Origin of the sequence: Paenibacillus provencensis (assembly GCF_042678545.1) — a bacterium.
Classification (GTDB): Bacteria; Bacillota; Bacilli; order Paenibacillales; family Paenibacillaceae; genus Paenibacillus; species Paenibacillus provencensis.
Genome location: NZ_JBHTKX010000001.1, coordinates 864,673 through 922,343 on the forward strand (window position 1 = coordinate 864,673; position 57,671 = coordinate 922,343).

The window sequence follows — 57,671 nt, forward strand, 5'->3', positions numbered from 1 at the left end:
TGTGCACGCATCATTTAAGCATCGATTGATGTTTGACACCGCATTTAAGGACCAATTTAAAGATTACGAGGGCCAATACATAGGCAAACCGGCAATGGATGATGTCAGACATGATTATGTGTTTGCACTTAAAGAGTTGGAAGGGAAATTGTATTCTCTTAACGAGGTGGAGAATGCTTATTCAATACAGTTCATTAAGATGATTGAGTACTACAAACATCCAGGAATGTCTTAAGTGAGGGGGAAGTCATATGAAGTATTTTTGGAAAAAACAGACGAGTAAACTGATCATAGGATTGCTATCGATCCTGCTCGTTTCGAGCGCAGCGCTGAATATTAGCCTTTTGGACTACAAGGAGGCGCAAACGGAAACGAACGAAAGGTTATGGAATGAAGCGGTTAGCAAAGGGTTCTCTTTGCCGTTAGAGGATATTGCTTATTTGACAGAGAAGCTTAAGACAGGTGACCTCGTGGAGACAGATCAGGTTGTGAATCGGCTTGATCAGGCAGCACGTAATCTTGAACAGGGTGGCAGGTCGTTATCCCAGATGGAGCCCTTTTTCAGGCAGCAAGACAGTGCGTCCACCCGGGTGATGGCAAATCTCTTGCAGGACTATCATCAATATGTTGAGAGTGACATCTTGCAGCCGTTGGAATCGGCAAATCACCTGAGTCATAAATCACATCAGCTTCTTTTGAAGGACTTGGATCGCCTGCAAGAGGATCTGGTCTATCTCAAGAATGTTATGAGCAAGCAGTCCATTACAAAGGATAAGCCCACAGATATTCAAAAATCGTGGAAGCAGGCCATTCAGAAGGTGATCGAGCAGAATCCGGACCATGCCTTTCATCAGCGGATGAGTGAGAAGTATGACTGGATCTAAGTAATCTGAGTTCTGAGGGGGAAGCGGAATGGAGCTTTATTTCAGGAATAACTTTTTCAGCTCGGGTATGACAGAAATTGTGGACGATACAGGCCAGGAAGCCGGAAGCATTGATTTGAAGAGTGCTTTTGGCAGTTCTCTGGATATTTATGGACCATCCAGGGATTTAATATATTCGGGCAAATTTCGTGCCTTCTCGAGTAAGTGGAATGTGATGGATCCGGGAGAAGAGATTATTGGAATCGTTAGGGCCAAGATGAGTTTCTTTACTAAAAAATTCGAATATCATGCCGGTTCAAGAGGAATCTATTCCATCACTTCTCCAGCCTTCTCCAAAGAATATACGATTGAGGATGAATCGGGGAGCGTAGCTGCAACCTTTACACGAACCTCCGGCTTCTTCGGTCCTGGCTCGTATCGCCTGGATAACCGATCAAATGAAGTGGATTCTTATGAATGGATCGCAGTCGTGATGGGTGTTCACTCTATTCAGATCAGGCAGAATAATGCTGCGAATGCGGCAACCTAAAGACTTAAGAGACACAATCGCTGTGTCTCTTTTTATAATAGGTTATTACACTCCGAGTGATTATTGAGAGAAACAGTACTAAATGGAACGACCTACAAGGCTCCCTGATTTCAGACCTCGAAATAATACATAGTACAGTAAACGGACAAACCAAATTATATAAAAATGAGAAAAAAATTAGTTGCAATACCATTATATTACGCATATGATGTAATTAGTTGCAATACCATCCTATTAAAGGGGGAGATCATGTGAGTGAGCACTGGAAACAAAATGAAAACTCGACGGAATCCCATGGGCAATACATCTCCGCCATCTATCGGCACATGCAGGTGTTGATTTCAGCCGAGCTCGCGCCATATCGAATTGGAAGCGGGCAGTATATTTTTTTGATGGCGATTGCTTTTCAGGAGCCCATTACGCAGAAGAAGCTTAGCGAGAAGCTGCTCATTGACAAAACCACAACCGCTAAAGCGATTGCGAAGCTTGAAGCAGAAGGTTACGTTCGGAGGGAGGTCGATCCCGCCGACAACCGCTATCATCTGCTTTTCTTAACAGATGCAGGGCGTGAAGTGGTGCCGAAGGTTCAGGAGGCGCTAGGCCGTGTTAAGAACAAAACTCGAAAAGGCATTACCGACGAGGAATATGACTTGTTAGTTAGTTTGCTGAAAATCGTGCTTCGTAATCTGACAGAGCAGGAGGAGCTATAAAATGAGCAGGTATGAGGGAACAGACTTGAAGGAAGTGCTGCTGTCATGGCCTGGTGTGACAGAGCATCCCCATCGATTCGGTGGTGTGGAATTTCAGCTGGACGGAACGGAAATTGGACATCTTCACGGCAATCGCTTGTTCGACTTGCTGCTATCGAGACCCGAACGTGATCGGTGGATTGAAGAGGGCAAGGCAAGTCCACATCATATGTATCCCGCTTCAGGCTGGGTATCCGTCTATTTAAATACCGAGCAAGACATGGCTAACGCCATTGAAATCTCACGATTAAAATATGATCAAATGAAAAGGAAGGGTGAGATGTAACATGATTAATGAGGTGTTTCCTTATGAGAAAAAGCGTATTCAAGTATTGGGACTAGAGATGGCCTATGTGGACGAAGGAAGCGGTGACCCGATCGTATTCCTGCACGGCAATCCGGCATCCTCGTATCTCTGGCGCAACATTATTCCTTATGCCCGAAAGCTCGGCCGCTGCATCGCGCCTGATCTCATCGGTATGGGCGATTCCGCGAAGCTTCCAGACAGCGGACCTGACGCTTATACCTACGCCGAGCATCGCCGCTACCTGGATGAGCTGCTCGTACAGCTGGGCGTTAGCGATTGTGTAACATTTGTGGTGCACGATTGGGGATCGGTGCTGGGCTTCGATTGGAGTAGACGGCATCCCGACGCAGTCAAAGGTATCGCTCATATGGAGGGCATTATTAAACCGCGCAGCTGGAGTGAAATGCCGGAAACTGGACGTCAAATTTTTCAAAAACTCCGAACACCGGAAGGGGAGCAGATGGTTCTCGAGCAAAATTCGTTCATCGAGTTTAACCTGCCGGTCAACATATTGCGCAAGCTGACGGATGAAGAAACAGCTCAGTACCGGAGGCCGTTTCTGGAAGCTGGCGAAAGCCGCCGTCCCATGCTCAGCTGGGCCAGACAGCTTCCGTTTATTGGAGATCCAACCGATGTTCCCGAAATCGTAACTGACAATGGAGAATGGATGGCGCACAGCCCTGTTCCCAAACTATTCATCCAATGCGACCCCGGCTTATTGCCACAATCCCACATCGATTATTGCCGCACATGGCCATCACAGACAGAAGTAACCGTCTCAGGCCGACACTATCCTCAAGAAGACGCACCTGATGAAGTTGGCAAAGCGCTAGCCGAATGGCTCCGAGAATTAAATTAACCCTTCAATGTAACTTGTCTAATTTCGATGGTGAAACTGTCGAATATACATTCTTTTTATAAGAAGCAAGTGAGGTTCTCGCTCAACCTGATGTTACTCATACAGCTGTTTTCAAGTAGTCTTGAATATTTGAGAACAGCTTTTTTTGTGCATGAGAATCCATTTTATAATACCTTCTGTTGCTTTAATCAAGAATATATATAAACTTGTGTCAAACTATCTGGACACGAACTACGCATATATAAAACGAACCGGTTTGATAGGAATGGAGCGCTTTGTTTATGGAATCTGAGAAACAGTGGATCATGCAGATCAAGAAACAATCGAATAAAGCCGCGGCGGGTAAGCTTGTATCATCTTATTACAAGGAAATCTACAGCTACGTTTATAAACAGACGATGGACAAGGAGCAGTCGATGGACCTGACACAGGAAATATTCATTTCCATGCTGCAGTCCATTCATTATTTTGACGGGAAGAGAGCTTCTTTCCGTACCTGGCTGTATCGGATTGCCACTAATCGAGTGATTGATTATTACCGGTCCAGGGCCTACCGCTATCGTCGATCAACAGAACGGATAGAGGAGGAACGATATGTCATTCCTGAACCTGAGGATTTTACGATCCGTGTGGAGAACAGAGAGGAAGTCATGAACATTATGCAAGTTGTCAGTGAATTGGAGCCGGGCAGCCAGTCAATCTTCAGGCTGAAGATCTTTGGTGAATATACGTTTCTAGAAATTGCGGACATGCTGCTGCTCCCGGAATCCACGGTGAAATCCAAATATTACACGATGATTCGCAAAATAAAAAAGCAGCTGGAGGTGAATAGCGATGTCTAATAATGAGAAGCCGTTCTATATTGATTTTCCGGAAGAGGAAGCCATCCCTATCGAGGTTGATTACATCGTAACCAGAGGATTGATGCCCAAACCATCCCTGGCGAGGGGGCTGATGGATATGGCGCGTCAGCTGGGAGCGCGGGTGCTGTTCAAGGATCGAGCAGAGATTGCGCTGATCACCCTTCTTGGACTTCTCATCATGGTGTTGTTCGGCTATGCCGCCGGGGACCAGCCAAATTCAGCCTCAGCATGGTCCATATCTGTTCTCATTTTTACGATGTCGCCTATGCTGTATTTTACGATTGCGGTAATGTTTTTCGTTCAGCTTCGTACGAAGAGCACCTACGAAACAGAGATGGTGTGCAAATACAGTGTCCATCAGCTGGCTGCATTTCGGATGCTCATATTCAGCCTGATCAGCCTTGCCGCTAACCTGCTCTCGATTATGATGATTGCTGTACAGATTGAAGGATTTGATGTAGCAAGAAGCATCCTCATGTCAGCCAGCTCACTGTTTATATTTTCAGCCTTGTTCATGTCCTTCCAGCTGTATGTGAAGTCAAGATGGTCTTGGCTTGTCGCTGGGATGAGCTGGATCAGCGCTAATGTGCTGCTCTCATTGGGGCTAGGTCCAGTCTTCGAGCAGGTGCTGAACCAAATTCCACTCCTTGTTTACGGGTTTATCGCGATTATGGGCTTCTTGTTGTATGTTCGGCATCTGAAGCAATTATTTCAATTACAGCAGGCAGGAGGCTATAGATAATTCATGCTAACCATTAATCAAGTTACTAAGAAATTCGGCGCTTTTACTGCGCTGGAGGAGATCAGCTGTGAGCTTGCCAATGGGGTATACGGTCTGCTGGCTCCAAACGGAGCGGGCAAAACGACATTGATCAAAATGCTGACTACGCTTCTTTTTCCAACGAAAGGCGAGATCCTGTATGGAGGAGAGGATATCGTGCAGATGGGCGAGAGATACCGGGATGTACTCGGCTATTTGCCGCAGCAGTTCGGATACTATAAGAATGACACACCTGTGCAATATCTGCACTACATCGCTGCTCTAAAAGGGATGGAAAGGGCACAAGCAGCCGTCAAGATTAATGAATTACTGTCGCTTGTAGCACTAGAGAGTGTGAAAAATAAGAAGATGAAGAAATTTTCGGGTGGGATGATACAGAGAGTCGGTATTGCGCAAGCGATGCTGAATGATCCTGAAATTCTGATTCTGGACGAACCAACGGCAGGGCTTGACCCGAAGGAACGGGTGAGATTCCGGAATTTGCTTACCCGGCTGGCGCGTGATCGAATTATTATTTTATCTACACATATTGTGTCTGATGTAGAGCTCATCGCAAACGAAATATTGATGATCAAGGATCGGCGTTTGCTGTATAAGGAGAGCGTTGAGTCCTTGTGCGGACGTCTTGAAGGCAAAGTTTACGAGACGGAGCTGAGCTATGAAGAGGCTGAAGCACTGAAAGACAGATATTTGATCTTGTCCGAGAAACAGGAACTCGGCAGGCTGAAGGTTCGCTTCTTATATGAAGCAGGTGAGCCGGATATAGTCTCGAGTAAAGTGGTACCAAGCCTTGAAGATGTATTCATATACACTTATCAGGATGAGGTGAACCTTGCAGGAGATGAAGTCTATGTGGGGCATTAAAGGCTATGAACTGAGAAAAGTGCTGAAAGCGCCTGTTTTTCCTATCCTGCTCGTTATCTTCATTCTGTGGAATGTGTTTCTGATCTGGCCGGTGACGTATATTAAGGAGGATTTAAAGCTCGTTAATGAGCTTGCGGCAGCATACGGAGTGGAAATGGATGAAGCCGCTCTTGCGGGTCTGGGTCAGAAGGCACATGAATTGCTGGGTGAAATGAATACAGTAACTGAATCAAGAACGGAGCAAAGTTATGAAACGGCAGCGAGCTTTTTCGAGCAGGCTAATCTGACGAAATATGTATACAATCAGCCTGGTTTATACGATGATGAAGAGCTGCAGATGTTCCATCAAGCGAGGCTGATTGAGCATTATTATACGAAGTCACAAACCGCAGATACCGTCTACAAGCAGCTGGATGTACAGGCCTATGCGGAGGGAGCAATGGAGCTGTATGGTGTTTCAGGCAGTCCCGCTGAATATATACGGACACAGTTTGCTGCTCTTGGAGAGCGGCTGGTGGAATTAATAGACAATGAAGAGCATAAGCAGTTGTTTTTTGATGGGGGCATGTACCGCATGCATTCCACTTTGTTCGAAACCCTCTTTGGCGGAATCGCCATTGAGCTTATGGTATTTGCTGTGCTGATTACAGGTATGATCTGCAAATACGAAACAGAACAACGCAGCGAGCATGTCGTCTATTCGACCCGAAGAGGCCGCAAGCTGATGCGGGATAAGCTCGCCGCCTCATTAACCGGCTCGTTCATCTCAGGTGTGCTCCTGATTACAGCGAGTTTGGGAGTCTATTTTATAATGGCAGATTATTCAGGGCTGTGGAATGTGTCCATGAGCAGCATATTTGTATCCGACAAGAACTTCCCTTATATCCCGTGGTGGGATTTAAGCTTCTTACAATATTTACTGCTGGTCATCCTTATTTTTGTGATTGCTCAGCTGATGTTTAGCAGCCTGGCGTTCATTATTTCAATTTTTGTAAGGAACAGTTACTTTGTATTTGCGGTCTTTGCTCTATGTTTAGGAATTATTGTTGGATGGCGGTCATTTATTCCGTCAGATCACTTTTTGATCCTGGCCAGTGTATTTAACCCGTTCCATATGATATTGGAAGCCCAATATATGTTCATGGGTCAATCGATCTTTCGCACGTACAAATGGTATGAACTTATTACGCTCATGAGCTGGACTATCCTGCTGGCATTTGGGGTTCTCTTATCTATGCTCAAATTTCGAAAGCAGGGGCTGTGAAAGGAGGAGTGATGCGTGAAGTTAATAGGGTATGAGCTGCGGAAGATTTTTAATCGTAAGGTGCTTGTTTTTCTTGCTTTGTTCCATGTGATTTTTTATTTCATGTACTTGGAATTTTCATTTAAATATTTTCCTAATGGCAGACCGGATGGAGACATGCACCATGTGACGATACAGATGCTCGGGCAGTACGGAGAGCGTATGGATAAAGAAGAATTTGAGGATTTTAAGCAGCAGTTAACGGAGCTGGAGCAGACGGCAGACCAGCTTATCAAATCAGATCCTTACTTCAAGGAATACAGGGTCAGTTCTTTTGAGGAATTCAAGCAAAAATCAGGCGAAGGAATCCTGCCATTTGAAGTCAATAGTTATATCTATAATCACAAAGAGCGCGGCGACTTGATATGGGAAATAGCGGCTAGAGAGAGTCTTATTGAGCAATATGAGAGTAAGAATACTGCCGCAATCAGTGATTTAAATGATGAACAGCTGAAGAAGGTTGAACAGTATGAACAAGACGGCACTTTTACTTCTATTTTCTCAGGTGAGTTAATGGAGAATTACAGAATTCAGCTTGGGTTCCTGCAAATCCTGGTCTTGGTGAGCAGCATGTTCCTTATCATCCCCATGTACATCAAGGATCGCAACAATGGAGTTATCTATTTACAATACTCATCCAAAGCAGGTCGAAAACACTTCCTGATCAAATGGGCAGCGGCAATTTTGGCGGTGACGATACTGTATGCCGTTCAGCTCTCCGCATTCTTCATGCTCTATTCTGATGAGATCAAGAGTGTGTTCTACTTCATTTCGATTAACTCCTATTTTAACAGCTGGGTGGGCCCGTATTGGTATGATCTAAACTTCATGGAATTCATCCTGATTACGATGGGGCTCTTGTACGTATTGCTTCTGTTGTTCACCACAGTGACTGCGCTCATCTCAAGCCTGGCTCGCAATTACGTTACGATTATTGCAGCCCTCGTTCCCTGCGTCATTTGGCTGCTTAGTCCATTCTTCGATATGATGCTGTTAAGAACCGCGAGCCTATATGATCCGATGATTTTGCAGCCCCTTCTATATGGCGCATTTATACTGATTGTTGTTCTGTTCTTGCGGCATCGGTGGAGAAGAGAACGCGTGGGAGATTTAAATTAATATTGTGGACGAGAATTCTGTAACTAGCATACGTATGCACAATGATCTCTTACAAGAGGTCATTGTGCGGCGTAATATGAACATAGGAGTTGAATTTTCCTGATTAATGTATGGAATAAATTCACCATTTACAAGAGTTTAATATGATATATTACTAGAGGATGTCACTTATACATAAGAGGAGAGACGTTAGATGCCGGCCCAATTTCTAATCGGACAATATGGTGGCTTTGATCTGGGTAAATATGAAAGGGATTTCAGAAGTCATTTTTTTGGGATTGAGAATTGTTTATATGAGTCTGAGGAGGATTTTGACAGACTCTTGTCTTGTCCAATAAGGATGGATTTAAGTATGGATTTCATTTCGCTCCTCGTGCTGGGCAACATGAATTTCGGGATGCGCTGTTTATGTCCTCAGATGAGAACACTAGAGAAGAAGCGTTTCGTTTCATTGAACAAGAGCTGGAGTATTTGTGTGATAAGCATTTAAAGCCAGAATATGTGCTGTTTCATTATCCGAAGCCGGTAAGACTGGATCCGCAGAAGGAGTGGGATCTATGGTATTTCGACAATGAAGCGGAGTATGAATGGGAGAATGAACACTCTCAGATATCTTTTGAACGGAGCAGTGAAGAGATATTCCAGAGGTTATCCAGCTATGGCGAACAGTACGGCTTTACTCCGGTTCTTGAATTTGATGCCGTGCCGAGTATCATCGTGGATACGGACCTGCTGATTCGTTTGCTGGAGAAGTATCCTTGTATTCGAATATGTCTGGATACGGCACGGTTGTTCCTTCAAACATTGACTGATCCGGAATTTGATGCGATGAAAGTTATTCGCAAGTACGCCTCCTATGCTAAGCTAATTCATCTATCCAATGCCCGCTACACAGTTCATCATGTTCTAAGGCATCATCCGGTACTGCCGAAGTTATCTCCTGATGATGGCTGGGCTCCGATTGAGGACTATCTTAGGACCATTCGGAAGCTGAATTCGGACATTCTTATTTTGTTTGAGCACCGATCTGACCGTATTACAGATGCAGAGCTTGCAGAGTGTTATGAATGGGTAGATGGAATTATGAATAGGGAAAAAACAAGTATAACTAATCAATGACTTCAATGTGGATTATGTGCTTGTTAAGATATAAACTGCAAGCAAGTTACTAGAAGGAGTATCGGTCATGAATTTGATAGGGGAAGCCATTAAATTAAGAAATGAAGGCAACAAGGAAGAAGCGCTTGAACGATTGCTGCAATTATTAAATACAATTGAAGCAGAGCAAGCGGCTCAATTAAATTATCAGATTGCCTGGACTTATGATTCTTTAGGACTTGAGAAAGAAGCTGTTCCCTATTATTTGGACGCTATATCGATGGGGATACAGGGAGAAGATAGATCAGGGGCTTTGTTGGGACTGGGCAGTACGTATCGAACCTTAGGTCAATATGAAGCTGCCGAGAACGTATTAAGGCAAGGTATAGATGAATTTCCGGAGAATAAAGAGTTTAGAGTCTTTCTTGCGATGGTCCAGTAATCTAAAAGAATATGCAGTTGCAATGCGACTGCTGCTTGAGGAAATCGCTGAGAATTCTAGTAATTCCGGAGTTCAGAGTTACAGAAAGGCTATTGCCTTCTATGCGGATAAGCTGGATCAGCGTTGGGATTAACTAGTTAGGAAAGTCGTAACCTAGTCTTCATTAATTAGGATTATAGATGACTTGTGCCGGAGAACATTTCCATTTATCCTATAGAAAGGCTGCATGGTGGTAATCATATACTTTGCAGCATACAGCTAGGCTTTAATACATACGAAAGAGGTAGAGCAGCACATCGATGAGGCCAACAAGAGCTATTAGGATTACTCTTTGCCCTACATTACTGTATTTATGGGACTTGCAGGAATTTTTGAAGAATTGCTGTTCAGAGGAATCATTCAGAATTTGCTGTACATGTTTTTTGATATGGAATGGCTGGCCATTACAATAACATCTTTACTATTTTTAGCCTTTCATTTTTCATATTTCAAGAAACCGATCATGTACATCAATATCGCCATCCCAGGCTTTGTGTTCGGGGTGTTATATTTTGCAACTGACAATTTGATGACCCCTATCCTGGTGCATAGTTTTCAAACCAAAGTGGCGTAATCGTGAAATCGTAGATACAACGGAAATAGCACGAATATAATTATAAACAGAGATCACAATATTGTGATTTAATTTACGGACCTTGTAAGTTTTTTCGTTAATTCACTTGCTAACTTCAATTTTGTAGTATAAAATGACATCAATATTTAAATACGATGAAGAGGAATAGTACATCATTCCAAGCGCTCAGAGAGCTGTTGGCCGGTGCAAAACAGCCGCATAGGAATGTTGGAACTCGCCTTGAAGTAGCTCGCTGAACTGTAGTAGGTGGAGCCGGAGTCCTAACCGTTATCAATTAGGGGATATAAGGTCATTCATTACTGGACCTGTATCTGCCTGAGTGCATACCGTATGGTATGAATTAGAGTGGTACCACGTAAGATGTAAAGTCTTTCGTCTCTTAGTTAAGAGATGGAAGGCTTTTTTTGCATCCATAAATCAGATGTACATACTATTGGGAAAAGGGTGGTCGTTATGATGAAAAATGTGGAGAAGTATGCCAGAGGTTATTTTATGCCCCCGAAGACAAGCATGAACTGGGTAAAGAAAGAATATATTTCCGAAGCACCGACTTGGTGCAGTGTCGATCTTCGAGATGGAAACCAGGCACTTGTTGTACCCATGAACCTTGAAGAGAAGCTGGAGTATTTTAATCTCCTTGTACACATTGGCTTCAAAGAGATTGAGGTTGGATTTCCAGCGGCATCCGAGACTGAATTTGCTTTTCTCAGAACCTTGATTGAGCAGAACCTTATTCCAGATGACGTAACGATTCAAGTACTTACCCAATCGAGAGAACATATTATTCGCAAGACCTTTGAATCCCTTAGAGGAGCTAAGAAAGCGGTCGTCCATCTGTACAACTCAACCAGCCTTGCACAGCGTGAGCAGGTGTTCCGTAAGTCCAAGAAAGAAATTATAGATATTGCGGTATCTGGAGCAAAGCTGTTGAAGCAGTGTGCAGAGGATACAGAAGGGAACTTTAAGTTCCAGTATTCGCCTGAGAGCTTTACCGGTACGGAAATTGAATTTGCCCTGGATATCTGCAACAGTGTACTCGATGTATGGCAGCCCACAGCTGACAATCAGGTGATTATTAATCTGCCTGCTACCGTATCGATGTCCATGCCGCACATTTATGCGAGCCAGATCGAATATATGAGCGAACACTTAAACCATCGTAAACATGTGATCTTGTCAGTACATCCACACAATGATCGAGGCACCGGCGTTGCTGATGCAGAGCTCGCGATGCTGGCGGGGGCACAGCGAGTGGAAGGAACATTATTTGGTAATGGAGAACGCACAGGAAATGTAGATATCGTCACTTTAGCACTGAATATGTATTCTCACGGAGTTGATCCACATCTGGATTTTACCAATATTCCTGAGATCATCTCCGTATACGAACGCCTGACGAAAATGAATGTGGATGAGAGACATCCTTATGGCGGCGAACTGGTATTCACCGCATTCTCAGGCTCACACCAGGATGCCATTGCCAAGGGGATGAAATGGCGTGAGGAGGAGCAGCGTGCTCACTGGTCTGTTCCTTATCTGTTAATTGATCCGATTGATATTGGACGTGAATATGAAGGAGATATCATTCGGATCAACAGTCAATCCGGTAAAGGGGGCATCGGATTTATTCTTCAGCAGAAATACGGTCTTGATCTTCCACCGAAGATGCGCGAAGACTTTGGATATGTCGTCAAGAATGTATCAGATCGAACGCAAAAAGAGCTGATGCCAAATGAGATCTACGATATCTTTATTGAAGAATATGTAAACATTGCTGCTCCTGTCGAATTTGTGAAATATCAGTTTCCTGATGATGAGGACTTCCATACGATTGTAACGATCCAATCCGGAGGAGAAGTTAAACAAATTACGGGAAATGGGAACGGTAGACTGGATGCCATTAATAATGCGCTGCAAAATCATTGTGGATTAGAGTATACAGATCTGGTATACCGTGAGCATGCATTAGAGACAGGTTCTAAGTCCCAAGCTGTTTCTTACATCGGAATTACTTCCAGCAATGGAACAGTATTCTGGGGCTGCGGCGTTGACGCCGATATTGCCAAATCCTCTGTAAAAGCTTTGTTTAGCGCCGTGAATAAGATGAATAAGAAGCAGTAATCTAAATGAGATTGTCAATCAGGTAGGGCATCTCCATCGCTTGTCTAAAGATGGTTTGGTTTAAGCGAACTTAAGAATAAAACTACAGATCTGTGTAATGAAACAACAAAAGAGGCGTTCTTGTGGAACGCCTCCTCTTCATTAAATCAAATTAGTAACCGCCAAATCCGCCGCCAAATCCGCCCCATCCGAAAGATGCAGCAATGATAACCAAGAGGATAAAGAGAACCAGGATTGCACCGATTCCGTATCCGCCGCCTTGGCCGTAACCTCCAACTACTCCGCTCACAGAAATTCCTCCTTTACTATCAAGATAGAATATCTTATGTTGCATCGAGACTATTGGTCTGGACTATTTTACCCTTAATTTCATGATCAGGGCCCTGTCTTAATGACTCAAATTCAGTAACCACCAAATCCGCCAAGACCGCCCCAACCGAATGAAGCGGCAATAATGACGAGGAGAATAAAGAGTACCAAGATCGCACCAATTTTATTTCCACCGCCGTAGCCACCAACGCCACAACTTTCTACTACTCCACTCATCTAAAAACCTCCTTTGATCGAAGATAAGATAGGGTATGACAGAAAAATGGAAATGATCTAGACGGATGTGGAATTGGCAAAAGAGAAATTTATTTAACAATGCTGTGAAGTTGTAATATAATCTGCTCATCCCCATCGAGAGGATTATGTAAGGGTGGCGATATTTTATGTTGATTATAAACACTTTCTAAGCAGATTTCATATTTCCAGCTCACCAGGACAGTCACATCAGGGAATGATCGAATTGGTATTCGCACCCTGCAAAACTGCATGCAGACGATACCTTTTTGTTTGATTATTCGCGTTTTTATCGAGATATACAAGCTGCAAGAAATTAATTAACTATAATTAATCTTTACCCTTGTGGGAGAGAAGAAGAGAATGTAAGGTGATTTTTGGATAACAAAAATTATTGATCTAATAATGGTGGATAAAAAGGAGGACTAGAAGCGTGACTGAATTTGTTCGCACGCCCCCGGTCGGAGAGATCGCGAAGTTTATCGCGAATATAAATAAGAGTAAGAGCAGCAACGTTGGATATGCAGGGGGCAATAGACACGAAATCGAGGCTTGTTTGACTGAAAAATTTTCTGATCTATCTCTTGATGAGTCGATTATTGTCTATATGGAGCAGGGAGAAATCGTTGGCTTCCTCGGGTTTGATGTCGACCTGGAAGAAGGAGCGGCAGAAATTTGGGGGCCTTTTATCGATACGGAGTCTGGACCTTTATGGCAGAGAATTGCCACAGATCTATGGAATACAGGAGTAGCGAAGCTGGGGAACCGTGTACATACGTTTAAAGGATTCTATAATGCCGCGAATGATCGTGCTAGAGAGTTCATGAACCAGTTAGGGTTTGTTTATAAGCAGAAGGAATCTGTTCTTGTAATTAGAAGAAGCAGCGCAAAATTGGAGCAAGGGAGATCCCGCATAGATAGTAAGTCGAATAACTCCATTGCAGCTTGGGATAAGCGATGGAAAGAAGCCTTTTCGATCTTACATGATCAGTGTTTTCCAAGTACCTACTATAATTCTTCGGCAATCCTTGAACGTCTAAGTGACGAGAATCGGTTGTTTCTATATCTACAAGAAGAAGAACTCCTTGGTTATATCTACACCGAAGGAAATGAAGAACATGCTGAAGGGAGTGTGGAATATATCGCGGTATCTGCTGCTGCTCGGAATAAGGGGATTGGCACTGAATTAATACGATATGCGGTAACGGACTTGTTTGACAGACCTATTGAAGAGATCAGATTATGTGTGTCGAGCTCGAATAGTACAGCACTCGGGATATATTTGAGGGCGGGTTTTATTGTCGAACATGAACTTGATTTCTACATTTTAAATACAACAAAATAGTGAAAGAAGCCTGTATTTGTCCTGAACTAGGGGGGATATAGGCTTTTTTTTTACTTTAAATGAATATGCTGTGTTTCCTATTCTAGTACATTTCGACTATTCCTATATCATGATTGATACAATATGTAGCACTAAATTCCTGTTTTTTAATATTAGGGTTCGAGATTACGAGTCAAAATGACAAAAGGTCTATGGATTATACAGCATTCATCCATTGGTAGAATAGAATGTGATGTCAAATTACTTCACCTTAGTGGTTTGATATGTTCGATTTGATGCGAAAATAGCTCGAGATTTGTGTAAAATCAAGGGGTTTGACAACAAATCTACCATCATATGAGGGACAACAGGAAATTCTACAATGTTTTTAAGAGTGTTGAATTAGAATAGTTTTCGAACAACTTCAAGCTACATAGAAGAAGTTTATCGAAAAAGGAGACATGCGATGAGCAGAAGAGAAGAAGATTGATAGAGCATTGTAGAAACTTAGCTTACATTGAATAGTATAAGGAGGAGTAGTATGCAGTCTAAGCCCATTCGACGCAGATTGATGTCACTATCGGTTGTCTCCACGTTATTCCTATCCACTGTATTTCCCGCAGTAGTCTCCGGAGCAGAGGCTAGCACCAGAAAGTTTGACCCTTCCGTGTTTAATGTAGATCAGAACAAGCTGAATTCTCTTCTCGATGGTGTCACATGGAATAGTGGCAAGAAACAAGAAGCATTAGAAAGTGCTGGTCAGAATGCTAGTAACGGTTCAAAGATTCAATCCTATTCACAGAGTGAAAATTCCAAACGAGCTTCCTCAGTGATTGTACCTCAAAATTATGTTCCAGAATCAGACGGTACAAGCACGATTAGTGTAATCGTAGAGTTATCAGAAGAGCCGATTGCTCTCTATGAATCTAAGTCTTCTCAAAGTTTAAGTTCGGCAAATAACAATCAGCGCAGCCTCATTCAGAAGCAGCAACAGACTTTTGCCTCTGCTGCCAAAAGGCTTAATGCTACGCTGAAGACACCATACTCCGTGGTTTTCAACGGATATGCAGTAGATATCCGGGCTGATCGGGTCGAAAGCTTACTAGCGATTCCCGGTGTCAAAGCCGTTTACCCGGATAACGAAGTGAAAGCTACCCCAATAAACAGTATTACTCCGAATATGGATGAAAGTGCCCCCTTTATTGGTTCAGATACGTTTTGGGATATCGGTTATGACGGTACAGGCATCAAGGTAGGCGTGCTGGATACAGGGATCGATTATGAGCATCCAAGCTTAGCTGATGCATACAAAGGCGGTTATGATTTCATCGACAATGACGATGATCCTTATGAAACTCCGCCCAATCCGAATGATCCTGAAGCTGCAACAGATCATGGAACACATGTGTCCGGGACGATAGCCGGCCGCGGTAATCCGCTAGATCCAGAAAGTGGAACCGGCTGGGTGAGGGGTGTAGCTTATGGAGCTGATTTGTATGCATACCGTGTGCTCGGCCCAGGTGGAAGCGGTCCGACTTCAGGCGTTATTGCGGCGATTGAGCAATCGGTTGAAGATGAAATGGATATCATAAATCTGTCTCTGGGAAGTGAAATGAACAACGAATTCGATCCCGCTTCCGTTGCGCTTAACAATGCAGCTTTGGCTGGAGTCGTAACTGTAGTTGCCAATGGTAATTCGGGACCGGATGATTATACGCTTGGTTCGCCGGGAGCTGCCGAAATACCAATCTCGGTAGGTGCTTCAACTCCACCTCTCAATGTACCAACGGTTGACGGCGAAGGACTTATCACCTCTTATGGCAGCCTGATGACGTTCTCTCCGGATTTATCCTCACTGGATGGAGAATCAATAGAGGTCGTTTATGCAGGTCTTGGAACAGTAGATGAAACAGAAGCGGTCGATTTGTTAGGAAAGGTCGCTCTTATCCAAAGAGGCAGTATTTCCTTTGCTGAGAAATCTGTAAATGCACAGGCTGCGGGTGCTGTAGCTGCCATTATTTATAATAATGAATCAGGGAACTTTGGTGGAACCTTGGGTGCACCAGGGGATTATATCCCGACTCTAAGTATATCTCTTGAGGATGGTACAGCCTTAAAGAGTAAGATCGAAGCTACACCTGGTTATGAAATTACATTCGGGATTGACTTGCAGCAGGACTTAATGGCAGATTTCAGCTCAAGAGGTCCAGCTCTTCCTAAGTACGGTATCAAACCGGATATTTCAGCACCTGGTGTTGCAATCCGATCTTCCATTCCAGCCTACGGAGGGGATTATTCAGAAGCTTATGCGGACTTCCAGGGTACAAGTATGGCTACACCACATGTTGCGGGAGCAGCTGCCCTGCTGTTGGATAAGGATGCCAGCTTAACTCTATCTGAAATTAAAGGTTTAATGACCAATAATGCGCTTAAACTGAGTGATCTAAATGGTAACCGGTATGAGCATAACATTCAGGGGGCCGGCCGGCTTGATCTAGAGAGCACCTTGGAAGCGAAGTCAGTAGCCTTGGTTCAGGAGGAGACAACGGCAGTAGAGTCGGGAGATGAAACTCCTTATGAAACCGGACTATTAAGCTACGGAATACTGGATGGAGGATCGACATCAACCAAAACGCTTGAAGTTAGCGATATCGTGGGTGAAGCATCTTCCTACACTGTATCCACAGAGTGGTACGGTACGGCTCCTGGTACGCTGAGTGTTAGTGAATCCAGTATTACTGTTCCAGTGAACGGACAAGCTTCGATTGATGTAACGATTGCAATGAATAATGGGATAGCAGATGGAAATTACGAAGGTGAGATTATCTTGACAGAAGCAGGAGGTCACCAGCTCCAAATTCCGGTCTATGTATACGTTGGTGAGCCTGTTGAAATTCCTGTCGTATCTGATGTTGCAGTTGACCCGCAATTCTTCTCTCCAAATGAAGACATGCTTTCTGATTATACAGATATCTATTTCTCTGTTAATTCCGAAAATAGCTATGTATCATTGGATGTTTATGATCTAACTACTGGTGAGTGGGTCGCGGTCATTGATGAAACGGAGGGCGGACTTGAACCGGGAGATTATTGGATCCCGCAATGGGATGGAACGGTAAATGATTATGGTCCGGAAGATTTCAAACTTCAAGATGGTATCTACGCTGTTGCACCATTCGCATTCTCTAATGGTGAATGGATCGAATTATTAGATCAAGCGTATCCCTTTGTTTTAGATACTGAAGCACCTGTGTCATCTTTAAATGATCCAGAAATTACTGTTGAAGGTAATATCGGAACGATTCGTGGGCGAATTGAATCTGACCTTATGGTAGATGCCTTGGGAAATTATTCAGGTATTGTAGTAGAAGCAGGTTATCTTCTAGATGGAGACTGGGAATATACGGTTGGCTCGATCTCGGATAATGGTGAGTTTACTATTGAAGTGCCAATTGTAGAAGGTCAAAATGAATTTGAAGTCTACGTATATGATTATACAGGAAATGGGTTTATTGAACCGTCTCATCTTGTCAGCTACGAAAGTGACGGGGAAGAACCTGGCGAACCAACTCCGGGCGAAATCTCCTTAACGGTTGATCCTTCCGCGGATGAAGTGGATGTCAATGAATCCTTCAATCTGGACATTGATTTCTCTGAAGTGGAAGATCTCTATTCTGCTCAGTTCAGCTTGACGTATGACGAGGATTTGATAAAAGGTACAACGGCACCAAGCGTTGTTCTATCAACATACCAGGAAGAGCAGAATCCGGGCGTAACACCTTACGTCTATGAAGAAACAACGGCACTCGGTAATGGGCTAGCGAAAACAGACTATGTCATTACTCTGGTCGGACTGGAGTCTGGATATACCGGTGAAGGAGCACTCGCATCATTTAACTTCGCTGGCGCAAGTGAAGGTGAGTACGACTTCGAGTTATCGAATGTTCGTGCACTGAACAGTACATCTGCAGATATTGCCGTCGGTGATGTAACCGGAGCGTCTGTAACGGTAACAAGTGATCCTTCACCAGGTCAATACTCCATTACAGGCAGCATAGATGCCGAAGCCTTTGCTGACAGTGTCGATTACAGTGAGACTTGGTACCAAGGTGCGGATGGCGTGCACAAGGTCGTTGTGGAAGCTGTAGATGGCAACGGTACTGTAGCTGGAGTGGGAACAGTTCGAGCTGACGGCACGTACACCATTGAGGTTCCTGAAGGAACTTACACGGTTCGCGTTGTTGTTCCTGGTCACATTACGGAAACAGCAGGCGTAACCGTAGATGGCAACGAAACATTGAACTTTGGTCCGCTGACAGCGGGTGACGTTAATAATGACGGTGCTGTGAATCTCGTGGATCTGCAGCTTACAGCCAAAGAGTTCGGTAAGACAAGAGGCTCTGCATGGGCAAATGCCAAGGCATCTGCTGCGGATATCAATCGCGACAGTGCAGTAGACCTACTGGATATCTCTTATATCATCGGTAACTACGAGCTGTAATTGTTAATCTTAGTAATAATCAATTTCATAACTCAATAAAAAGGTGAATTTGAAACTATATATAGACAAATCAAATCATTTTGATCTATATATACCGCAGTAAGCTGGAGGGAGGACCACAAGTCCTCTCTCCTTACATATTAAGAAGACAGGAGCTGTACTCTTGATGATCAAATCTCCGATATCGAAGAAATTAGCCACGATTCTACTGGCAAGCAGTCTAGTATTTACTTTAAATGCTGCAGCGATCTTCGCTGCAGAATCCACAGCAGTCACCAAAGCCGCGAGCAGTGGCTCTGAGCTTCCAATGGTTCGACTTGTTCCGTCCTCTTACCATGTCAAGTCAGGAGATATCGTTGAAGTTGCGATCTGGCTGCAAGGCTTTACTGGGGATTACAGCAAAGTACAGGGCTATGAAGTTCACTTAAATTTTGATAAAGCACTCCTTGTGCCTGTAGAAGGGGAGACCAAGCTTACTCCAAGTGTATTTAAGAAATCGAGCAATCCGATGAGCCTGCTAAATAAAGTGAATTCGTCAGGTACCGTGCAAATTGCCGAGGCGATTACATCGAAGAGTGCCAAGCTGTTTACGGGATATGGGAAGGTAGGGACGGTTAAATTCCGTGCTGTGAAGGCGGGATCAGCTAAGCTGAGTCAATCCAAGTCCATTATTATTCAGCCCGATAATCCAGGAATCAACATTGTCCATCAGGTGAATCATCCTACAATTACGATCTCAGCAAACGGTGCGGGAACAGGTAAAGTGAATGAAGTGGTTGAGACTGTAGGGGATAAGGCTGAGAAAAAGGTCAGTCTGCCGACGAGTAAAGAGATTATCTCGGGGTTTAAAGATCAGTCGGCATTAACTAAAGTCAAATGGGCAGAGAATGCCATCATCAGTCTGGCAGCGAGTGAAGTGCTTGTCGGTACGAACGAGGGTAACTTTGAACCGCTCCGGCATATGACAAGAGCGGAGTTTGCGAAAGCGGCTGTTACTGCGCTCGAGCTGGATATGACTCAGAAGATAGTGCCTTCCTTCTCCGATATCAACACGACCGATTGGTATTATGATTATGTAGAAACGGCGGCAAGCTACGGACTGATTCAAGGGTCAGCCAATAAGAGCGGAGCAATCCTGTTTAAGCCGAGCTCACCGATCACAAGAGCTGAGATTGCGGCTATTTTAACAAGATACCTAACTGAAGGAGACAGTAACTCTAGTGTCCAAACCGCTCCATTTACAGATATTCAGAGTCACTGGGCCAAATCCTCCATCTCTTATTTATACAACAACAAATTAATTCAAGGTAAATCTGAGTCTAAATTTGCACCAAATGACATGGCAAATCGTGCTGAGGTCAGCGTTATGCTGAACCGGATTCAAGATCTGGCTGATTAAATGTTTTACTCCTGAAAATTCATATGATCTTCCGTCTGCTTCTTAACTTCTAAGGAGCGGACGGTTTTTTTTGATACCTGTAAATTTCCGTGTTACGATATGATATGGGCTAAACGAATGCAAGATTGAAGCAGCCCGAATATACATAGACAGATGGAGGTAACAGGAGTGAGCCAGCAATTAAGTCAATTTGAACCCATGTATCGGTATATCGAACAGAAAGTACAGGCTGGGGCATGGCCATCTGGTGTACTTGGCATCACAGACAAAGAGCATACCATTGATCTTCGGTCTTATGGTAATCATGAGAATGGAACAAAAATAGACAGTACCAGCACTTATCCGGTATTCTCCATTACCAAGCCCATGTTTGGACTAGCCATTATGCAATTATGGGAGCAGGGCTTGCTGCATCCAGCACAGCTTATAACTGAGCTTCTCCCTGAGTTCGGTGAACAGGGTAAAGACAAGCTTGCCTTGTGGCACTTGCTGACCCACACGTCAGGACTCGATGAATCCTATATGGCAAGATGGGCTCAAGGGAAACTGGAAGCAGACGGGATGAATCATGCTAAGATCTTTACATCACTCGTATCCAGTACGTTGACGGCGGCTCCAGGCACGGCAGTTAACTACAACAATATTGCATTTACGGTTCTGGCGGAGATCATTGAGAGAGTCAGCGGAATGACCTATGAGAAATACTTGAAAACACATATTTTTGATCCGCTGGGCATGAAGGATACCGGCTTTGGTGTACCTGGAGAGAATCAGTCCAGAATGGCACCAATTGGAAGCTTTGAAGCTATAGCCGGGCGAATGGACCAGCTGATGAGTGCTAAGCTGCCTTTTGGCGGCTTAATCAGCACGGCGGATGATCTGATGATCTTTGCGAAAGCGATGCTGAATGAAACGAGATATGCCGAGGACAAGCGTCTTCTACAGCCGCTGACCTTCAGACAGATGACTACACCGCAGACACTTCATATTGCCGAGGTGGAGTCAGATTACGGATATGTATGGAAAATGCCTGCTCGTCACAAAGGGTACATTGAACGAGATATTTTTGGTCACAACGGAATCGGCGGCTGCATGGTCTGGGTCTATCCGAAGCAAGGGTATGCATTTGTGCTGATGACAGCGCAGCTGGCCAAAACGGTGGACAACATTCATGTGCACAATGTATTCTGTTCCTGTCTGAATTAGTAGAGACAACATGTAACCCGGACATCCCTTCGTAATGAACGAGAATTTTAGATCGATGTTTCGATAAAATAAACAAGGACTGACGGATTTCCGCCAGCCCTTGTTTGGTTTATACAACGTGATTATACTTCAGATCTATTAGTGCTCCAACAGCTCAACCGTTTCTTTAAGCGTATCCTTATTCCCGACATTACCAGGGAAGATGATGTAAGGGATGTGTGGGAACCTGCTCTCCTCACCTGTAATCCAGACCGGAACGCCGGGTTTGATCTGACCTGCAACGGTAGCACGCTGTACTTCAAGTCCCTTGGTTCCAATATCGCTTGACGTAATGCCGCCTTTGGCTACGATGTAGCGGGGGCGAACCTTCAGCTGCTGGACAATACTTGTTACCGCATCGGATATTTTTACCGACTGCTTCAATTCTTCATACTTCATACCTTCTCCGAGATCCAGTCGTTCACGGCGAGTATATACGGTACTCGTCTTGCCGGATGCAATGGCTTGCTCGGCAGCGGAGATGACACGCTCTGTTTCCGCTGCGAACGCCTTGTCATCGGTAACGAGATGTACGTCAAATTCGATAAAAGCGATATCCGTCAGTGTTTTTAATTGTTCAAGCTGCTCGGTTGTTTTTTGGACATGTGATCCGACAAGAATGAGACCGCCTTCATTAGAAGGAGAAGGAATTAGCTCTTCCCGGCTCAGCAGCGGCTTGTCGCTGATTCCTCCAATGACTTTGGTGAAGGAAGCCGCTGTGCGGAACATGAAATTCTTTCCGTTTCGAATCGCACGAATCAGAGCAATAGTAAAGACCTTCACGTCTACATCGTCAACGGCATTCACCACGACTTTGTTAAATTGTTGGACCTGCATTAGCTGCTCTACAATCGTATCAATGTCTACTGCACGCAGTCGATCCAGAGCAATGTAAGTGGTGTCCTTGGACAGGTAAGCGCCTTCTGATTTCTCCTCAACCCATTCACCTAGATGAGAGCTCGCATAACCAAAGGTTCGATCCTTGGCAAATTCAGTTTCGCCAGCAGGAACTAACTCCTCACCATACTGTACATAATGAATGTTGTCGATCGTATAACGTCCGCCTGCCTTGAAATAAGGAAGAATGACTTCTCCATCAAGTATTGCTCCAGACTCCGCCTGAATCGTATCCTTTAGTGTATCAGTCTCCAGTGGATAATGGCCTCGTAATGTAGAATCACCCCGGCTGATCAGGAGAAAAGGCTTGTTAAGCTCTTTAGAAGCCGCGACCGCATTGCGGGCAATTTCCTTGTGAACCTCTTCCGTCTCCGTTGCCACCATGGCACGCGAGTTCGTCAAGATGAAGAACATGGACTGCTCCTCTCGAAATCCACTCCGCATGGTGGACAAAGACCAGTCCGTGTATACCGATATGCCGTGGACGGTCTGCACACCTGTTGGATCATCGTCCAGAACGATTATTTTACGGTCTAGCTCTGTAAGTTCCTTGGATAGAAGCTGTTGTACCATCTCGTCATCTAGTGAAGGAAGATGATCAAATATTTCGGCAGCCTTCCGTTTCTCTGTTGTTCCACTCATCGTATCCACACCTTATCTATATATTGTCGTGTTTTTGCAAAATGGGTCTTTATTAAGTTAAATGCCTGGCAGAATTCCGCTGAACAAGCTTAATACATACACTGTCGCAAGCGCTGTCAATCCTGCTATAAATCCACCAAGTGTCCATACCTTCAGCGTTTGGGTAACGGTCAATTTACCAAACCGGTTGACAACCCAGAATCCGGAATCATTCGGGAGTGATAGGCCGATACCACCGGCACAGATCGCAAGTCCAAGAAGGATAGGAGATACACCAAGGTCAGTAACGAGAGGTCCCATAATACTTGATGTAGTTACCAGAGCTACAGTTGAAGATCCGAGTGATGCCCGCAGAATCTGTGTGAATATGAATGCCAGCAGCAGTACAGGAATGCTCCAGCTCTGCATGGTCGTAATCAGATAGTCACCAATTCCGCTGTGATTAATGACCGCACCGAATGCGCCCCCAGCACCGGTAATCAGGATGATCATACCGCCTGTTGCGATGGCTTCCGTGTACAATTTGCCTGAATCCTCTGCAATATAAGGCCGAAGCAGGACAATTGCAGCTAATACACTGATCAGCAGGGCAACGTTCTTGTCTCCAAGAAATCCGAACAACGTTTCAATGAATGTCCCAGGAAACAGCATTTGAGAAATGGTGTTGGCAAGGATCAGTACGATGGGAAGTGCCAGCATACCGAAGGACATCGCTGTGCTGATTTCCTTCCGTGGCAGTTGCTTAACTTCTTCCTCAATAGTGATCTCTTCTTCCGTCTTGATCCTTTTACCAATAAACATTCCATAGATATAGCCCCCAACGAGTGTAGCTGGAATGGCTACGATAATACCGTATAGAATAAACAGACCTAAATCCGAGCCTGTATTCTCTGCCACAACCATCGGCCCCGGCGTTGGCGCGATCATATTGTGCGCGGTAATCAACCCGACTCCGAGAGCGGTTACAAAGGTAACGATCGAGATTCCTGTTCGTGAGGCAAGACTCTTAAGCAGTCCGCTCAAAATGACAAATGCAGCATCAAAATAGACGGGAATTGAAACTACGGTACCGGATAAAGCCAGTCCTGCAGGTGATTTTTTAATACCGAATAATTTCAGCATGGAGCTTGCAATTTTCTCGACGGCACCAGATGCCCCCAGAAATTGACCGAATATAACACCAAGACCGATTAATATACCGACTCCGGTCAGTGTGCTCCCGAAGCCGGAGGTAACGACACCGGGAACCTCCTTCATCGGAATCCCAATGGCAATCGCGGTTGCAAATGCAGTGAAAGCGAGAGCCAGGAACGGCTCAACCTTCCACTTGATAATAAGAAGAAACAGAAATGCTAATGCGATCAGAAAGACGACGATCAGCATAGGTCCTGTTAACATGTTATTTCCACCTTTACTAGAAGATTAGGATAATTTCTACGCCTTGCGTACTTCTACACCAGCCAGCTTCTCATAATATTGCACAATCCCCCCATGATCATCAGCTTGTTTGCCATCCTTCTTAAGGGACTCGAATATATGCTTCACGTGTTCAGTAAGAGGAAGTGACATTTCGAAGGCATCAGCTGTCTCCATCACATTGGTCAAATCCTTCAAATTAATGTCTACACGACCTCCAGCTTGGAAGTTGCGTTCGATAATCATTGGAAGCTTCGCATCTAGTACAGCGCTTCCAGCAAGTCCGCCGCGAATAGCCTGATACATTTTCTCAATGTCAATGCCGGCCTTGGCTGCCAGTACGAGAGCCTCCGACATGGCGGCAATGTTTACATTTACCATAATTTGATTCGCCAGCTTGGCTGTGGCGCCGCTGCCGCTCGGACCAACCCAGGTAATATCCTTACCCATGCAGGCGAGAATGGGTCTAACTTGATTAAATGCGTTTTCATTTCCACCCGCCATAACAGACAAGGTTCCATCAATCGCTTTAGGTTCTCCTCCGCTGACCGGTGCATCCAGCATTTCGATCCCTTGCTTCTTCAAAGCGTCAGCAATTTCTGTCGCAGTGACAGGCGAAATGGAGCTCATATCGACGACGATCGAGCCTTCCTTTGCTCCGTGAATGATGCCGTCTTCACCTAAAATGACACTTTTTACAATCGCATTGTTCGGAAGCATCGTTATGATGATATCGCTTTCAACTGCGACCTGTTTAGGAGTGAGCCCAGTGTCTGCCCCAAGTCCCTTCAGCTCATCCACAGCCGAATGATTTAGGTCATTGACGATGATGTTGTACCCCTTCTTTAATAGATTCGCTGCCATCGGCTTACCCATGATCCCTAGTCCTATGAAGCCAATTCTCATGATGATTTTCCTCCTTGTATGATCGTTTGACCATTATTTTGTAATAGGTTGGTCTTAAGATTTCGCAATTTCAAATGTATTGTACACAAAAAGTTCAATAATGTACACAATAATTATAAAAATTGTATACAAAAAATACTAAATTGAATACAAAATCTAAGTCGTACTTGCTTGATTTTGGCGATTTTGCTTTTATTAGAACTGATTTTCCCCTATAATGAAGGTCAGATTCCCATTTATAGAGGGTTTTAAGAGGATGAAAAGGATGAGTACTTGATATGGCAAAGCAAGGTTTACAAGCGGCGTACATCCATTGCTATGAGCAAATTAGAGACAAAATATTGAACGGGGATCTGCCTGGCGGGACGAAGCTGGTGGAGGAAAGACTCGCTGAAGAGATGGGGGTTAGCCGAACGCCCGTTAGAGAATCCATTCGGAAGCTGGAACAAGAGGGGTTAATTAAACGCAAGCGTGTGGTTAGTCCGACGGATGAGGACCTGCGGCATATTTTCGAAGTACGGATACTTCTAGAGGGGTACTCGGCTCGATGTGCAGCGATCTACATGGATGAAGCCTCACAGAAACAACTTCAGCAGTGTATTGATAATGCACAGCACGGTAATGTGGTCGAGACGATGGAAGCGAACAAGCTGTTTCATGATATCATTGTCAAGGCAAGCCGCAACCCCGAGCTTATTAACATTATTGAGCGCATGCAATCCATCATCTATTTGTTCCGCAGAGCGGTCGTCCATTATAAGCGCCCGTTTTTGATCGAGGAACACCAGCAAATTCTGGATGCCATTATGGCCCATAATGGGGAAGAGGCCGAGAGGCTGATGAAAGTTCACCTTGAAGCTGATCTTAATTTCTATCTGCATTTAAGCAAGGATTGAAGGAGTAGCCGGTCATCAATAATGCGATGCTCATAACATGAGCACGTACTTCGGTTTTTTTGTAACCGTTTACCATTGAGCTCGTTTCCTTTAAAATAATTGTATATTGGATATGGCTGAAAGCCTGTATCACCAACTGATTTGAATCTGCATACAGCTATTATCAATAGACAGGGGTGATGGATGTGAGGGTACATGAATTCATCGTGCAATCCGAATACGTTCAGCAGGAACTCATTCAAATCTCGAATTTGGCTTCAAGCTTTGTCTCACAAATTATCATCACGTACACAGACCACAACGATAATGAGCATGTGATTGATGTGAAGAGCCTTCTTGGGATGATCCTGCAGCCCATTCATGCGGGAACGAAGATTCGCTTGTCCACGAGAGGGAAGGATGAGCTCGAGGCACTTGAAACGTTGATCGAATGCTTCAGCAGGGTTCCAGGAATGGAAGCATAACATGAGATTCATATCGTAAAAGGTTAAAGCCTGGAGATACATTTTCCAGGTTTTTTTGCTATGTTCAGATCCTTGTTGAGGCCTTGTCTATTGTTCGGATAAAGACCGCGATTATCAGGTTTATCCCATGAAATTGAGTCATTTTCGATGAAAGCGGGTATGAAAGTTACAGGTAACTTGCTTGGAAGAGCGGAATTTCAAGCATTATAGAACTATATAAATTAGAGAACAGCGAAACTTTTACTGGAAAGGGGATCACCATTGAGTAAACTTATTTTTGTATCCAATCGTCTGCCTGTCACTGTCAAGAAGAACGAGTCGGAACTCACCTACAGTAAGAGTATTGGTGGGTTGGCAACAGGACTCAAGAGCTACCATGAACAAGGAAACAGCGTTTGGGCCGGCTGGCCGGGCATCTCTAGCAATGAGCTGTCTGAAGAGGAGAAAGGGTCCATTAACACGGAACTGACAGAACAATATAACTGCCTTCCGGTTTTTCTGTCTGAGCCAGAGATTGATCAATATTATCATGGTTTCTGTAACGAAACGATCTGGCCTTTATTTCATTACTTCACAAGCCATACGGAATACAGCATCGACACTTGGGAGGCCTACAAGAGAGTTAATCAGAAATTCTTTGATGCACTGGATGAGGTCATTGAGCCTAATGATACGATATGGGTGCATGATTATCAGCTGATGCTGCTGCCGCAAATGATTAGAGAGAAATACCCGAATGCCCAAATCGGATTTTTCCTCCACATTCCTTTCCCTTCCTTCGAAATATTCAGATTATTAATCTGGCGTGAAGAGATACTTCAGGGATTGCTAGGTGCCAACCTGCTCGGCTTCCATACTTATGATTATGTTCGGCATTTCCTCAGTACAGTACGTAGAATACTCGGCGTGGAACACAGCTTGAACAAACTCAGCTATGAGACACATACCGTACAGGTCGAAGCATTCCCAATGGGAATTGATTATGATTATTTCTCCAAATCGAGTACAGCTGAGCTGTCGAGTGAACTGGTGAATTTTGTAGAAAGCACGCGCAGCATCCAGAACATTCTGTCTATTGACCGGCTGGATTATACCAAGGGTATTCCTGACCGAATCAAAGCCTTCAAGCGGTTCTTGACGAAATACCCGGAATATCACGAGAAGGTTCGTCTGAATCTTATTGTTGCACCTTCCCGAGTGGAAGTGGAAACCTATGACACGTTAAAAAAACATATCGAAGTGCTCGTCAGTGAAGTGAATGGCCAGTTCGGTACGGTGAATTGGATGCCCATATGGTTCTTCTTCCGCACATTCAGCCAGGATGATCTAATTGCCTTCTATCGCCATAGTGATGTACTGCTGGTCACACCGCTTCGGGACGGTATGAACCTGGTGGCGAAGGAGTATATTGCTTCACGCAATGATTATAAAGGGATGCTGGTGATGAGTGAAACAGCAGGAGCGGCAAGCGAGCTGGGTGAGGCTGTCATCGTTAACGCGAATGATCACGGTGCGATTGCTGAAGGACTTAAGACCGCGCTTGATATGCCAGATCATGAGAAGATTGAACGCAACAAGATGATGCATCATCGTCTCTCCAGATATAACATCAATTTCTGGGCGGACGAATTTATTACCGCTCTGCAGAATAGCGAGACAGAGGCCCTGCAAACCAAGCCGATGCTCGATGTCTCTGATTCTTCTGCGATAAAAACAGCATATACGGATGCAGAGCGTCGCCTGATCCTGCTCGATTATGATGGGACCCTTGTCGGCTTCAAGCCGACTCCGGACCAAGCAAAACCGGATGAGGAACTCAGACAGCTGCTGGCGAACCTGTCGCAGGATCCGAAGAATACGGTGGTCATCATTACAGGCAGAGATCGCGGCGTCATCGAGAAATGGCTCGGTGATCTGAACCTTCATTTGATTGCCTCCCATGGTTTGTGGTTTAAGCAAGCTGGTGAAGAATGGATCAAGACCATTAATGTTGATAATGAATGGAAGGACAGAATTCGCCACATTCTCGAAATGTATACAGACCGGATGCCAGGCTCGCTGATTGAAGAGAAGGAATTCTCGCTAGCTTGGCACTATAGACAGTGCGAGCCAGATGTCATCGCGCTTAAGCGGGATGAGCTTAGAGAAGCGCTGCTATCGATCACGCAGTCCATGAGTATTGGTGTGCTTGAAGGAAACAAAGTATTAGAGGTGAAGGACAGCCGGATCAATAAGGGACACGGGGTTCATTTGCTAACCCGGGCCGAAGCCTTTGATTTTATTATGGGTGCGGGTGACGATTATACAGATGAAGACATGTTTAATGCGCTTCCGGAAGAAGCGTTCTCTATAAAGATCGGTTCCGGCAACACAAATGCTAAATATCAACTGAAAACAAATAAAGAATTCAGAACACTGCTTAAAAAGCTTGAGGAACTAAGCGATACAGCTCAGTTGCATCCACAACAGCAGCAATGAGGAGGAGAACAACATGAAAATTCGTAAAGCCATTATTCCGGCAGCAGGTATGGGGACTCGCTTCCTTCCGGCAACCAAAGCGATGCCCAAGGAAATGCTCCCGATTGTAGATAAACCGACCATTCAATATATTGTAGAGGAAGCTGTTGCTTCCGGTATTGAAGATATTATCATTGTGACTGGGAAGAGCAAACGGGCCATTGAAGACCATTTTGACAATTCATTTGAACTCGAGCATAATCTGGCCGAACAGCATAAATGGAAGCTGCTGGATGAAGTGCGCAAATCGTCTGAGATGGCAGACATTCACTACATTCGTCAAGGCGAACCGCTTGGGCTTGGTCATGCGATATGGTGTGCCCGTAAATTTGTTGGCAATGAACCCTTTGCCGTCATGCTAGGAGATGACATCGTTGAATCCAAGGTGCCTTGTCTCAAGCAGATGATGGATGTATATGAGAAGCATGAATCTTCCATTGTCGGCGTACAGCCGGTGCCTTGGGAGCAGGTCTCGCGTTATGGTCTCGTGGATGGTGAAGAGCTGTCAGAACGAGTATACAAGGCCAATCGTTTGGTGGAGAAACCGAAGCGAGAGGACGCCCCGTCCAATCTGGCCATTCTCGGTCGTTATATATTGACGCCGCGTATTTTTGATATCCTGGGTGATATTCCTGCCGGGGTTGGCGGCGAGATTCAGCTGACCGATGCGCTCGCTAAACTAGGCCTCGAAGAGGATCTAATCGCTTATCATTTTGACGGAACTCGTCATGATGTGGGCGAGAAGCTGGGCTTCATTCAAACCACGATTCATTATGCCATGCAGAATGATGAATTGAAGGATGACCTGGCGGTTTATTTGAAAGAAGTTCTGAAGCGCAGCGAATCATTTTAATTGATCTTGCTTGTAGCCATTCTATTAGTAATATGTAATGCATATGAATACATCAAATGCTGTTAGGTTAACGCCTCATTTGCCGGTGTATCTCAGACCTTGTCTATAAGAGAGGGCAGGAGAACGGTGCAATGAGGCGTATACTGCTGTATGGAGAATATACTAAAAATAGCCGCAAATATCGGATTTAGATTATACTTGATACGATGATCATTTGACCGAGTAGGAGGAAGCAGGAGTTTGATAGAGTCAGAGAAATATGAGCACTGGCCACTTCCCGCAGGGCTGGCTGCTCTTGATATAAACGTCCACGCTCGTGAAATGCTCCATATAGGTCTAGAAGGCAGGAGGGTAGAGCGTCTGATCACAGATTCCCCCACAAGCTATATCTTAAAGCAGCTTTCTACCGATACAGTATTTACTGGAGAGAGCTGGGCATATGCTCGTGTGCTGCCTTATCTCCCTTCTATGTATCCAAGGCTGATCGCTCATTCCGAAGGAGATCATCAGGAGGATATCCCTTGGCTCCTCTTCGAAGATGTAGGAACCCTGGAACATAATGCCGATGAAGCAATGCTTCTACAGGTTACGGAATGGATGGCAATATGGCACGCTGTACCACTAGCATCCTATCCTGAGCTAACAAGTTATGGTCAGAAGCCGGGATTAGCTTCAATACTGTCCAACCTGATGTCGAAGAAAAGTATAAGTATGGATTTGCTGCGAGCGTTAGGGAGTGTTGAGAAAAGTATAGACTACTTTTTTCATCTACTGGAGAGTCACGGTTTCTCACAAGCGGTAGTATATTCACATGGAGATCTGCATCCCGGTAACTTTGGAAGAACTTCTTCCGGCAGAATTGTTGTGATGGATTGGGAGCATAACCACCGAAGTACGCCGATGTGGGATTTATATCATTTGCTTGACATGCCGCATCCACTCTTTCCAAGGAAGACGGATCCCCAAACTCGAGAAAAGGTCCTTGATACATATTTAGAATTGACCAGATCCAATGGAACAATCTATGATAAAACAGCTTTTAAGAGAGAGTATATGCTCTTCGCTGCGGCTTTTTCATTATGGATGCTGCACTTGATCGAAGGAGATTTGCAGGACTCTGATAGCATCTGGCCCCATGATAAGCTGATAAGACAACGGGAAGAAACGAGGCAGACGATACTCGGCATATTTGGAATTTTACGATAAAAAACGACAAACAGCCCCTTGTGTGCTTATGGATAGGAGGCTGTTTGTTCGTCTTTATAATTTAATCCGTTTTACTTGGATGTAAGTTCTTTTTCTATTTCACTAATGATCTCATAAGCACCATCTGATTGATTAGAACATACAACCGCATACAAGGATTGATCCGGATAGATGAGTGCACGAAAGTTTATGCCAGGATCATACCCCATAAGCACATACTTCTCGATCTCCCCCATATCTTGATTCTTCGTCATCCAGAGACCATATCCATACGCTGTGCTCTCACTCACTTCTACATGTGGAGTTAAGATTAGTTCGGTAAGCTTGGTAGACAGCAGGCTCCCTCCCAATAACCTTTCGCACAGCTTCATCATATCATCAACAGTTACATAAGCACCGCCGTCTGAACCTCCTCTCGCGGGAAGTGAGTAGATATTGGTCCGATAGCCCTGATCAGTATCTATGTAACCAAGTGCAGTTCGATCAGGCAGTGCATCCATTTCAAAATAACCTGAATCATTCATTCCAGCTTTCGCAAAAATATGCTCTGCTACGTATTCCTGAAAAGCCATTTGGCTTACCTTTTCTACGATTAATCCAAGCATGATGTAACCTGCGTTATTGTAATGAAATTTACTGTCTGCAGAATGCTTCATTTGCTCATTTTGGAACATGGGCAGAAAATCCTCAAGGTGACGAATATGATACATGGGTCGCTTGATCCATAGCTCTTCAAAGTCTTCCATGAGGTCTTCATCAAAATAATCGGGGATACCAGAGGTATGCGTCAGTAACTGATGCACGGTGATGCCCGGATCAAAATGAGGAAAGGAGTAAGAGCCGAGGCATTCGTTAATCGTTGTATTAAATTGAATTTCCCCTATATCCACCAGTTGGCAGATCGCGATGGCCGTAAACAATTTGGAGCCAGAGGCGATGCCGTAACGGGTATTCCATTGATTTAATATAAGGTCTGAACGGTTTGCGTAACCGTGTCTGAGCTTAAGTACATCCGTGTCGTTTGATTTGACGTAGATGCTTCCTGAAAAATGATGTTGTTCCATCCGTCGTTGAATTCGATCCTGCAGCGTGGTGTTCATTTGATTGATCTCCAATCTAAGTAAGAGTATTCATTCATGTTAGCATGGTGAGAGCCGGCATGGTGGTGCTAAATCAGTATAATGGTTTTTTACAAGATTCAATCTGGCAGTTACTAATTAGACCTATTGGCTCAAATTAACATTTCGAAGAAAGATACGTCGTGTTTTGTATAGATCTGAGAAGCACAAACAGCCGCTGGTACACTTATTTGTACAGTGGCTGTTTGTTATATCTAATTATCTTAAAAGGCTACAGAACACCAGATAAGCTGCCGCTATTAGCAAACAAGCGGTCGATTCGCTGTTCAACAGCCTGATCCAGAATGAGCGGAGGGGCATGATGCGGCTTGGTTCTAGCATCAATGATGACATTGTCACAACCCCAATGCTTATAGGAATATCCCGAATTCACTCCGTAAATATCATGAGAAGGATTGCTTCTGGTAAAGGTGGCCCATAAGAAATTATCAATGGATTCACTTAGGAAATTGCTGTCATCACACAAAATAATGAGCGGACAGCCCGGCATGTCTCCGCGCATATGGACCGCGTTTGTCAATTCATCGAGCTGCTGTGCTGCATCTGCATAGCTGCTAAAAGCAGGTCCTTCCAGTGCCACAACTCCTGGCAACACTAGTCTAGGATTATCGAAATTCCGGAGCCCTTGAAGCTGTTCCGGAGCTTCCATACAGAGCGCGCGCTTCTTGTCACCACATGCGGCGAAGACCACTTTGCTTCCTTGATTCAGGCCGCTGCCTGAGTAGTCCAGCGTATCAATCGTTGTATTGGTCTGAAAATGAATATCTCGCTTGAGATCAATTCGCTCAAGTATGTATGAGAAAAATTCGGATACATGATGTGTACTGATCGGCTGTTCTTCCTCTGCGGCAATGAATAAGTACTTAGCAAGACTGAGCTGTCCCGTGCCAAGAATCCGGTTCGCGATCGTAAGCAGCTCTGCCGGCTGCTTAATCTTGGTGTAAGGAGTGTACCGTTCTGAACCGATCGCCAGCAGAAGAGGATGGACTCCTGCCGCATCGACAGCGTGAACCTCTTTAACTCCGGGGACCTCCTGCTTAACTGCACCTCCGGTTAACTGGTGAATGAGCTCTCCGAATGCAGTGTCTTCCTGCGGAGGACGGCCAACGACAGTGAATGGCCAAATTGCATTATGCTTGGCGTAGACCTTCCGAACACGCATCAGTGGAAACGGATGAATCAAGCTATAGTAGCCTAAATGGTCTCCGAACGGACCCTCCGGCTTCGTATCATCGGGATGAATCTCTCCAGTAATGACAAAATCCGCATCATGACTGATACAGAATCCGTCCGCATCATATCCATATCTAAATCTTCTTCCAGATAATAGACCTGCGAACAACAGCTCACTTAATCCTTCAGGCAGCGGCATAACCGCAGAGAGAGTATGTGCTGGTGGTCCACCGATGAAGATGCTGACCTTAAGCGGCTCACCTTTACGATTTGCTTTATGCTGATGAATTCCGATTCCGCGGTGAATTTGATAATGCAGGCCAATTTCTTCATTTGCGGTGTAGTCATTTCCTGTAAGCTGCACACGGTACATACCCAGATTGGCTTTCATAATGCCGGCCTTGTCTGGATCTTCTGTGTACACCTGAGGCAGTGTCACGAAGGCTCCTCCATCCATGGGCCAATGCTTGATTAATGGAAGATCGGTTATTTTAATTTCCTTGAAGCCTGACATGCTGCTTCCCCGTTTGAGGGGCAGGGCTTTTATTGCCGAAGTCGCCGCGCCGACATGACGAAACGGATTTTTTAGTGCTTTCATGGGATCATTGCGGAGTGCGATAACATTCTGCGTTGAATCCCAGGTCTGGCGAAACATAAACTTGCTGCGCTCAATGGTTCCAAACAGGTTGGAAACCGCCCGATACGGCGAACCTTTTACATTTTCAAATAAGAGAGCGGGTCCCCCTGCTTCAAATACTCTCAGATGAATGGCGGACATTTCGAGCTCGGGATCTACTTCTTCCCGTATCCGAATAAGATGTCCGTGTCGCTCCAAGTCAATTAAACATGATTCCAGTGTTGTGTACATTAAAATAAAGTCACTCCTAGCTGAGCCTATTCTACATGTTCTGACTATATAAACCGGAAATGAATGCAATAGCTCTTCCCTTAATAGTACTTTCCAGCCATTAAATACTCAACTTCATATTGATTAATTCGCTGATTTGTCAAAATAAGATGATTCCGACACATGCAGAGAGCAGGATGACCAATAGTGGATGAAGTTTATATTTTATAATAGCGAAGAAAGCTGCTGCCGCCGTGAGCAGGGTGGCAAACGTACTCCATTGAAAAATGCTGTCACCATGTCCACTGAAGCCGAAATGGATGGCTGCGTAAACAATCAGTCCGGTTATGATAGGGCGAAGTCCGTAAAACGAGGATTGTACTAGAGGATTCTTGTTGATCTTGAAGAAGAAGGCAGCGATCAGTATGACAATGAGCAAAGAAGGGAGGATGATTCCTATTGTTGCCGTAACCGCCCCCGTCATTCCCGCGGTATGATAGCCTATTAGCGAAGCGCTGTTGGTAGCGATCGGGCCAGGCGACATTCCAGCGAGAGAGACAATTCGTTGAAACTGTTCTGCGGGGAGCCAGCTATATTTTTCAACCTCATATTGAACCATTGGAATAACAGCGTAGCCTCCTCCGAAGGATAGAAGTCCAATCTTCAAAAAAGTAATAAACAATTCCCAGTACAGCATAGTAAGTCTCCTAAATGTAATATTCGATCGTTGCTGAATGTTCTGAAGCCGATTTCTTCTCGGTTTGTACCATCATTCCAAGTCTTCTCTTAACAGAGATGATGACCATCCCGAGTACAAGTCCAATCAGGATCATCAAAGTCGGATTAATGCTCGTAGCCATTAATACAATCAGAGATGCGGCTGCAATGGTGATCGTGGTGCGGTCAAACAGAGCGTTCTTGCCCATTTTGTATGCAGCGACGGCAATCAGACCGATAATCGCGCCGTGAATTCCCTTCATAGCGGCCTGCACCTTCGGTTCATGCTGAAAGGCAGAATAGATGCTGCTTAGAATAAAAACAATGACAAAGGTCGGAAGCGTAATCCCGACAGTGGCGGCTATAGCTCCTGGCACTTTACCTATTTGATACCCGATAAAAGCGGAAGCATTAACTCCAACACCACCCGGAGCGGATCCAGCCAAGGACATTAGATCATTCATTTCCTGTCTGCTGATCCAGCCCCGTTTCTCCACAATCTCTCGTTCAAGCACGGGAATCATTGCATATCCACCGCCAAAGGTTGAAGGTCCTATTTTAAAGAAAAGCCAAAATAATTGAAAGCATCGTTTAATTGTGTTTTTCACGCCTGAAGTCATGATGAGTCTTCACCTCTTGTTGACTGAATATATCGTCATTATAGCATCTTTTTGTCAAAATGAAATTAACTTGCGGTTAATTAACTTTTTATAGCTAGTTTATCACGACTATAAGCCGATTAATTTGTGAAAAATAAGTAATCTTTATTCTAAATTGGTATAAACTACCGGACTGAACTCAAATGGCGTTAATTCGTGAAATCCACATTCGCAGATTGATGCTATAATAAATGGGCGATGTGAATAAAGCGTTCACAGTCTATTCATCAAAGGAGAATCGTTGATTTATGCGTTTTTTTTCATTCCTGGGCTCATTCCTGTCCGCATGGCGAGATTATCCAGCAGAAATAAATACGGTGCTTGGGGATCGATATGTCAATTTGCAGCTGCTTGGTGAAGGAAGCTATGGCATGACATATAAATGTCTAGATCAGAAGAGTGGAGCAATCGTTGCACTTAAGCAGTCTAGACCCAGCAAGGGGGAATATGCACAGCATTTGCTGGCAAGAGAGAGGAACATACTTCAGGCGCTCCGTCATCCGCAGATTCCTGAACAGCTTGATTTTTTTAATGAAGGCAAGCACACCTATCTTGTCATGACCTATGTAGAGGGAGATACACTCGAGGATCTAATCTTTGAGCAGGGCCGCAAATATGATGAAGCTTCTTGTATTGAAATGACACTCATGCTGCTGGATGTAGTCCAGTATATTCATAAGAAAGGGTATGTTCATCTGGATCTGCGAATTCCGAATGTGCTATTTCAGGATGAGAGACTTAGCTTAATTGATTTTGGCCTGGCACGACAAATCGGCGAAGCACCGCCGCAAGGGATTCAGAAGAATCAAAAGAACCGAATGAAGCCAAAGAAGACACGGAAGACAAGGTGTACACAGGAGTTAAAAACGGCCAATCGGCCCAAGGCAGCCAGCAATAGCCATTCCTATGCAGCGCAGATCAAGCTGGCAGAGGAGCAATCCGACCTTGCAGATATTGGACATTTTATGCTGTTCATGCTGTATTCGAGCTACGAGTCCGCGGATGGCACAGATTCTGAACGGAGCTGGCAGGAGGAGTTGCCAATCTCGCCCGAGTTACAGAAGGTTATCGAACGGCTGCTTGAGCTGAAGGAGCCATATTCAAGTACCGATGAATTCATGAATCATTTACATGTTCTTAAACAACGTCATTCCTCTGAGTAAAGAAAGCTTTTTCTATAGAAAGGATCTTACATCATGACCCTATTTTTAAACATTTTGCTGAACAACGTCATCCCCTTATTTCTAGTCATGGCTGTAGGTTTTATCGTCAGACGAACGAGAGGACTTGATGTCAAAACGTTATCAAACATTAACTTCTATATCCTGTCTCCGGCCGTTGTCTTTAATCTCTTATATACGACAGACATCACCATGTCTTTGTTTGGGCAGGCCATAGGCTTTTTCTTTATTTTCATGCTGCTGCAATATGTCGTATGTTCTGTCTTTATCAAAATCCGTAAGCTGGAGGGCGGAATGCCTGCTGCACTGCGTAACAGCGTACTGTTCGCCAATAGCGCAAATTATGGACTTCCGATTAACCAGCTTGCCTTCTCAGGTAATCCGCTGACGCTTGGCGTACAAGTCATTATCCTTATGCTTCAATCCTTCATACCGAATACATATGGAATTTACAGTGTCAATGCTCACCGTGCCAAGCTGAAGGATATTTGGAGAACGATCGCGGGACAGCCTGTGATCTATGCCATTCCCGCAGCTCTCCTGCTGAGGTTCCTTGAAGTGCCTCTTCCGAATAGCATCCAGACACCGCTGAATTATTTATATACTGCATTTATTGGCATGGCACTCTTGACGCTCGGTGTGCAGTTGGGAGCGATGAAATGGACTTTCGCGAAAAAGGGCAGTACGAATGTAGCCATTTCTGTGTTTCTAAGACTCATTGCAGGTCCGCTGCTGGCCGCACTTACCGTATGGATGATGGGGATCGACGGGCTGGTTGCCAAGGCCTTAATCGTCTCATCTGCGGTACCGACATCACTCAGCAGTATGATTCTCGCCGTACAGTTCGATAATGAACCGGAATTTTCTTCTCAAACGGTCTTTTTTTCGACACTATTGAGTACGCTGACAGTAACGGGAACGATTGCAGTCCTGCAAATTTAATCTCATTGAACAGCCGACTTCCTATGCGGAAAATAAGGACTTATGACCAATGTTCGAAAGGACCTGCATCGTATACAATAGGGGAACATACATACCTATATCTCCATGGATGAGTATTCACTTCAGAATTTCGTTTAATTCGGTTTTATGAAATCTTGTGAATGTTAAGCTCTGTTATCTTATACATGATAGAGGGGAGAGGGTGAAGGTGCAGAAGATTGCGGTCATTGTGGTGCATGGACTGGGGCTTCAGAAGAAGGAATACGCTGAAAGGTTCATGAAGAAGCTGGATAAAGCCTTCTCAAGTGTCATGCAGGTACCTTCCGCTAGGCCATACATCGAAGTAGAGCCTGTTTACTGGGCCGATGTATTCGGTAAGGAGGAGGAGAGGATCTATCAGGAGCTGGTATTAAGTAAGAAGCTTCGCTACAAGCATCTCCGCCGATACCTTATCTACTATTTGGCGGATGCTGTCGCATACCAACCGGTCGACACGAATGGACATAATTATGATGCCGTGCACCAGACGATCAGTAATACACTGCACAGCTTATCGCAAAGAGTAGGGAACAATGCTCCCTTATGTGTTGTGTCACATAGCTTGGGCAGCGTAATAGCAAGTAACTTTTTCTACGATTTGCAGTATACATCAAGGCACTTTCCAGGAGTTATCGATACCACCTCACCCTTAGAGAGAGGAGATACCCTGACGCATTTTTATTCACTCGGTACAACGCTTCCGTTATGGAGTCTGAGATATCGCGATTTTAGCAAGCCGATTGTCGTGCCGTCCAAGGAAGGTCAGGAGCTTTTCCCGGGTCTGCAAGGAGAATGGGTTAATTTTTTTGACAAGGATGATATATTGGGATACCCCCTGCGAAATATTGACCCCGCCTATGAGAAGGCGGTAAAGCAGGACATTGATTTGAATGTAGGTAATCCGCTGACCTTCTGGAATCCTTTCTGTCATAATGGTTATATGAAGAACCGCAAGGTGGTCAGACATATAGCGGAGAAGCTGGCCGAAACGTATACGTATGTGAACCGGGATAAGGACTCATTGAGCGCTGGCAGCTCTGCTAATAAAGGACGAAAAAAGAAATAAGGGATCAAGCAAGAGATTTATAATGATAATGAATATAAAAAGCGATCTGCTATGAACTGACATGAGTGACATGAGTTTATAGTGATCGCTTTTTTTTTACTTCCGTATTTTGCGCAGCGTAATTGAATCAGATGGAGGAAGATTTGCCTGGCACAGGTTGTTCCAGCTTATTGGTATGTTTGTTTCGAAACACCATATAGAACCAGGTAGAAGCCAGAACATACAGAACTCCTGTTATGGTGAACGTAATGGCATACCCTTGATAGCTGCCGTAAGTTGTAACGAGATAGGATTGGACAGGGCCCATCGTAGCCCAGCCGATCATGAAGGCGGTCTGCATAAGTGAATTCGCGATGCCTCGTCTTCGATCTGACACATGGTCAATTAGTATCGATGAAAAAATCGGGTTTGCCGCATTCATTAGAGCTTGTCTGAACAAGAAGCTGACGGAGGCAATAAGTAATGAATGGGTGAAGCCGGTCAGCAGCAGGAAAGGCAGAGACATGCTTTGAAAAATAAAGATCGCACGAATCGGTCCTACTCGGTTAACAAGGGTAGGTCCAATCATCATCGATATAATGGTCATAACTTGACCTAACGAGATTAGGGCACTCATCAGGCTGAGACTGATATCAAACCGGTCTGTAAAATACAAATTCAAGTAAGGAACAACCAGACCAGATCCTATTCCGATCAGGAGCTGTGTCAGCACAAAGTGCTTAATGATCTGAAAGTCAGATTTCGACTGCTCTGCTGCCGTATTGGTATGTACGCTTCTGTTCATATTCGATTCAGAAACGGTGTTCGAGCGAATTGCAGCTGCAGGTTGATGTATTACGGGAGAATCTTTGATTAGAAATAACGGAAGCGTACCAAGAAATGTGGCTATACCGCCCAGGAGCAGAACGATCTGTAAACTAGAAAGGCTATGGATACCAAAGTAACCAAGCACATCAGCAAGCACTCCGCCGCCAAAGCTGCCGATTACCTGGGCTGCCAGCACAAGGGAAGCATGGATACTGAATAGCCGCAGCCGATTATGCTCGCCGACATTGCCGGCTAGAAAAGGGATAGCAAGTACTTGAAAGAAAGAAGCAAATAGTCCTGAAGATACGGCCAGCCATAAAAGATTAGGTTCCCCTACAGCAAAAGCCCGTCCAATAAAGGTTAGTCCGCTGAAGAGCGCGCCTATAATGAGTATCGGCTTTTTGCTTAATCGGTCGCCGAGAAGTCCTATAGGAATGAACATGATAGCCGTTGCAATGGACTGCACGCTGATAATGGTACCATTCATCGTTGCGTCGTAGCCTAGATCCTGAATATATAAATTGTAGAGCACGGAGAACATGCCTCCGCCCATTTGATATAGGATATTTGCAAGAAAAAAAAGCTGGATATTGCGGGGCCAGCTTCTAATTTCCGCATTCCATTTTTGCCAAATCCTCAAGTTGTCTTCTCCTCCTGTCCTAATCTATTAAGCCTGTATGCCCAGCTGTTTGTCAAGAACAGGATAATAAACTAAAACAGCCCTGTTTATGCTCCGTCGGGAATGAAGGAGCATAAACAGGGCTATTACGGGATTGGAACTTAGTTAGTTTACGCGGCCAGACTCGACTCTGACTGAGACTGAAGCTGCTTACGGTATACCATTTTTGATATCGTTAAACTCGCTTCATAGAGTAAAAATAAAGGGATAATGACAAGAATGTCGGACATGATATCCGGCGGTGTGATCGTGACTGCAACGACGACAAGAATAAAATAGGAAACCTTGCGAGCCTTCGCGAGCTTGGCTGGATTTAATATGCCCAGCTTGGTCAAGAACATGACGACGACAGGCATCTCAAATAACAGGCCAAAAGGGACCGTCATGTGGATCATAAAAGTAAAGTATTTCTGCGCAGTATACATTGTCTCGAACGAACCTGCTGCCATCTCATTCAGAAAATGAAGCACCATCGGAAACAAAATAAAGTAACCAAAGGAGATACCGAGTATAAACATGAGGGTCAAAACAGGTATAAAAATTAATGTAGAACGCTGGGCAGCGGTCGGCACAGCAGGCTGAACAAACTTCCATATGTGATATGCTGCCACAGGGATCGTCAAGGTAATAGCAACCACACCTGCGATCATGAAGTACACCCACATGACATCTGATGGACCGAGAATGATCAGCTTGCGCTCCATATCCGATACAAGAATATCATAGATGTCCTTTACAAAGATAAAGGCGATGACCATCCAGAGCAGGAAGGTGACGAGCGTCTGAATGAGCCGGCTTCGCAGCTCATCCAGATGCCCTATCATGTTTAATTCGTTTGGATTGTTACTCATTGTGAATTAGATCCGGAGCTGCTAACAGAAGCAGTGTTGCCCGCTTCGGTTTGTTTTTTCTTCTCTTCCTCATCTTGATCTCCACCCATCAGTCCACGAGTGGCCCCCTTGAATTCACTGAGTGTCCGTCCAAAGGCACGTCCAAGCTCAGGCAGCTTGGATGGACCAAATATGATGAGCGCGATAATAAGAATCAGAACAAGTCCGCCGATTCCGATATTGCCGATTCCAGGCATAATATCATCTCCTGTAGAATTTAGATTACGAAACCAACTGCTGACTTATAGTCCCAGCTTAAATCCGCTAATCGCTGCAACTCCGCAACGCGCCTTCTTATCTCCTTTACGGTGAGGCCATGTGCTCGTTGGATTCTTCAGGTCTGTCGTCATTTCACCGGGATGCTGTACAGAAATAAACAGAGTTTGCTCATCTGGTGTGAAGTATGGACCTGTCAGCTCTGAATCCTTAGGACCCGAAGCGAATTGCAGTGCTTGACCCTGGTTGTTGCCGCTTGTAGGGATGACGAACAAACCGTTATTCATAAACGATTTATATACGCCCTTGTTGTGACTGCTTGTTGAAATGTCGGTCACGACCCACAAGTTGCCGTTCGAATCAAAAGCCAGATTATCCGGGGAGCTGAAGCCGGATTGTCTGCCGCCGGCAGCAAAGATTTCGAAATTGAATTCAAGTGATCCGAGATCATCGTTGTTCTCAAAAATACGGGTAATATGACCGTGAATATTGCCATGAATATCGTTGTTTGTGTGGCAAATAAATACCGTGCTGTCAAATGGCGAGATTTCGATATCCTCCGGGCGATCGGTTGGAGTACCGCCGACAAGCAGAGCAGCCTGGTGGCAATAAGTTACGACATCGGCTTGGGAAGTGAACTTTTTCTGCAGCTCTTCCTTCGTACCTGATACACCATAGGGATTCTTAAAGTTGTCGGAAGAGAGAACCTCTTTTACGGCTTCAATGGTTACAGGAGCCCACTTGCCAACTTTAAGATTGGCAACATACAGTGTGCCTTCTTCAAGCAAGGCAGAATTTGCACGTCCGCTCGCTTTGTTGTATTTCCCTTTACTGATAAATTTGTACACACAGGCGTCCTTCTTGTCATCGCCCATATATACAATTACCCGTCCGTCTTTGGCGATGCCCATTGCCGTATTCTCGTGATTGAATCGCCCAAGTGCGGTATGTTTTTTGCGGAAAGAGGCTTCAAACGGATCCACTTCTACAACCCAGCCATAATGTGTCTCAGGCAGCTTCGCTTGACCGGCGAGATCTTCGAAATTCTCCTCACAGGACAATACCGTATTCCATAATGTGACTCCGCCGGAGCAGTTAGCAAATGTACCTTGTGCTTTGGTTGCATTTCCCAATACCTTTGTGCCCTTAGCAGGACCCGTAATATCAAAAGAAGTGAAGCCTGTAATACGGCGTGCATATTTCGAAGTCGGATCAAGCTTCCACACACCTTGCTCATCTCGATATACTTCTGTGACCGACATGCCTTGGTAATAGAGGCTTTGCTCGATTTGCTTCTTGGTAGGACCACTGTCCGCTACTGGACCGAGGGCAAAGATATTCGTGTATTCATGATTTGTAACAAGGAGTCCTCTCGTATTCGATCCTTCGATAGGGAAGAATGCGTTGTAGTCGGCACCTTGTCCGAATTTTTCTCCTGCCGGATTAATAATATCGTCGAAGGCAGCAACAACGTCATACTTAAAGTTCTTTGGCAAGACGAGCTCGTCTTCCATAGAAGGATCAATTGGATCGAAAAATCCCGTAACTTTATTGGTATTAAATCCAAAGAGGTGGTTCGCACTGGATGCTGCAGAGGCTTTACCGTCAAGCGTACCAAGTCCGGCAGAAGCAGCGGCGAGGGCAGCAGCGCCTGTACCAAGATAGGATAGAAATGTTTTGCGATCAATCGTTTTTTCGCTCAAAAGAACACACTCCTTGTTATTTATCAGTCGGATTTTGACAAATCCTCATGTAAACAAGCATAAGCGGAGTTTGTAAATTCCAATTCATCTCAATGCAAAAGAAATGTAAAATAAGTAGATTTGAATGGATGAATTCCTGTCCTTATATAACATATAACTGACATAATTCAAGCTCAGATGAAGAGGATAAGGGGTGTTATGAACATCATTTTACATAGTTGAAACAATTTCATAAATGATATTTACAAATAAGTTAGTTTGTTGTTAGAATAAATTACATAATTCAACTTCAGATGTCTAATCAAGTCGCAGGAACTCGGGACAAGAGTCGCTTGCATCCTTGATCGACGCTTAAGCTGAAGCTGATCCAGGAGGACAAGCCATTGGACTATAATCCGGATACGATTTATATCGTAGGCGATGCACAGACCTCGGTGAATAATCCGATTACACAGCAGTTTAGTGCTTTTTTTATCGGTCTGGTTATTGATACAACCAATGATAAGATTGTGGATGCCGGCTGCTCTTCGACCATTCCGCTGACCTCCGCCTTTGTCAGAACTCTGTTTATAGGGAAGACGATGAATGATCTGGATACGATAAGTGAGCAGGTTCGTTCGAGATATCACGGCTCCTCACAGAAGGCAATTATTGTCGCCTTTAAGGATGCACAGAAGAAGTATCGCTCGATCATTAACCATAATTGAATATAGAAGATGTGCTGCTTTATTTATTCACATGTACCGGCTATGTCATATATCAGGCCTTGCGTACAACATATCGTAAATGAAATCCAGCAAATCATAACTAGGGTCAGACATGTTCTCATGTAAGGAGCAGCTGCCCGAGTTATGGTTTGCTGTTTTTTTATTCTCTAGTAGAGCTTTGCATTCAAATTACGATTTTATAGGGGGCCGTTCTGAATGAAACTGTATATTTCAATTGATATGGAAGGCGTTACTGGTCTTGTGGATGATACTTTCGTCGATTCTGCTAAGCGGAACTATAACCGGGGTCAACGGATTATGACGGCTGAGGCCAATCATGTGATCGAAGCGGCGTTTGGTGAAGGAATTGGTGAAGTTGTCGTTAACGACAGTCATTCCAAAATGAATAATTTGATCATTGAGGAGCTGTACCCAAGGGCACAGTTAATATCAGGAGATGTGAAACCCTACTCCATGATGCAGGGTCTCGATTCCACCTATGAGGGAGCTGCATTTCTCGGCTACCATTCAAGAGCTGCAAGGCCGGGAGTGCTAAGTCACTCGATGATCTTCGGCATTCGGAATATGTACATCAATGAAGTGGCTGTAGGGGAGCTTGGATTCAATAGCTATGTTGCAGGACATTTTGGAGTTCCCGTCCTGCTTGTGGCAGGGGATGATGAGACCGCAGCGGAAGCCGAGGAGCTGATTCCTTATGTCACAACCGCTATTGTAAAAAAACAAATCTCACGCACGTCAGCGCTGTGCTTGACCCCCGCCCAGAGTGGTGAGCTCCTGAGGGAGAAGACGATTGAAGCATTAGCGAACAAACAACGCGTCAAGCCGCTGCTTCCACCGGCGAATCCGCTTCTGACGCTAGAGTTTGCCAATTACGGCCAGGCAGAGTGGGCTCACCTTATGCCCAAAACGAAGATGGAACGTTATTCCCCAGTCGTATCCTATCAGGCAGACGACATCCTTGAAGCCTACCAAGCCATGCTTGTAATGACTGAGCTTGCAATGAGAACTGCATTTTGCTGATAAAGGAGTCATGTCATGGCACAATATATTCTTCGTAAATTCATATCTATGGTCGTTACGTTATGGCTGATCATTACGATTACCTTTCTATTAATGCATTCGATTCCAGGGTCGCCGTTTGACCGGGATGGAAAGGAAGCGAACGCCAATGTAATCCAGAACATGATGTCCTTCTATCATCTGGACGAGCCTCTCTACATTCAATACTTCGAATATTTAAAATCTCTTCTAACCTTGGATCTGGGTCCTTCCATATCTCATTACCCCGACAGTGTTAACAGTATGATTGAACGGGGTTTTCCCGTTTCATTTCAACTGGGCATTGTGGCCATAGGTATTTCCATACTCATCGGTATTCTTCTGGGAACGATCGCCGCCCTGCAAAAAAACGGCATCATCGACTATATGGCAATGATTCTGGCTGTTATTGGGGTTGCTGTTCCAAGCTTCGTGCTTGCACCGCTGCTAATTAAATATATCGCGGTTGAACTCAAGCTGCTGCCGGTAGCCACGTGGGGAACGTGGAGGCACATGGTACTCCCTGCACTGGCGCTAGCGGCTGGACCGATCGCTACGATCGCAAGACTTACTCGCGCAAATCTCATAGAGGTGCTGACTCAAGACTACATCGATACCGCCAGATCCAAAGGTCTTCCACCTTTTACTATTGTCGTGAAGCATGCTCTTCGTAATGCGGTCCTGCCGGTGATTACGCTGCTTGGCGTTTTGCTGGCTAACGTCCTGACGGGAAGCTTCGTTATTGAGAAGATCTTTGCCATTCCGGGAATGGGAAAATACTTTGTCGATGGCATCAATAACCGCGATTATTCCGTCATTATGGGAACGACCGTATTTTATAGCGCGCTGCTCATTATCATGATGTTTATCGTTGATATCTTGTACGGCCTGATTGATCCGCGAATTAAACTTCATAAGAAAGGGGCTTAGGTTATGCAAGCACCCCATGTACCTGATCATCTATTTGTACCCATGAAACGCCAAGCCGGAGAGGCGGAAGCGATTGTAAGACCAAAGATTCCCGCTTGGCAAAGGGCATGGATACTGCTGTACAAGAACAAGCTTGCCTTTGCAGGACTCATCGTCATCGTTCTACTCAGTGTATTCTCTGTATTCGGTCCTCTCATCGCTGAACACGGCTATGCGGATCAGGATCTGGTGAATGCCAATCAGAAGCCGTCCGCAGCCCACTGGTTTGGAACGGATGATCTTGGACGCGATGTGTTTGCCCGCATTATATACGGAGCGCAGATTTCGCTTGGGGTTGGACTTATCGCTGCTGTCATCGATTTTGCGATTGGGGTCATTTACGGCGGGATCGCCGGATACTTCGGCGGCCGAGTTGACAATGTCATGATGCGGATTGTTGATATTTTGTACGGTATTCCGTATTTGCTTATTGTTATCTTGCTCATGGTTGCCATGGGTCCCGGCCTCCTTACAATCATCGTGGCGCTAACTGCGACTGGATGGATCGGCATGGCGCGAATCGTGCGTGGACAGGTTCTACAGCTGAAATCCTCTGAATATACGCTCGCTGCCAGAGCACTGGGGGCAGGTTCGTGGAACATCATTCGAAGACATTTGCTGCCTAATGCGTTTGGCGTCATCATCGTGCAGGTCACTTTCTCGGTTCCGTCGGCTATTTTCTCGGAAGCTTTCTTAAGCTTTCTTGGCCTTGGCATTCAGGCTCCACTTGCAAGCTGGGGCACGATGGCAAATGACGGAATGTCTACGATATTATCCGGTTATTGGTGGCGGCTGCTTTTCCCATCATTATTTATCTCTTTGACGATGCTGGCATTTAATCTACTGGGTGACGGTCTTCATCAGATATTTGATCCGAAGCAGAGGAGGTAACACATGATGACAATGAGGAATGAGGGAGCAGCTCCGCTGCTCGAAGTGAATAATCTGCATGTTTCGTTTGCAACGTATGGCGGCAGGGTCCAGGCCGTGCGGGGGGTTAATTTTACCCTCCATACAGGAGAGACGCTGGCGATCGTCGGGGAGTCTGGAAGCGGTAAGAGTGTGACCGCGAGAAGCATTATGCGCCTCCTGCCCAAGCAGACCGCTGCGATTAACGAAGGCAGCATCAAGTATAAAAATATGGAGCTGGTCAGCCTTGGGGAGAAGCAGATGAGGGGGCTTCGCGGCCGGGAGCTCACGATGATCTTTCAGGATGCGATGACGGCACTTAATCCAACGATGACGATAGGCGAACAGCTCATGGAAGGGATCAGGCATCATCAGAAGCTCTCCAGGACTGAGGCAAAGAAGCGTGCCATCGATATCTTGCAGCTTATCGGAATTAAGAATCCGGACACTCGGCTCAAGCAGTACTTGCATGAATTCAGTGGTGGGATGAGACAGCGGGTCATGATTGCGATCGCTGCCATAGGTAATCCTTCCATTCTTATTGCGGATGAGCCGACTACAGCACTCGATGTAACGATCCAAGCACAAATATTGGACTTGTTCAGATTGCTGCAGGAAGAAACGGGTGTATCCATCATTATGATTACACATGATTTGGGGGTTGTCGCCAATCTAGCTCACCGTGTTTGTGTCATGTATGCAGGTAAGATTGTGGAGTCCGGTACGGTAAGGCAGATTTACTATGATCCAAAGCATCCATACACGCAAGGACTGCTTGCATCCATGCCCCGTGTAGACGGTGATCGCAGCAAGCCGCTTACATCCATCCCCGGAACACCGCCGGATTTGTTCGCACCGCCAAAAGGCTGTGCTTATGCGCCACGTTGTCCTTACGCAATGGAAGTATGCTCTTCATATGATCCGCCAAACGTGGGCATGGACGGAGCTCCTGAACATTCAGCCGCCTGCTGGCTGCTCGACGAACGCTCCAAGGGTGTGTTCCCGAAGAAATCAGTACCCACACCAAAAGTGCTTGAGCCGGCGATACGTTCTTCTATTGGTTGAGCGACCCATAGACACATACATTGCCGGAAATCGAATCAATTTCATACGAATTAGCTATGAAATTGATTCTATATACATTTATAAACTTAAGGGGGAGTAATCAATGAAGAAACACCGGTCCATGTTGTTCTTGAACTGTATTATGATCATGTGTCTTGTGCTGGCGGCTTGTGGAGGAGAGGGCAGTGGAGCAGAAGGAGACTCTGCTGATGCGAACAGTAAGATTCTGCTCGTCAATAACGGCAAGGAACCGACGTCACTTGATCCGCCCGTTGGTTTTGATCAGGTATCGAATGATGTGCTGAACAATTTTATGGAAGGGCTGACGCGTCTGCAAGAGGATCATACTCCAGGTCCAGGCGTAGCGAGTGAGTGGACAATTGCAGACGATGAGAAGCAATATACCTTCACTCTACGGGAGGATGCCAAGTGGTCTAACGGTGATCCGGTTACAGCATCGGATTTTGAATTTGCATTCAAACGCATGCTGGATCCAAATCTTGGCGCTGCATCCGCAACGCTTGCCTATGTCATTGATGGAGCTGAAGCGTATAACTCGGGAGAAGGCACCGCAGATGACGTACAGGTTACAGCGGTAGATGAGCACACACTCCAAATCACGCTGAACAAGCCCGCTCCCTGGTTTCTCGGTATGATGTCGAACCCTGCATTTTTCCCAGTACATAAGTCAACCGTTGAAGGAAATGCGCAGTGGGCGGCGGAGGCTACTTCTATTCTAAGCAACGGACCGTTCAAATTGACGGAATGGAAGCATGATGCCGAGATTCAAATGGTGAAAAATGACCAGTACTGGGATGCGGAAAACGTCAAGCTGGACGGCATTACGATGAAGATGGTGGACGATTCAACGACAGCCTATCAGCTGTATGAGAGTGGAGAACTGCATATTACTGGAAGCTTGCCGCCGGATGTAATTCAATCTCTGATCGACGAAGGTAAAGCGGTGATTGAAGATTCAGCCGGGACGTATTTCTATCGTTTTAATACAACGATGGAGCCGTTCACCAATGCGAAGATTCGTAAAGCATTCACTATGGCTGTAGACAGACAGCAGATTGTTGATCTGGTGATCAAGCAGAAGCATAAGCCGGCAACGGGACTTGTATCCTACGGACTGCTTGAAGGAGACGGAGCAGATTTCCGTGAAAAAGGCGGAGAGCTTGTAAGCTTCAATATTGAGGAAGCTAAACAGCTCCTGACAGAAGGGATGGAGGAAGAAGGATATGATACCCTCCCGGCTGTAACCTTGTCCTATAACACCAATGATCTCCATCAGAAGATTGCAGAAACGATGCAGGCCATGATCAAATCCAATCTTGGTATTGATATTACGCTGGCAAGCAAGGAGAGCAAAGTGCTGACAGACGAGCAGAAGAGTCTGCAGTTCCAAATGTCAAGAAGCTCCTGGCTCCCTGATTTTGCAGATCCGATTAATTTCTTGGACATATTCGTGACTGGCAGTCCTAATAACCGTACAGGCTGGAGCAACAGTGAGTATGACAAATTGATCGAAGATGCTTATAACGAGCCGGATGTGGAGAAACGATTTACGTATTTGCATGAAGCAGAGAGCATACTTATGGAAGAGATGCCGATTATGCCGATGTATTTTTATAATTCCGTGTTTATGCAGAAGGAGAATTTAACTGGGGTGCTTCGACATGCATACGGCTATATTGACTTCAAGTTCGCTGAATTAAAATAAACAGGCAGCTGATGGCTCTGCTGCGAGTTCTCCCGGTGATCAGACAGGTCACTGGGAGTTCCTTTCTATACGTGAAGAGAGGAGTTGAGTGAAGGAGATGAGCATAGAGTTCGAGAGGGTTCATCTTAAACCTATTTATCCAGAACCATTACGCGCAGGGGATACCGTGGGTATTATTGCTCCAGCAAGCCCAGGGGATGCAGCTCGTATAACGAAGGCTGCCAATTATTTGCTCGGTCTTGGCTTACAGGTTCAATTCGGGGAGACAGTTTATAGCGAATATGGATATTTGGCTGGAGAGGATCAAGACAGGGCTGATGAGCTGAATGCCATGTTCGGCAATCCGGATATCAAAGCAATCGTATGCGCCCGAGGAGGATATGGAACTGCAAGAATGGCGGATCTTCTGGATTATGAGCTTATTCAACGTCATCCGAAGTTTTTCTGGGGCTACAGTGACATTACATTCCTGCACAATGCTATATTTCAGCGTACGGGATTGATCACCTTCCATGGACCGATGCTGACTTGTTTAGCCTCTGATCTCGTTGATCCACTTACACTCGAAGGATTTAAATTATTGTTTGGTAAGGACGTACCATCCTATACAGAAGCCATTTCTCCGCTTGAGGTGCTCATACCAGGTACGGGAGCAGGCCCAATTGTGGGCGGTAACCTCTCACTGCTGGTGACGACGCTCGGTACTCCATATGAGATCGATACGACAGGCAAGCTGCTCTTGATTGAAGATATTGATGAAGAGCCATATCGGATAGACCGCATGCTGAACCAGCTCCTGCAAGCGGGCAAGCTGACAGAGGCAGCAGGCATCATCGTGGGTGATTTTCATCATTGTGATCCTGTTAAGCGTGCTTCATCGCTATCACTGGATGAGGTGATTCGGCATTACATGACGAAGGCGGGAAGACCTGCCGTGTCCGGCTTTCGGATCGGTCACTGTTCACCGAATATTGCAATTCCTTTAGGTCTTCCTGCACTGCTGGATACGAATCGCAAGCTTCTCCAATTTGGTAGGTGATGCTTTTTTATATCACGATTTTGCATAAACGGTGCAGAGAACTAGAATCCCCGCTTATATAACAAGGAGGTACATCAAAGTGATTATTCAGAATATCGAGGTCATGCGTAAATATACACCGCTAATCAAGCCGTTTAAAACCGCTTTAAGAACAGTAACACGCAGTGAATCTATTCTCGTTCGAATGACAGCTAGCGACGGCCGAATCGGTTGGGGTGAAGCACCGGCTACGGTCGTAATTACCGGGGACAGCCTGGATAGTATTGAGTCAGCCATACTCCACACACTGGGTCCTGCTTTAAAAGGCAGAAGTCTGCTCTCTTACGAGCAGCTATTACAGACTATACATACCGTTATGGTGGGTTCAAGCAGTGCGAAAGCTGCGGTGGATATGGCAATCTATGATTTGCTGGCACAATACAGCGGCATGCCTCTATACCAGTTTCTTGGGGGATATCGGGACCGGATTGAGACGGACTTTACAGTGAGTGTGGGCTCTGTGGCAGAAATGGCGGATGATGCAGAGCGGTGTGTAGCGGAAGGCTTTAATGTTCTCAAGATTAAAGTTGGTAAAGATCCGATCGAAGAGGACATCACTAGAATTCAAGAAATCCGTGCACGGGTCGGTAATCAGGTGGGAATCAGACTGGATGCTAATCAAGGATGGCAGGTGAAGGAAGCGATCCGTTGTATCCGCAAGCTGGAGGAGCTGGACCTGAGCATTGAGCTGGTAGAGCAGCCGGTTAGAGCGAGTGATCTGGCTGGGCTCAAGACGGTTACGGACTCCGTGGATACGCTCATTATGGCTGACGAAAGCGTATTTACTCCGGGTCAGGCGCTTGAGGTGCTGCAGATGCGTGCTGCCGATCTCATCAACATTAAGCTGATGAAAGCGGGGGGGATCTACAAAGCCCAGATGATCAACCAACTCGCCGAAGAGTATGGTGTAGAGTGCATGGTTGGTAGTATGATTGAATCAAAGGTAGCGGTAACTGCTGCCGCTCATTTTGCAGCAAGTAAAAAGAATATAACCCGCTTTGACTTTGATGCGCCTCTCATGATGAATCAGGAGGATGTATTAGGCGGAGTAATCTATGACGGGAGAGTCATGCGATTTACGGATGCAGCTGGACTCGGCATTCGTGATGTACACATTCGAGAGGGAATGGGGGTAACAGGATGAAGCAATCCGAACTCAGGCCTGGGCTGAAAAGGATGGTGATCGGTGTTCCGGTTGCAACGGTATGGACTACACCTGAATCCCCGCGAGATATAGATAGGCACATTCTGCAGAATCCCGCTGAAATTGGAAATTGGGCTAGCAAGCTGACAGCAAATGAACGGCTGGATTTGTGTACGTCTAACCGTACGCAGACGCAGGTTCTATACGCCGAGGAGGTTGTTGTCCTTGAGGTGAGAGACGGGTGGGCTGACGTCCGCATTCCTAGTCAAGCAACCAGGAAAGATCCGATTGGATATCCGGGCTGGATTCCTTATGCTCAGCTCTCGGAATGGAAGCGTGACATTGCACTGGACAGCGATGAGTTATTAAATGCTCAGTTGCAGGTGCAGAATGATGCTCATGCTCAAGATAATGAACTTGCACAAGTCAATGCTCATGTGCGGAACAACGAGGTGCAAGTTAATGCTAAATTCACCCCTATGTTCCTGTTGTCAGAAGGTACAGAAGCACCGTACTTGGAACTCAGTTACTTAACAAAGCTTCCATTAATAGAGGTGATAGGCACAAAAGTCTATGTTCGATCTCCTCATGGAATCGGCATGATTAATAAAGAAGACGTCATTGTGTTATCCGGCAGTACGCGGATTGATTCCACATCATTGGCTCTATCGACTCCATCCGCTCTATCCACTGCGTTCGCAGCATCCGAAGTAGCACCAGATACGGACTTAGCAAGTAATCAATATCATTCAGGAGCTGAAATAGACACAGGCAGGCGTATTGCAGCAGAAGCGAGCAGGTTTCAGGGCCTAGCCTATTTATGGGGTGGGTTATCCGCGTATGGCTACGATTGCTCAGGCTATGCATATAGTATGTACGCGTCCCAAGGAATCATCATTCCACGGGATGCTTCAGATCAGGCTCTGGCAGGAACAGAAGTAGCGAGTAATCAGCTGCATCCGGGTGACCTGCTTTTTTTTGCATATGAAGAAGGAAAAGGACGCATTCATCACGTAGGTATATATATAGGGGAAGGCAAAATGATTCATTCACCTGATTCGAAAAGCTCTATTGAGGTGGTGGAACTAACTAATTATAAACGGATTAAAGAGCATTGTGCATCCAGAAGATACAATGAAGGGCTTTGATGGCGACAATGTGAATTATCTCAAAAATAATGAATATACACTGTATGTACTACATATTCATGCACATTCTCATTGGGCTATTTTACGACAATAGAAATGGGGACTTACAACTAGGAATAATTACAATAATGAAATTAACGAGATAGATCACTATAGATTAAAAAAATTCGTAGATTGGGTGCTGCAACAAAGCGATTCCATGATTGAAGATCGAAGTTTGGAGAGCGGAGAGCTAGGTCGCACGATTAAGGGAGCTTGGCGTGAATGCTTGGAAGAGTCAAGAATTCGCAAAATGTCCCAAGAAGACGCTCCCCAGAATATTCATATCACATCAAGTCTATCCAATGCGGGAACTCTTAAAGTCTCCTTGTCAAAGGCAGGTATCCGGCAAGAAGCGATTGTATATAGCTTTGAAGATTTCTATGCGGTTGGACCCTTGCGTCATATTGATCAGTCGCAGTATGAGATTGAGCGTTATATGTGGATGACGAATCATATGGGATACGATCATTATTTTGTTAACGGATTACATCACATATTATCAATGAAGCCGATTCTTGAGAGCATTCCGGATCACAAGATCGTAACGATATGGGCAGGAAACAATACACATGACTATATATTTGTACGTTTAGTACTGCACTTGCTTCGCGGGGTAAGAGTGGAAGTTCAGATCATAAATCCTGCAGAAGAGTATGAACGTTTGCCTGCATCAGATAGAATACGGACTAACGAAGGAAATACTGACATCGTATCCTTGAACCAGCTAACAACGGAAGAGCTAGCCCAAATCCTGGTACAATCAAGTGGTAATACACTCACGGAAGAGGAGAGAGCCCAGAATGCTGACGAATGGCTGGATATCTCAAGCCATAGTGAAATGCTGCGAGTATTAACGGAGGGGAAGCTGCACTTTTTGGCGGAAGATGCCTATGATTATTTAATAATGGAAGTCATTCACAAACAATATATAAATATTCATAAGATAGAGGATAAGTATATTCTTCATAAGGAATATGTGTCAGCAGGACTATTGATTGTTCCGATACTCGAACGTTATCCTGAATTAATGAGTGTTAATCTGATCTCTTACCGGTTTCGATCGCTAATTGCGACAAAGGAGCTTGACTTTTTGGGGGTTCCAAATTTAACCTATCAGTATTATGTGAAGCCTGCTAAGGTATAACGTTCATCTTAGCGGGAATGGCTGAATTACATCCCAATTTAGAAAGAGGTGGCATACATGACGGAGCAGCATGTTCATTTAATGTTCGGGATGTCAGAGCAGGGAGTCATGAAAGCTGCATTACATAAAGCGGAAATTCGTCATTCACACAAAGTACTCTCGTTTAATGACTGGTTTGCTTATGGCCCACTGTCGGGCATTGACCTCAAGGATGGAGAAAGTAATCGTATATTCTGGATGTCCCAGCGATTGTCCAATTTTGACAAAGTGTATATGTACAATCCTGACCATCAGATTGGAACAGTCATCAAAGCGATCAAGGCGATTCCAGAAGGAAGCAGAATTACCATCTGGCATGGCGATCATGCACATGATCAGATTGGACTTCGGTTTGCCGTCTATTTATTACAAGATCAGGACGTGCAGATCGTATTAAATAATGCGGCAGCGGAATATCAGGCCCTTTTTCTTCGTGATGTTATAGAAAAAGAGTCAGGAAATTCGGCGCCCGTTATGTTACCGGTGAATCTCGCTCAGCTTAAGAAGGAGCATTTTATTCCGATGCTCAATAGGCTGGAACAGAAGGCCTCATTAAGTGGAGAACAAAGAGTGCAGCTTACCAAGGATTGGCATAATCTCTCTTTGGAGAATTTACCTCTCCGATTATGGGAGAACAACCAGTTTAAATGCAGTGATGAGAACGCACTGGATGATATCATTGATGAAGTCGTATCGGAGATGGGTTTGCAATTCGAGGATCATTATGTTCCTGCATCCAAGGTTGTTGCTGAGGTACTCCTTAAGCTTCATCGTTATTATTTGCGCAAGGATTTCTTGGAATTTAGATTACGGTCACTAATTGAGACCAAGAAGCTGCAGTTCAAGGGAGCACCTGGACAGCTGCATCGTTACAGTGTAAAAATAGGCTGAATCGAGGTTTTGATCTCTATAGAAAAACAGTTATAAAGCGCTATGTCTTTCGCATAAGCTAGTACAAATAAGCCTTGGCTTTCAATGAACTGGCTATAATGAGAGGTGTAGAAGATGGAATGCAGAACCGGTTGTGGGGCGTGTTGTATTGCAGCATCGATTTCTTCTCCAATTCCAGGGATGCCCGAAGGTAAACCCGCTGGAGTGAGATGCGTCCAGCTGACGGAGGAAAACAAATGCAAGCTGTTTGGCCTTCCGGAGAGACCCAAAGTATGCAGCAGACTAAAGGCTGAGCCGACAATGTGCGGTGAAACGAATGATGAAGCGTTCAGCACGCTGACGGAATGGGAGAGATGTACAGCACCCGCTCCTAGAATGAACTAGATAACACAAAGAGGCGGCATCAGGACGAATCCTGGTGCCGCCTCTTATGTAACTGTCCACGGCTTGATAAATGAAACCTTTCACAATGTAAACTGTAACCCGCACTACGGAATCGCATGGTCAATACATCTCAGCACTTTGTCGTCATATGCAAAATGGATTTCAGCCGAATTGGCAGAAGGATGCTTAACACGGATCTTCATGTAGAGGGAGAAATTCTTAAATTTGCAGATATGAAAGTTGCAAAGCCTGAAGCACCCTTTAACGGACTGCTCGCTATAGTTAACGACCGGAATGGAGTAAGTTGATACTTGCCTACTACCGGACCTGACTTTACGCTTTAAGGAAGGTCTTTAGCAGAAGATTATAAATATCAGGAGAAATTACTATTATGCTAAATGTCATATTAATCTTAAAAAATCAGCAGTATCTCGATCATATCGAGAAATACTGTTGATTTTTTATTTCAAGCGATTTTTAAACAAATTTCGTCCAAAGGTGAACACTGAACGTTTTCTCCCTCTATTAGTGGAATTTTTGGATGATGAATGACTTTCGCGTAGTAACTGGAGAGAGACAGCCAGAGATAGAACGTCAAAATGAAGTGCCTATTTACATTTGTTTATTATAACTGTTATACTACAAATATAACAGTTATAATAAACATATCGGAGGTGTGCAGAAATCATGATCATTGAGCTTGATATGGAGTCGGATGTACCCATATACACCCAGCTTACGAATCAGATTATTGAGGGTATTGCAAGCGGTAAGCTGCAACCGGGTGAAGCGTTGCCATCTGTACGCAGTATGGCGCAGGACATCGGGATCAATCTTCATACGGTCAATAAAGCCTACAATTTGTTGAAGCAGGATAATTACATTCATGTACATCGTCAAAAAGGCGTTGTCGTCAATCCAGAGGGGATGCCGAAGATGGATGATGAATTTGCAGCAAGACAATTAAAGCAGCTTCGTCCCATCATTGCGGAGGCCATTCTTCGGGGGATGACCAAGGATGAATTAGAAGCGATAGTGAACGATATCTATAAGGATATTAAGTCATAGTCAATATTTATAAGAATGGAAGGAGAGAAGAGCATGCAATGGATTCATTTCGTAATGCTTGGAGTTATGTTTTTACCCATTACCCTACTTATTGCTTTCACGCCATACTTTACCCGGAGGACAGAAAGCTTCGGAATAACGGTGAGTGAAGAGGTGTTCTACAGCGAACCGCTGAAGAGAATGAGAAGAAATTTCGCAGCTATCATCATCATTGTGCAGGTAGGCCTTCTCGCTATATGTCTGTGGGGAACGAGCCTCGTACAGGATTCGGCTAAGCAAGCAACATGGATGATTATTTATATTTTTGCAGTAGTGATTGTTCATTTTATAGCCTTGTTCTATTTCCACAACAAAATGAAAAAATACAAGGCTAAGCAGCTCCCTGCCACAGTCAAACCGTCCAAGATGAGCATCGACACATCCTTTCGCAAGCAGAAGCTGGTTATATCAAACAAATGGTATTGGATTCACGCCGTAATTATTGTCGGTACCGCGATATTCACCGCCATAAGCTACGATCGCTTCCCGGATCAAATTCCGTTTCAATATGATCTGCAAGGCAATCCGACGACAATTCGGGATAAGAGCCTGGGAACAGTCTATATGCCTGTCATTATGCAGGCGATGATGACACTCTTGTTTATCTTTATAAACTCTATGATCTATCGAAGCAAACAGCAGGTTGATACAGATAACCCAGAGATTTCGTTAAGCAAGAATAGAATATTTCGGATGAGAAACTCTGTATTTAATTTAATTACTTCGTTGCTGCTCGTGCTGTTGTTCAATTTCATGCAATTTACAATGTTATATCCTGTAGATGCAGGCGTCATGATGGCTGTCGTTATTGCGGTCGT

Annotated in this window: 54 protein-coding genes and 1 other annotated feature (2 of these 55 only partly in view); of the genes, 41 read left to right on the plus strand and 13 right to left on the minus strand. The window is 44.9% G+C overall.

Annotated features, from left to right (window positions below; translation table 11 throughout):
- From ACFQ3J_RS04060 to leuA, 15 genes are all read left to right on the plus strand, one after another.
- Positions 1-235, plus strand: partial view of a hypothetical protein gene (locus ACFQ3J_RS04060; protein WP_091157361.1) — the 3' portion only. 101 nt of this gene lie to the left of the window's left edge; the window shows 235 of its 336 coding nt (coding positions 102-336); its start codon lies off the left edge, out of view; the stop codon is at positions 233-235.
- 16 nt (positions 236-251) lie between these two features.
- Positions 252-884: a hypothetical protein gene (locus ACFQ3J_RS04065; RefSeq protein WP_251581291.1), complete on the plus strand. Its 633-nt coding sequence runs from the start codon at positions 252-254 to the stop codon at positions 882-884.
- Between the two features lie 28 nt (positions 885-912).
- Positions 913-1,413: a hypothetical protein gene (locus ACFQ3J_RS04070; protein ID WP_251581293.1), complete on the plus strand. Its 501-nt coding sequence runs from the start codon at positions 913-915 to the stop codon at positions 1,411-1,413.
- A gap of 251 nt (positions 1,414-1,664) precedes the next feature.
- Positions 1,665-2,123: a MarR family winged helix-turn-helix transcriptional regulator gene (locus ACFQ3J_RS04075; RefSeq protein ID WP_251581295.1), complete on the plus strand. Its 459-nt coding sequence runs from the start codon at positions 1,665-1,667 to the stop codon at positions 2,121-2,123.
- Position 2,124: 1 nt separating this feature from the next.
- Positions 2,125-2,448 carry a luciferase domain-containing protein gene (locus ACFQ3J_RS04080; RefSeq protein ID WP_251581297.1) on the plus strand — a complete coding sequence of 108 codons (324 nt, stop codon included), beginning with the start codon at positions 2,125-2,127 and terminating at the stop codon, positions 2,446-2,448.
- Position 2,449: 1 nt separating this feature from the next.
- Complete coding sequence (locus tag ACFQ3J_RS04085; protein WP_251581299.1) at positions 2,450-3,328, plus strand: haloalkane dehalogenase; 879 nt, start codon at positions 2,450-2,452, stop codon at positions 3,326-3,328.
- A gap of 281 nt (positions 3,329-3,609) precedes the next feature.
- Positions 3,610-4,170: an RNA polymerase sigma factor gene (locus tag ACFQ3J_RS04090; protein WP_251581301.1), complete on the plus strand. Its 561-nt coding sequence runs from the start codon at positions 3,610-3,612 to the stop codon at positions 4,168-4,170.
- Complete coding sequence (locus ACFQ3J_RS04095) at positions 4,163-4,933, plus strand: hypothetical protein (RefSeq protein WP_251581303.1); 771 nt, start codon at positions 4,163-4,165, stop codon at positions 4,931-4,933. The genes ACFQ3J_RS04090 and ACFQ3J_RS04095 overlap by 8 nt, the downstream gene beginning before the upstream one ends.
- A gap of 3 nt (positions 4,934-4,936) precedes the next feature.
- Positions 4,937-5,836, plus strand: a complete 900-nt coding sequence (locus tag ACFQ3J_RS04100) for an ABC transporter ATP-binding protein (RefSeq protein WP_251581304.1) — start codon at positions 4,937-4,939, stop codon at positions 5,834-5,836.
- On the plus strand, positions 5,823-7,100 hold the full coding sequence (locus ACFQ3J_RS04105) for a hypothetical protein (protein ID WP_251581306.1): 1,278 nt from the start codon (positions 5,823-5,825) through the stop codon (positions 7,098-7,100). Before ACFQ3J_RS04100 ends, ACFQ3J_RS04105 begins: the two co-directional genes overlap by 14 nt.
- A gap of 15 nt (positions 7,101-7,115) precedes the next feature.
- A complete protein-coding gene (locus tag ACFQ3J_RS04110; protein WP_251581307.1) occupies positions 7,116-8,258 on the plus strand; it encodes a hypothetical protein in 1,143 nt (380 codons plus the stop codon).
- A 408-nt stretch (positions 8,259-8,666) separates the two neighbouring features.
- Positions 8,667-9,377 carry a sugar phosphate isomerase/epimerase family protein gene (locus tag ACFQ3J_RS04115; RefSeq protein ID WP_251581308.1) on the plus strand — a complete coding sequence of 237 codons (711 nt, stop codon included), beginning with the start codon at positions 8,667-8,669 and terminating at the stop codon, positions 9,375-9,377.
- Between the two features lie 67 nt (positions 9,378-9,444).
- A complete protein-coding gene (locus ACFQ3J_RS04120; protein ID WP_311285777.1) occupies positions 9,445-9,798 on the plus strand; it encodes a tetratricopeptide repeat protein in 354 nt (117 codons plus the stop codon).
- A gap of 331 nt (positions 9,799-10,129) precedes the next feature.
- A complete protein-coding gene (locus ACFQ3J_RS04125) occupies positions 10,130-10,411 on the plus strand; it encodes a CPBP family intramembrane glutamic endopeptidase (protein WP_251581309.1) in 282 nt (93 codons plus the stop codon).
- 146 nt (positions 10,412-10,557) lie between these two features.
- Positions 10,558-10,815, plus strand: a binding site (T-box leader).
- A gap of 73 nt (positions 10,816-10,888) precedes the next feature.
- The gene (gene leuA, locus ACFQ3J_RS04130) at positions 10,889-12,553 is read left to right on the plus strand and encodes a 2-isopropylmalate synthase (protein WP_251581679.1); all 1,665 of its coding nucleotides are present in this window, start codon (positions 10,889-10,891) and stop codon (positions 12,551-12,553) included.
- Positions 12,554-12,704: 151 nt separating this feature from the next.
- Here the strand turns inward: leuA and ACFQ3J_RS04135 are convergent, their stop codons facing one another.
- Together ACFQ3J_RS04135 and ACFQ3J_RS04140 are read right to left on the minus strand one after the other, a co-directional pair.
- The gene (locus tag ACFQ3J_RS04135; protein ID WP_280142856.1) at positions 12,705-12,842 is read right to left on the minus strand and encodes a sporulation protein YjcZ; all 138 of its coding nucleotides are present in this window, start codon (positions 12,840-12,842) and stop codon (positions 12,705-12,707) included.
- A gap of 113 nt (positions 12,843-12,955) precedes the next feature.
- On the minus strand, positions 12,956-13,099 hold the full coding sequence (locus ACFQ3J_RS04140; RefSeq protein ID WP_170862419.1) for a hypothetical protein: 144 nt from the start codon (positions 13,097-13,099) through the stop codon (positions 12,956-12,958).
- Between the two features lie 451 nt (positions 13,100-13,550).
- Here ACFQ3J_RS04140 and ACFQ3J_RS04145 point away from each other — a divergent pair, with 451 nt between their 5' ends.
- The 4 genes from ACFQ3J_RS04145 (at position 13,551) to ACFQ3J_RS04160 (ending at position 21,547) form a co-directional block, all read left to right on the plus strand.
- Positions 13,551-14,462: a GNAT family N-acetyltransferase gene (locus ACFQ3J_RS04145; RefSeq protein WP_251581310.1), complete on the plus strand. Its 912-nt coding sequence runs from the start codon at positions 13,551-13,553 to the stop codon at positions 14,460-14,462.
- A gap of 520 nt (positions 14,463-14,982) precedes the next feature.
- Positions 14,983-18,942: a S8 family serine peptidase gene (locus tag ACFQ3J_RS04150; protein ID WP_285849941.1), complete on the plus strand. Its 3,960-nt coding sequence runs from the start codon at positions 14,983-14,985 to the stop codon at positions 18,940-18,942.
- 166 nt (positions 18,943-19,108) lie between these two features.
- Entirely contained in the window at positions 19,109-20,341 is a 1,233-nt protein-coding gene (locus ACFQ3J_RS04155) for an S-layer homology domain-containing protein (protein WP_251581683.1), read from the plus strand.
- A gap of 168 nt (positions 20,342-20,509) precedes the next feature.
- Positions 20,510-21,547: a serine hydrolase domain-containing protein gene (locus ACFQ3J_RS04160; protein ID WP_251581311.1), complete on the plus strand. Its 1,038-nt coding sequence runs from the start codon at positions 20,510-20,512 to the stop codon at positions 21,545-21,547.
- A 138-nt stretch (positions 21,548-21,685) separates the two neighbouring features.
- On the opposite strand, the gene ACFQ3J_RS04165 is transcribed toward ACFQ3J_RS04160, so the two are convergent.
- The 3 genes from ACFQ3J_RS04165 to garR are packed head-to-tail and all read right to left on the minus strand — an operon-like array spanning position 21,686 to position 25,447.
- The gene (locus tag ACFQ3J_RS04165; protein ID WP_251581312.1) at positions 21,686-23,125 is read right to left on the minus strand and encodes a four-carbon acid sugar kinase family protein; all 1,440 of its coding nucleotides are present in this window, start codon (positions 23,123-23,125) and stop codon (positions 21,686-21,688) included.
- A 57-nt stretch (positions 23,126-23,182) separates the two neighbouring features.
- On the minus strand, positions 23,183-24,523 hold the full coding sequence (locus ACFQ3J_RS04170) for a GntP family permease (protein WP_091157312.1): 1,341 nt from the start codon (positions 24,521-24,523) through the stop codon (positions 23,183-23,185).
- 36 nt (positions 24,524-24,559) lie between these two features.
- Positions 24,560-25,447: a 2-hydroxy-3-oxopropionate reductase gene (gene garR / locus ACFQ3J_RS04175; protein WP_091157299.1), complete on the minus strand. Its 888-nt coding sequence runs from the start codon at positions 25,445-25,447 to the stop codon at positions 24,560-24,562.
- Positions 25,448-25,725: 278 nt separating this feature from the next.
- Here garR and ACFQ3J_RS04180 point away from each other — a divergent pair, with 278 nt between their 5' ends.
- The 5 genes from ACFQ3J_RS04180 (at position 25,726) to ACFQ3J_RS04200 (ending at position 31,383) form a co-directional block, all read left to right on the plus strand.
- A complete protein-coding gene (locus ACFQ3J_RS04180) occupies positions 25,726-26,343 on the plus strand; it encodes a GntR family transcriptional regulator (RefSeq protein ID WP_251581313.1) in 618 nt (205 codons plus the stop codon).
- Between the two features lie 185 nt (positions 26,344-26,528).
- Positions 26,529-26,807 (plus strand): HPr family phosphocarrier protein, encoded by a 279-nt coding sequence (locus tag ACFQ3J_RS04185; protein ID WP_091157294.1) that lies wholly within the window; start codon positions 26,529-26,531, stop codon positions 26,805-26,807.
- A gap of 261 nt (positions 26,808-27,068) precedes the next feature.
- Entirely contained in the window at positions 27,069-29,285 is a 2,217-nt protein-coding gene (locus ACFQ3J_RS04190) for a bifunctional alpha,alpha-trehalose-phosphate synthase (UDP-forming)/trehalose-phosphatase (RefSeq protein WP_251581315.1), read from the plus strand.
- A gap of 13 nt (positions 29,286-29,298) precedes the next feature.
- Complete coding sequence (galU, locus tag ACFQ3J_RS04195) at positions 29,299-30,177, plus strand: UTP--glucose-1-phosphate uridylyltransferase GalU (RefSeq protein WP_251581317.1); 879 nt, start codon at positions 29,299-29,301, stop codon at positions 30,175-30,177.
- Between the two features lie 240 nt (positions 30,178-30,417).
- Complete coding sequence (locus tag ACFQ3J_RS04200) at positions 30,418-31,383, plus strand: phosphotransferase (protein ID WP_251581319.1); 966 nt, start codon at positions 30,418-30,420, stop codon at positions 31,381-31,383.
- Positions 31,384-31,454: 71 nt separating this feature from the next.
- Here the strand turns inward: ACFQ3J_RS04200 and ACFQ3J_RS04205 are convergent, their stop codons facing one another.
- The 4 genes from ACFQ3J_RS04205 to ACFQ3J_RS04220 form a co-directional block, all read right to left on the minus strand.
- Positions 31,455-32,483 (minus strand): serine hydrolase domain-containing protein, encoded by a 1,029-nt coding sequence (locus ACFQ3J_RS04205; RefSeq protein ID WP_251581321.1) that lies wholly within the window; start codon positions 32,481-32,483, stop codon positions 31,455-31,457.
- Between the two features lie 250 nt (positions 32,484-32,733).
- A complete protein-coding gene (locus ACFQ3J_RS04210) occupies positions 32,734-34,563 on the minus strand; it encodes a UbiD family decarboxylase (protein ID WP_251581323.1) in 1,830 nt (609 codons plus the stop codon).
- A 139-nt stretch (positions 34,564-34,702) separates the two neighbouring features.
- On the minus strand, positions 34,703-35,239 hold the full coding sequence (locus ACFQ3J_RS04215; protein ID WP_091157276.1) for a chromate transporter: 537 nt from the start codon (positions 35,237-35,239) through the stop codon (positions 34,703-34,705).
- A 10-nt stretch (positions 35,240-35,249) separates the two neighbouring features.
- Positions 35,250-35,879 carry a chromate transporter gene (locus ACFQ3J_RS04220; protein ID WP_251581325.1) on the minus strand — a complete coding sequence of 210 codons (630 nt, stop codon included), beginning with the start codon at positions 35,877-35,879 and terminating at the stop codon, positions 35,250-35,252.
- Between the two features lie 287 nt (positions 35,880-36,166).
- On the opposite strand from ACFQ3J_RS04220, the gene ACFQ3J_RS04225 reads away from it, so the two are divergent.
- The 3 genes from ACFQ3J_RS04225 to ACFQ3J_RS04235 all read left to right on the plus strand — a co-directional run bounded on the left by ACFQ3J_RS04225 (position 36,167) and on the right by ACFQ3J_RS04235 (position 39,146).
- A complete protein-coding gene (locus tag ACFQ3J_RS04225) occupies positions 36,167-37,081 on the plus strand; it encodes a serine/threonine protein kinase (RefSeq protein WP_251581327.1) in 915 nt (304 codons plus the stop codon).
- A gap of 33 nt (positions 37,082-37,114) precedes the next feature.
- Positions 37,115-38,041, plus strand: a complete 927-nt coding sequence (locus ACFQ3J_RS04230) for an AEC family transporter (protein WP_251581329.1) — start codon at positions 37,115-37,117, stop codon at positions 38,039-38,041.
- Positions 38,042-38,249: 208 nt separating this feature from the next.
- Positions 38,250-39,146 carry a chemotaxis protein gene (locus ACFQ3J_RS04235; protein ID WP_091157266.1) on the plus strand — a complete coding sequence of 299 codons (897 nt, stop codon included), beginning with the start codon at positions 38,250-38,252 and terminating at the stop codon, positions 39,144-39,146.
- Between the two features lie 127 nt (positions 39,147-39,273).
- On the opposite strand, the gene ACFQ3J_RS04240 is transcribed toward ACFQ3J_RS04235, so the two are convergent.
- The 4 genes from ACFQ3J_RS04240 to ACFQ3J_RS04255 form a co-directional block, all read right to left on the minus strand.
- The gene (locus ACFQ3J_RS04240) at positions 39,274-40,593 is read right to left on the minus strand and encodes an MFS transporter (protein WP_251581331.1); all 1,320 of its coding nucleotides are present in this window, start codon (positions 40,591-40,593) and stop codon (positions 39,274-39,276) included.
- A 149-nt stretch (positions 40,594-40,742) separates the two neighbouring features.
- Entirely contained in the window at positions 40,743-41,483 is a 741-nt protein-coding gene (gene tatC / locus ACFQ3J_RS04245; protein WP_251581333.1) for a twin-arginine translocase subunit TatC, read from the minus strand.
- Positions 41,480-41,719: a twin-arginine translocase TatA/TatE family subunit gene (tatA, locus tag ACFQ3J_RS04250; RefSeq protein ID WP_091157259.1), complete on the minus strand. Its 240-nt coding sequence runs from the start codon at positions 41,717-41,719 to the stop codon at positions 41,480-41,482. Before tatA ends, tatC begins: the two co-directional genes overlap by 4 nt.
- Positions 41,720-41,764: 45 nt before the next feature.
- Positions 41,765-43,441: a PhoX family protein gene (locus ACFQ3J_RS04255; RefSeq protein ID WP_244533200.1), complete on the minus strand. Its 1,677-nt coding sequence runs from the start codon at positions 43,439-43,441 to the stop codon at positions 41,765-41,767.
- Positions 43,442-43,824: 383 nt separating this feature from the next.
- Here ACFQ3J_RS04255 and ACFQ3J_RS04260 point away from each other — a divergent pair, with 383 nt between their 5' ends.
- From ACFQ3J_RS04260 to ACFQ3J_RS04325, 14 genes are all read left to right on the plus strand, one after another.
- Entirely contained in the window at positions 43,825-44,148 is a 324-nt protein-coding gene (locus tag ACFQ3J_RS04260) for a DUF3870 domain-containing protein (RefSeq protein WP_091157257.1), read from the plus strand.
- A gap of 216 nt (positions 44,149-44,364) precedes the next feature.
- Complete coding sequence (locus tag ACFQ3J_RS04265) at positions 44,365-45,189, plus strand: M55 family metallopeptidase (RefSeq protein ID WP_251581335.1); 825 nt, start codon at positions 44,365-44,367, stop codon at positions 45,187-45,189.
- Between the two features lie 15 nt (positions 45,190-45,204).
- Positions 45,205-46,137 (plus strand): ABC transporter permease, encoded by a 933-nt coding sequence (locus tag ACFQ3J_RS04270; RefSeq protein ID WP_251581337.1) that lies wholly within the window; start codon positions 45,205-45,207, stop codon positions 46,135-46,137.
- 3 nt (positions 46,138-46,140) lie between these two features.
- On the plus strand, positions 46,141-47,067 hold the full coding sequence (locus ACFQ3J_RS04275; RefSeq protein ID WP_091157248.1) for an ABC transporter permease: 927 nt from the start codon (positions 46,141-46,143) through the stop codon (positions 47,065-47,067).
- 3 nt (positions 47,068-47,070) lie between these two features.
- Positions 47,071-48,150 carry an ABC transporter ATP-binding protein gene (locus ACFQ3J_RS04280; protein WP_285849944.1) on the plus strand — a complete coding sequence of 360 codons (1,080 nt, stop codon included), beginning with the start codon at positions 47,071-47,073 and terminating at the stop codon, positions 48,148-48,150.
- 103 nt (positions 48,151-48,253) lie between these two features.
- A complete protein-coding gene (locus ACFQ3J_RS04285; protein ID WP_251581339.1) occupies positions 48,254-49,876 on the plus strand; it encodes a peptide ABC transporter substrate-binding protein in 1,623 nt (540 codons plus the stop codon).
- 97 nt (positions 49,877-49,973) lie between these two features.
- Entirely contained in the window at positions 49,974-50,915 is a 942-nt protein-coding gene (locus tag ACFQ3J_RS04290) for a S66 peptidase family protein (RefSeq protein ID WP_251581341.1), read from the plus strand.
- 79 nt (positions 50,916-50,994) lie between these two features.
- Positions 50,995-52,098, plus strand: coding sequence for a dipeptide epimerase (locus tag ACFQ3J_RS04295; protein WP_311285789.1), 1,104 nt, complete (start codon positions 50,995-50,997; stop codon positions 52,096-52,098).
- On the plus strand, positions 52,095-53,246 hold the full coding sequence (locus ACFQ3J_RS04300) for a C40 family peptidase (protein ID WP_251581343.1): 1,152 nt from the start codon (positions 52,095-52,097) through the stop codon (positions 53,244-53,246). The genes ACFQ3J_RS04295 and ACFQ3J_RS04300 overlap by 4 nt, the downstream gene beginning before the upstream one ends.
- Positions 53,247-53,445: 199 nt before the next feature.
- Complete coding sequence (locus tag ACFQ3J_RS04305; RefSeq protein WP_251581345.1) at positions 53,446-54,432, plus strand: DUF1835 domain-containing protein; 987 nt, start codon at positions 53,446-53,448, stop codon at positions 54,430-54,432.
- A gap of 57 nt (positions 54,433-54,489) precedes the next feature.
- Positions 54,490-55,362, plus strand: a complete 873-nt coding sequence (locus ACFQ3J_RS04310; RefSeq protein ID WP_251581347.1) for a DUF1835 domain-containing protein — start codon at positions 54,490-54,492, stop codon at positions 55,360-55,362.
- Positions 55,363-55,476: 114 nt separating this feature from the next.
- The gene (locus ACFQ3J_RS04315; RefSeq protein ID WP_091157233.1) at positions 55,477-55,746 is read left to right on the plus strand and encodes a YkgJ family cysteine cluster protein; all 270 of its coding nucleotides are present in this window, start codon (positions 55,477-55,479) and stop codon (positions 55,744-55,746) included.
- A gap of 687 nt (positions 55,747-56,433) precedes the next feature.
- Positions 56,434-56,814, plus strand: coding sequence for a GntR family transcriptional regulator (locus ACFQ3J_RS04320; protein WP_091157231.1), 381 nt, complete (start codon positions 56,434-56,436; stop codon positions 56,812-56,814).
- A gap of 33 nt (positions 56,815-56,847) precedes the next feature.
- Positions 56,848-57,671: the 5' portion of a DUF1648 domain-containing protein gene (locus ACFQ3J_RS04325; RefSeq protein WP_251581349.1), read on the plus strand. 277 nt of this gene lie beyond the right edge of the window; the window shows 824 of its 1,101 coding nt (coding positions 1-824); it begins with the start codon at positions 56,848-56,850; its stop codon lies off the right edge, out of view.

Coding starts and splice junctions, on each gene's coding strand:
- ACFQ3J_RS04115 (WP_251581308.1), top strand. CDS start 8,667: ATGTCCTCAGATGAGAACACTAGAGAAGAAGCGTTTCGTTTCATTGAA.
- ACFQ3J_RS04210 (WP_251581323.1), bottom strand. CDS start 34,563: ATGTACACAACACTGGAATCATGTTTAATTGACTTGGAGCGACACGGA.
- galU (WP_251581317.1), top strand. CDS start 29,299: ATGAAAATTCGTAAAGCCATTATTCCGGCAGCAGGTATGGGGACTCGC.
- ACFQ3J_RS04065 (WP_251581291.1), top strand. CDS start 252: ATGAAGTATTTTTGGAAAAAACAGACGAGTAAACTGATCATAGGATTG.
- ACFQ3J_RS04100 (WP_251581304.1), top strand. CDS start 4,937: ATGCTAACCATTAATCAAGTTACTAAGAAATTCGGCGCTTTTACTGCG.
- ACFQ3J_RS04265 (WP_251581335.1), top strand. CDS start 44,365: ATGAAACTGTATATTTCAATTGATATGGAAGGCGTTACTGGTCTTGTG.
- tatA (WP_091157259.1), bottom strand. CDS start 41,719: ATGCCTGGAATCGGCAATATCGGAATCGGCGGACTTGTTCTGATTCTT.
- ACFQ3J_RS04315 (WP_091157233.1), top strand. CDS start 55,477: ATGGAATGCAGAACCGGTTGTGGGGCGTGTTGTATTGCAGCATCGATT.
- ACFQ3J_RS04080 (WP_251581297.1), top strand. CDS start 2,125: ATGAGCAGGTATGAGGGAACAGACTTGAAGGAAGTGCTGCTGTCATGG.
- ACFQ3J_RS04205 (WP_251581321.1), bottom strand. CDS start 32,483: ATGAACACCACGCTGCAGGATCGAATTCAACGACGGATGGAACAACAT.
- ACFQ3J_RS04285 (WP_251581339.1), top strand. CDS start 48,254: ATGAAGAAACACCGGTCCATGTTGTTCTTGAACTGTATTATGATCATG.
- garR (WP_091157299.1), bottom strand. CDS start 25,447: ATGAGAATTGGCTTCATAGGACTAGGGATCATGGGTAAGCCGATGGCA.
- ACFQ3J_RS04165 (WP_251581312.1), bottom strand. CDS start 23,125: ATGAGTGGAACAACAGAGAAACGGAAGGCTGCCGAAATATTTGATCAT.
- ACFQ3J_RS04070 (WP_251581293.1), top strand. CDS start 913: ATGGAGCTTTATTTCAGGAATAACTTTTTCAGCTCGGGTATGACAGAA.
- ACFQ3J_RS04090 (WP_251581301.1), top strand. CDS start 3,610: ATGGAATCTGAGAAACAGTGGATCATGCAGATCAAGAAACAATCGAAT.
- ACFQ3J_RS04095 (WP_251581303.1), top strand. CDS start 4,163: ATGTCTAATAATGAGAAGCCGTTCTATATTGATTTTCCGGAAGAGGAA.
- ACFQ3J_RS04280 (WP_285849944.1), top strand. CDS start 47,071: ATGATGACAATGAGGAATGAGGGAGCAGCTCCGCTGCTCGAAGTGAAT.
- ACFQ3J_RS04220 (WP_251581325.1), bottom strand. CDS start 35,879: ATGACTTCAGGCGTGAAAAACACAATTAAACGATGCTTTCAATTATTT.
- leuA (WP_251581679.1), top strand. CDS start 10,889: ATGAAAAATGTGGAGAAGTATGCCAGAGGTTATTTTATGCCCCCGAAG.
- tatC (WP_251581333.1), bottom strand. CDS start 41,483: ATGAGTAACAATCCAAACGAATTAAACATGATAGGGCATCTGGATGAG.
- ACFQ3J_RS04300 (WP_251581343.1), top strand. CDS start 52,095: ATGAAGCAATCCGAACTCAGGCCTGGGCTGAAAAGGATGGTGATCGGT.
- ACFQ3J_RS04215 (WP_091157276.1), bottom strand. CDS start 35,239: ATGCTGTACTGGGAATTGTTTATTACTTTTTTGAAGATTGGACTTCTA.
- ACFQ3J_RS04225 (WP_251581327.1), top strand. CDS start 36,167: ATGCGTTTTTTTTCATTCCTGGGCTCATTCCTGTCCGCATGGCGAGAT.
- ACFQ3J_RS04140 (WP_170862419.1), bottom strand. CDS start 13,099: ATGAGTGGAGTAGTAGAAAGTTGTGGCGTTGGTGGCTACGGCGGTGGA.
- ACFQ3J_RS04305 (WP_251581345.1), top strand. CDS start 53,446: ATGATTGAAGATCGAAGTTTGGAGAGCGGAGAGCTAGGTCGCACGATT.
- ACFQ3J_RS04270 (WP_251581337.1), top strand. CDS start 45,205: ATGGCACAATATATTCTTCGTAAATTCATATCTATGGTCGTTACGTTA.
- ACFQ3J_RS04320 (WP_091157231.1), top strand. CDS start 56,434: ATGATCATTGAGCTTGATATGGAGTCGGATGTACCCATATACACCCAG.
- ACFQ3J_RS04310 (WP_251581347.1), top strand. CDS start 54,490: ATGACGGAGCAGCATGTTCATTTAATGTTCGGGATGTCAGAGCAGGGA.
- ACFQ3J_RS04230 (WP_251581329.1), top strand. CDS start 37,115: ATGACCCTATTTTTAAACATTTTGCTGAACAACGTCATCCCCTTATTT.
- ACFQ3J_RS04180 (WP_251581313.1), top strand. CDS start 25,726: ATGGCAAAGCAAGGTTTACAAGCGGCGTACATCCATTGCTATGAGCAA.
- ACFQ3J_RS04290 (WP_251581341.1), top strand. CDS start 49,974: ATGAGCATAGAGTTCGAGAGGGTTCATCTTAAACCTATTTATCCAGAA.
- ACFQ3J_RS04120 (WP_311285777.1), top strand. CDS start 9,445: ATGAATTTGATAGGGGAAGCCATTAAATTAAGAAATGAAGGCAACAAG.
- ACFQ3J_RS04275 (WP_091157248.1), top strand. CDS start 46,141: ATGCAAGCACCCCATGTACCTGATCATCTATTTGTACCCATGAAACGC.
- ACFQ3J_RS04105 (WP_251581306.1), top strand. CDS start 5,823: ATGTGGGGCATTAAAGGCTATGAACTGAGAAAAGTGCTGAAAGCGCCT.
- ACFQ3J_RS04150 (WP_285849941.1), top strand. CDS start 14,983: ATGCAGTCTAAGCCCATTCGACGCAGATTGATGTCACTATCGGTTGTC.
- ACFQ3J_RS04170 (WP_091157312.1), bottom strand. CDS start 24,523: ATGTTAACAGGACCTATGCTGATCGTCGTCTTTCTGATCGCATTAGCA.
- ACFQ3J_RS04155 (WP_251581683.1), top strand. CDS start 19,109: ATGATCAAATCTCCGATATCGAAGAAATTAGCCACGATTCTACTGGCA.
- ACFQ3J_RS04085 (WP_251581299.1), top strand. CDS start 2,450: ATGATTAATGAGGTGTTTCCTTATGAGAAAAAGCGTATTCAAGTATTG.